The organism is Nocardia sp. NPDC060259, from assembly GCF_042728775.1.
In the GTDB taxonomy this organism is placed as follows: domain Bacteria; phylum Actinomycetota; class Actinomycetes; order Mycobacteriales; family Mycobacteriaceae; genus Nocardia.
The window spans coordinates 1-45,201 of record NZ_JBHXAY010000053.1; the positions used below are offsets into that span (position 1 = coordinate 1).

Genomic DNA, 45,201 nt, shown 5'->3' on the forward strand with positions numbered 1-45,201 from the left:
GTGGCGTGCCTGGCACGCCACCCCGCGGCTCAGGCCAGCAGTTCGATCCAGGACCCGAGGACGGGATCGCCCGCGAGCGTGGGGAAGTCGATATCCGCATGTCCCGCCGACCGCCATTTCTCCACCAGCGACATGATGCGCACCGAATCGAGCCCGGCATCGAGCAGATCGGTCTGCGCGGTCAGTTCGGCCGGGTCGACACCCAGCGCGGTCGCCACGTCACCGATCACCTGTTCGTCGGTCATCTGTCATTCCTCTCGATCGAAGTCGGCGACGCCGCGCTTCCAGTAGCCGGCGATGAGCGAATCCTTGGGGCCGATGCCCAGGTCGTTGCGGATGATCTTGCGGACCCCGCGCAGGCAGCCCGCCTCGCCCGCCACCCACGCGTAGACGCGGTGTCCGGCGGGCACTTCCACCTCGCGCACGGCCTGCTCGAGGATGTCGCTGGTGCCCGGCTCCAGCTCGCCGCGGTGCAGCCAGCGCACGGTGACGCCTGCGGGTGGGTCGAGCGGGATCTCCTCCGCGGGCCCCGCCACCTCGATGAACGCCCAGCCGGTGGTCTCGCGCGGCATGCGCTCGAGCCAGCGGGCGATGGCGGGCAGCGCGGTGATGTCACCGGCGAGCAGATAGTCGTCGTAGGTCTCCGGGATGACGACGCCGCCGGGCGGACCGGCGATGTGCACCTTGGTGCCCGGGGTGACCGAAGCGGCCCAATCGGAGGCGAGGCCACCGGGATGGATGACGAAATCGATGTCGAGTTCGCCGTCTTCGACGCTGTGGCGGCGCACGGTGTACTCACGCGAGACCGGTCGCGGGGTACCCCACTCGAGCATCGTGCCCTCGAGCTTGGGCAGCCGCAGCACGCCGTCCTCGCCAGGGAAGATCAGGCGCACATGCTCATCCGGCACATAGCTGTGGAACTCGGCGATGTCCGGGCCGCCGAAGGTGATCCGCCGCAGCGCCGCGCCGACGGGGACGACCCGCAACACCTCCACTTCCTGCAGGCCGATCGGGTACGGAACCTTGGCGTAGTGCTCGCCGGCGAGCACCTCGGCGATGTTGTCGGCGTAGGCACTGCGATCCTTCACACCTGTTCCTTCCTGTGCAGCGGCCCGGCGACGAGCGCCATCAGGCCGGTGAGTACCAGAACCGCGACGCCGTAGAGCACGAGCGCGCGTCCGGGAGCGAACATCTGGCCGACGACACCGGCCACCATCGAACCGACCGCGGTACCCGCGACCGACTGCACCATCAGCAGACCCGACATGCGCCCACGCATGTGGTCGGGCGCTGCCTGCTGCAACATGGCGTAGCGCAGCACCATGTTCACCGCCCTGGCCAGGCCGAACCCGGCCAGTCCGAGGAACACCAGCGCCGCGTGCGACCACAGCCCGGCCGCGATGACGCCGATCGGCATCAGCGCCAGCGAGACCAGCAGTGCCAGACCGGTATTGACGCGGCTCATCCAGCCGCTGGTCAGCGTGCCGAGCACCGCACCGGCACCGGGCGCGGCGTAGAGCAGGCCGAGGGTGCCCGGCCCCGCGTCGAGTTCGACATCGGCGAAGGCGGGGAGCAGCACCAGCGGTCCGCTGACTAGCATCCCGATCAGGCCGGTCAGCAGGATGAGCCGGATGGATTCGTGGCGCACCGCGAAGGTGATGCCCGCCGCCAGCTCGCGCACCGGATTCTGCAGGTCGCGCTGCGGTGGCGGCGACGGTCCGATCGCGGTGATCAGCCCGACGGTCGCCGTGGTCGCGAGAGCGCAGAGGAAATAGGCCGTGGCCACACCGGTTTTCGCGACGAGCAGACCGGCGACCGCCGGGGTGAGCATCGTGCCGAGATCGGTGGTCAGCGAGACCAGCGCGCCCGCGGCCGCCACCTTCTCGCGGCCGACCAGCACCGGAACCATGGCCATCAGCGCCGAACCGCTCACCCCGCCCGCGAGGCCGTCGATGACGGCGGCGAGATAGATGGCGGACAGGAACGGATCCGGCAGTACGGCGTTCACCCCGAGCAGCAGGAATCCGATACCCGCTGCGCTGCGCGACCATTGGATCACCGTGCGGCGGTCGTACCGGTCGGCGACCACACCGCCGGCGAGACTGCCGACGAACAGGGCCGCCGCGGTCGTGGTGGCGACCCCGGCGACCTGCACACTCGAGCCGGTCAGCTGATAGACCTGCAGCGGCAGAGCCACCATGAGCAGCCCGATGCCGAGCACCGACACCAGCCGCGCCGCGAACGCGCACCGGAACGGGCGCGAGGCCCGCAGCGGGCTGAGGTCGATGAGCAGTCCGCCGGGGGCGCTCACTGGAAGCGTTCCACGAGCAGATCGAGGGTGGTCATGACGGTGCGGTAGTCGGGCCGCGAGCTGGTGGCGGGCAGTTCGAAGACCTTGTTCCCCACGAACGCAGGCAGCGTCGCGTACATCGGGTCGGCGCGCAGTTCCTCGAGCGAACGACCGCCGCTGAGCGGAATGGTGAACAGCACGGGCGCATCGATCACGGTGTTCAGCAGTTCGGGGCTGAAGCTGATGAAGTCGGCGCTCTGCTCCTTGGCAGGGTTGCCCGCCTTGGCCTCCACCGTGGTGTCCAGGGTGAAACCGACCTCGGCGAGCAGGGTGGGCAGCGCGGCGCTCGGCACGAAGAGGGTCGGCTTCTGGCTCTTGATCGACTGCATGACCGCGGTCGCGCCGGCGGGCGCCTTGATCTTGCTCTTGGCCTCGGCCAGCTTGGCCTGGTAGTTCGCGATCAGGGTGTCGACCTTGGCCGGCTTGTCGACCGTGGTGGCGATGAACCGCAGCTGGTCCTGCCAGTAGGTGGTCTCGGTCGGCAACAGCACCGTCGGGGCGATCGCGCTGAGCTGGTCGTAGGCGTTGACCGACTGCTGGCCCGGGTAGCCCTGGCCGCCGCCGATGATCAGATCGGGGCGCTGCGCGGCGATGAACTCGAGGTTGATGTTCTCGCCGGACGGCACGGCCTGCGTGCCCTGCTTCTTCGCGTCCTCGGCCCAGCCGGTGGGGAACTCGCCCGGCTTGTTCGGGACACCGAGCAGGCGCGGATCCGCCGCGACGACCGTGGCCTCGAGGTCGTAGAGATAGCCGGCCAGATTGCCGTTGAGCACGACGATGCGCTGCGGGGCGGCGGGCACCTTGACGGGGCCCTTCGCCGAGGCCACCTCACGCGGGCCGGTGCCGGCGGCGTCGGAGGACGAGTTGCCGCACGCGGTGAGCACCGCGACCAGCGCGAGAACCAGCAGGGCGAGGGCGGCGCGGAGCCTGCCCGAAGATCGGTTGGTGAACATGGACGGGGAATTCCTCATTTCTTGCGACGGTGGCGCCGGGCCACCTCAGTGCACCTGTGCGGCGTTCTCCGCCAGCGGAATCACCAGTGGCGTACCGGTTTCCGGGTCGTCGACGATGCGGCACCGCAGCGAAAACACCTCGTTGACCAGTTCCGCGGTGACGATCTCGGCGGGTTCCCCGCAGGCGACGACCCGCCCGTCGCGCATGGCGATCAGGTGGTCGGCGTAGCGGAAGGCATGGTTGAGGTCGTGCAGGACCGCGACGACCGTTCGCCCCGAATCGCGATGGAGCGAGCGGCACAGATCCAGCAGCTGGATCTGGTAGGCGATATCGAGATAGGTGGTCGGCTCGTCGAGCAGGATGATGGGCGTCTGCTGGGCGAGCACCATCGAGATCCACACCCGCTGCCGCTGACCACCCGACAGTTCCTCGACCGGACGCGCCGACAACTCGGCGACGCCGGTGGCTTCCATCGCCGCCGCGACCGCCTCCTCATCGGTGCGCGACCACTGTCGCAGCAGCGTCTGATGCGGATAGCGGCCGCGTGCGACGAGATCCGCGACGCGGATGCCGTCGGGCGCGGTCGAAGTCTGCGGCAGCAGGCCGATCTGGCGGGCCAACTCCTTGGCCGGATAGTCGGTCACCGGCTTGCCGTCGAGCAGCACCGTGCCGGATTCGGGGGCGAGCAGCCGGGCCAGCGCACGCAGCAGCGTCGACTTGCCGCAGGCGTTCGGGCCGATGATCACGGTGAACTTGCCGTCCGGGATGTCCACGGAGAGTTGATCACTGATCGTGCGGCCCTTGTAGCCGAGCCGGACCTGGTCGGCGCGCAACCGCGCGGCGTGAGAGTCGTTCATATCGCTTCCCTATTTCCGTCGCGCTTCGGCGACGAGCAGATACGCCAGGTACAGGCCGCCGATCGAGCCGGTGACGATGCCGACCGGGATGGTGGTCGGCGCGAAGGCGTGCTGGGCGATCCAGTCGCAGGTGATCAGCAAGGTCGCGCCCATCGCCGCGGCGGGGACCAGCGCGATCGACGGGGTGCGGGTGAGCTTGCGCGCCAGGTGCGGCGCGGCCAGCGCGACGAAGGCGATCGGCCCGGCGACAGCCGTTGCCAGCGAGGTGAATCCGACGCTGAGCGCGATCAGCCAGCCGGTCGCCTTGCTCGCGTCGAGCCCGAGGGCGCGCGCGGTGTCGTCACCGAGTTCGAGGATCTGCAGGCGGGGCGCGGCCGGGATCAGCGCCAGCGCCAGCACGGCCAGGATGATCATCGTCGGTGCGACCTGTGGCCATGACAGCCCGTTGAGCGAGCCCGCACCCCAGGCCGCCGCCGACATCGCCGCGTCCAGGTCGGCCCGCATGATGAGCCAGGTGTTGACCGAGGCGAGCATCGCGCTCACGCCGATGCCGACGATGATCAGCCGGAAGCCGGTCACGTTGTGCCGGAAGGCCAGCAGATGGATCACCAGTGCGGCGCCGAGGCCACCGATCATCGCGCCCGCCGCGGTCTGGAAGCTGCCGCCGCCGAGGATCAGGATGACCAGCAGCGCACCGGTGTAGGCGCCGGTGCTGAACCCGATGATGTCGGGGCTGCCCAGCGGATTCCGGGTGACCGACTGGAGGATCGCGCCGCTGACGCCGAGCGCCGCACCGAGCGCCAGCGCCATCAGGATGCGTGGCAGCCGCCAGTCCCACACCACCAGCCGGTCGAACCGCTCGTCGCCGACGAACAACGCCCGAAGCACGCGCGGCGCCGGAATCGGGAAATCGCCGCTGCCCAGGGCGAATACGGCGGTGGCGAGGGCGATCGCCAGCAGGATCGCGCACACCACCACGGTGCGCACGCCGATCCTGGTGGTCAGACCGAGACGCCGCCGGCGCACAACGAGCATGCTGCGCCCGAAATCAATTCTGGTACTCATGCCGCCGCCCCCACTCGTGAACGGCGCGCCAGCCAGATCAGCATCGGCGCGCCGAGGAACGCCGTGACCAGGCCCGCGGGCACCTCGTCGGGACGAATGACGATGCGGCCAAGCACATCCGCGGTGAGGACCAGCAGCGGCGCGAGCACCAGCGAGTAGGCGAAGATCCAGCGCTGATCGGGGCCGACCAGCCAGCGGGCGATATGCGGCACCGCGAGACCGACGAAGGCGATCGGGCCGACGGCCGCGGTCGCGGTGCCGCACAGCAACACCAGCGCCAGCGCGGTGAGCAGCCGCGTTCGGGTGACGTGCACGCCCAGCGAACGGGCCAGATCGTCGCCGAGGGCAACGGCATTGAGCGACCGCGCGCAGACCGCGGCGATCAGCAGCCCGGCCACGATGAACGGCGCGGCGCCCGCGATGATGTCGAACCCGCGGCCGGTGAGCGAACCGGCGTCCCAGCGCCGCATCTCGTCGAAAGCCTTGGGGTCGAGCAGGATCAGGCCCCTGGTGAGTCCGCCGAGCACCGCGGTGGCGGCGACCCCGGCCAGGGTCAGGCGGATCGGATCGGTGCCGGTGTGGCCCGCGGTGCCGAGCCGGTACACGATCACCGAGACCAGCGCGGCGCCGGCGAAGCCGAACCAGACGTAGGACGTGATCTCACTCACGCCGAGCACCCCGACCGCGACCGTGATCGCGAAGGCGGCGCCCGCGTTGACACCCAGTAATCCGGGGTCGGCGAGGGGGTTTCGGGTCAGGCCCTGCATCAGGCAGCCCGCGACCCCGAGGGCCAGTCCGGCGAGCAGTCCCAGCACCGTTCTCGGCAGCCGGTATTCGGTGACGGTGACGTGGTCGGGCGTGGTCGCCGGCTCGGTCAGTGCCAGCCAAACCTCGCCGACGGGAATCGATTTCGTGCCGACCAGCAGGCTCAGCAAACAGGCCGCGATCAGCAACGCGACTGTCAGCAACCAGCCGCACCAGCGCGGACTTCTCATCAGGGAAATCTCTCTCGAGTCGAACTACATCGCTTGGGAGGTTAGCCTAAGAAACGGTTAGATAGGTGAGCCTTGCCTGACTTGCAAAGAGTTTAGCTAGGGCAAGGTCTTGATAGGTGAGGCTTACCTAGCTATGGTTCCGCTTCGTTCGGTCCGCAGCTTCTGCGCCGCGCAGTTCACCACGAGGAACACGAAAGGTTCACCCCCGTGAAAATCACCAAGTTCGCCCTGCTGGCCTCGACCGTCAGCGTTGCCCTCGGCATCGCGGCCGGTACCAGCCACGCAGCGCCCGCCGCGGACCCGAACGCGCCGATCAACTACACCGCGAGCACCACCGAGGATGCCACGATCATCGGCACCGACGCGGGCTCGATGGTTGTCGAGGACGGTGTGTTCAAGATCAAGGCGGCCGACGGCACCACCGTCGCCGGCACCGAACTGTCTTTCCGCGTGGACGAATTCGTCTTCCCGATCGCCGCCGAGATCTCCGGCCGCACCGCCACCCTGACCCCGAAGTTCGACCTCGCGCACGCCACCTACAAGCCGGTCGCGCTGCCCTTCGAGAGCCAGGCGCCCTGGAAGAGCGAGTACGACCGTGAGGTCGCGGCATGGGGCCGGATGACCGGCACCATCTCGCTGGGCGCCAGCATCGCCACCCTCGTCGGCGGTCTCGGCGGCGCGGCCGTCGGTTGCGTCCTCGGCGGCATCCTGTCGGCCACCGTCATCATGGCGACGATCGTCGGCCTGTTCGGTCCGTTCCTGCCCGCCGCCGCGGTCGGCTGCATCGCGGGTGCGCTCGTCGCGGGCCCGGTCGGCACCCTCGCCGGCCAGATCTTCATCACCGCGCCGATCGCGATCATGGCCGCCGCCCAGTACTTCACCACCATCAACTCCCCGATGCCGAACACCCCCGCGCCCGCCAAGTAGGCCGCACACCAAGAACTCTCGTGGAGGGGACAACTCGACGAGATGACGAATCCCGCCCGATCCGCATCGGGCGGGATTTCGCCGTATCTTTGCCCACTCGTTGATAACTCGACAGACTTCGCGGGTTCTATCGTCTCGGCGCAGACACGCCTTGGGGGTATTCAATGGATCCGCAGCAACAGCCCTACTCGCAGCAGTCGAGTTTCCCGCAGCAGCAGGGCGTTCCCGGGCAGCAACCGGTGGTCGAGACGATCGACGTCTCGTATGTGTGTGACGAGCACACCGCCCGCCGTCTGAGTCGTGTCAGGGCGCTCGTGATCTGGCGCAGGCCGAGCGATTGGGCATCGATGGCGTTCGGTGTCTGGGGTCTGGCGATTTGCACGGCGGAGCTCCTGTCCGTCGTGGGTGGAGTCGAGGGCGGCGCGTTCCTTATCGGGCTGGCTATCGCTCTACCCGTGTTCGGACTGTTCTTCTACGCCATGCCGGCCCGGGTGAATCGGGGTCTCCGGGTGGTCGCTGGGCCCGGTTGCCGGATGGTGGCCCACTACACCGCCGACACGGTGAAACTCGAGCAGACCAGTGGCCGGTTCTTCCTCCGCTATAGCGGTATCAAGAAGGTCATCGTCCGCGGCGATGTGGTCTTCCTGCAGCCCACAGGTTTCCACTTCGAGTCCATATACGACTACGGCATCTTCCTGCCCCGCGAAATCGTCCCCGACGAGGCCGTCGCCCGCATCCGCGCCGCGCGCGGCTGAGCATGCCACCGGTGACGAATCCCGCCCGATGCGTATCGAGCGGGATGCCGACGTGTCCTGACAGCCGTCAGCTCGGGTCGGTGTCCGCGGCGTTGGGCGTTTCGTTCGGGGCGGGGATGTGGCGCAGGAGGACCATCACCAGGGCGGCTGCGACGGCGGTGAGGCCGATGGCGACGAAGGAATTCACCTGGAGCGCATGGGTGTAGGACTGGCGGGCGAGTGTGCTGAGTTCGGCACCCAGCGCTTCGGGCAGTGCGGCGGCGATGTGTAGCGCGCCGGCCAGGGTGTCTTCGGCGGCGTGGGTGACTTCCGGGGGGAGGCCGTCGGGCAGGGCTTCGGCCATGCGGTCGCGGTAGACGGCGGTGCCGATGCTGCCGATGACTGCAACACCAAGGGCGGCCGAGAGTTCCTGGCCGGTTTCGGAGATCGCCGAGGCCGCACCGGCTCTGGCCGGGTCGACCGCGCCGACGATCAGGTCGAGGCCGAGGACGAACATCGGGCTGAGGCCGAGGGAGAAGACCACCATGCCGGTGACGATCAGGGCGAGGTCGTCGGCGCCGGAGAGCTGGGTGAAGATCGCGTAGCCCGCCATGGCGATCACCAGGCCGACAGCCATCAGATACGCGGGGCGTACCCGGGGCGCGAGGGCGCTCACCACGCCGGCGGCCACGACCATCGCCGCGGCCTGCGGCACGGTCCACAGTCCGGCTTCGAACGCCGACAGGCCGAGCACCAGCTGCAGATACTGGGCCAGCAGCAGGAACAGCCCGCCCATCGCCAGCATGGCGACCATCAGCGCGACCAGCGATCCGCTGAATCGCACATTGCCGAACAGCCGCAGGTCGATCAACGGATCGGTGAGCCGTTGCTGGCGCAGCACGAACACCGTGCCGAGCACGAAACCGGCGACCAGCACGGCGACGGCATCGATCGCCCAGCCGTCCTTGGCGAGCTCCTTGATGCCGTAGATGACGGCCATCACCGACAGCAGCGACAGCAGCGCGCTGAGAATATCGAGCTTGCCCGGGTTCGGGTCCTTGTATTCGGGCAGCAGGATCGGACCGCTCGCCAGCAGCAGCACCATGGCGGGCACCGCGACCAGGAACACCGAACCCCACCAGAAGTTCTCCAGCATCGCGCCGCCGACCAGCGGCCCGATCACCATGCCGATCATGAAGCTGGTCATCCACACGCTGATCGCGGTGGTGCGCTGGCGATCGTCGTGGAACATGTTGCGGATGAGCGCCAGCGTGGACGGCATCAGCGTCGCGCCCGCGATGCCGAGCAGTGCGCGCGTGCCGATCAGCATGCTCGCGCTGGTGGAGTACGCGGCGACGATCGAGGCGAGACCGAAGGCGAGCGCGCCGATCATCAGCAGCTTGCGCCTGCCGATCCGGTCACCGAGGGTGCCCATGGTGATGAGGAATCCGGCGACCAGGAAGCCGTAGATGTCCAGAATCCACAGCAGCTGTGAGCTGCTCGGCTGCAGTGCCTCGCTGATGTGCGGGATCGCCAGGTAGAGGACGCTGAGGTCCATCGAGATCAGCAGGGTCGGCAGCGCGAGCACCGCCAGCCCGATCCACTCCTTGAGCCCGGCCGTCGCGGTAGGTTCGCCGGTGGCCTGTTCGCTCTGTGTGGACGTCACCGTGCCGACGTTACCGACGGATCGGTGGCACGTGCCAGGCATTTTTCGGCGTCGCGCCCGGTGCGCGGACACAGAAGTCATTGGACATTACCGGGCAGGTCCCACGAGGATGGGCGCGGTGTCCACACGTAATGAACAGCTCAGGCTCGTCGATCCGCCGCGTCAGCCGGAGGATCCGGGTGAGCGTTTTCCGTGGTCGGCGGCCATCGACTCCACCTATTCGACCCGCGACGCCATCGACGCGCTGGCGCTCGCGCCGTTCCTGCGCGGCGACCAGTCCTTCGCCCGCCAGGCCCACCTGGACCGGGTCCGACCCGACGCGCCGCTGCGGCCCGCCGACTCGCGGATCGTGCGCTCGGTGGCCGACGACGACAGCAGCGCGCTGCTCGCCGAAGGCGAGGGCTGGTCGCTGCGGGCGGTGCGCTGGGCGGGCGGTTCGGCCACCGTCGAGGTGACCGCCGTCAGCGACGAACTCGCCGTCGACGTGCTGGCCATGGCCACGGCCGAAGCCGTGCAGCCGCCGGGCGCCGGCTCCACCGTGGAAATGGGGTTCTGGCACATGGATGTCCGGCGGCCGCTGCGCAGGCGCCGCCAGATCAGCGCGCCCGCCTGGTCGGAGATCCGCGGCAACTACGCCGCGGCGGTGTCGGCGAGCATGGACCGGCTGATGGCGCTCGAGGTCGCCGAGATCAGGGGCAGGCTGGTGCTGCTGCACGGCGAGCCCGGCACCGGCAAGACCACCGCGCTGCGTGCGCTGGCGCGGGCGTGGTCTTCGTGGTGTCAGGTCGACTGCGTCGTCGATCCGGAGGAACTGTTCAGCAATCCCGGCTATCTCATGGAGGTGGCCGCCGGCGCCGACGGCGACGACGGCAGCCGCTGGCGCCTGCTGGTGCTGGAGGACTGCGACGAACTCATCCGCGGTGAGGCGAAAGAGGCTGCGGGCCAGAAACTCTCGCGACTGCTCAACCTCACCGACGGCATGCTCGGCCAGGGCCGCAATGTGCTGATCGCGGTCACCACCAACGAGGATCTGTCCCGGCTGCACCCCGCCGTGGTGCGGCCCGGCCGCTGCCTGGCCCAGATCGAGGTCGGCCGGTTGTCGCCGCCCGAGGCGCGGGGTTGGCTGGCCGCGCAGGACTGCCCACCGGGCGAGTCGATCGGCAGGGAGGGCGCGACGCTGGCCGAACTGGTCGCCCGCCGCGACGGCGAGATCCAGATCCAATCGGTGACCCAGGACGCGACCGAGGTCGGCATGTACCTGTGATCACGCCGGGATATGCGCCTTGACCAGCTCGGTGAGGTGACGGCCGACGCGGTCCAGCGGCTCGGTGCTGTGCTTGGCGAGCGACATCACCACCGCGCCCTCGATCGTGGCGATGACCGTCGTCGCCAGGGAACGGGCGGTGTCGGGCGCGATGTTCTCCGCGCACAGCCGCGCCTCGAGCGCCTGCTCCCAGTTGCCGAACGCCTCGCCGGCGGCGTCGGCGGCCGCGGGTGACTCCGAGCGCCCGAGCGCGGCGGCCACGACCGGGCAGCCGTCGAGGAAATCGCTGGACTCGACGACCTGTTTCCACGCCTCGGCGAAGGCGGCGATGGTCTCCTCCGGCTTGGCGCTCTGGCTGAAGGTCTCGATCAGCGTCGTCATCGCCCGCCCCGCGACCCGGGTGGCCTCGGTGATCAGCTCGGATTTGCCGCCGGGGAAGTTCAGGTAGATCGTCCGGCGGGAGAGCCCGCTGTGGTCGAGCAGCTGCGCGACACCGGTCCCGGTCACGCCGTTGCGGCGCACCAGGTCGATCGCGCTCTGCACGAGTCCGTCGCGTGCTGCCATCGGCGTCCTTTCGGTCGGTCCCATTGAAGTATACCGATCGGTGTACTACCGTCGGGTAAGTACACCGATCGGTGTACTCGACGCGATCCGCGGAGGAGCCGACCGATGACAGCCCTGAGCGATCAGCTCGCCCTGCCCTGTGGCCAAGTGCTGCCCAACCGGCTGATGAAGGCCGCGCTGAGCGAGGGTCTCGGCACCGCGGCCGGCGCGCCGGACGAACGCCTGGAGCGGCTCTACAGCCGGTGGGGCACCGGCGGTTTCGGCCTGGTGGTCACCGGCAATGTGATGGTCGATCACGATCATCTCGGCGAGCCGGGCAATGTCGTCATCGCCGACGAACGCCACCTCGACGACCTGTCCCGCTGGGCACTGACCGCCAAGTCCGGCGGCGCCCGGCTCTGGATGCAGATCAATCACCCTGGCCGACAGGCGAATCCGCTCGCGACCCGGTCCCAGCCGGTGGCGCCGTCGGCGATCGGTCTCGGCCTGCCCGGCATCCCGGCGCCGCGCGCGCTCACCGACGCCGAGATCGTCGACATCGTGGAACGCTTCGCCACCACCGCGCGGATCGCGGAGCGTGCGGGCTTCGACGGCGTGCAGATCCACGGCGCGCACGGCTATCTCGTTTCCCAGTTCCTCTCGCCGCTGGCCAACCAGCGTGACGACCGCTGGGGCGGAGATCCGGACCGGCGGGCCCGTTTCGTGCTCGAGGTGGTCCGCGCGATCAGGGCCGAGGTGTCGGCGTCGTTCGCCGTCGCGATCAAGCTCAACTCCGCGGACTTCCAGCGTGGCGGCTTCACCGAGGACGAGTCGCGTGCGGTGGTGCGGCGGCTCGCCGCCGAGCGGCTCGATCTGATCGAGATCAGCGGTGGCAGTTACGAATCGCCCGCGATGATGGGCAGGCCGGTCGCCCGTTCGGCGAGCACCGTCGCGCGGGAGGCGTATTTCCTCGAGTACGCCCAGTCGGTGCGGGCGGCCGCCGGGTCGGTGCCGCTGGCGGTCACGGGCGGGTTCCGGTCTCGCGTGGCCATGGTCGACGCGGTCGAGTCGGGGGAGTGCGATGTGGTCGGCCTCGGCCGTCCCAGTGCCGTCGCCCCCGGCGCGGCCGGTGACATCCTGCACCGCCGAACCGAGCGGCTGCATTCACCGAGCATCTCGCTCGGCCTGCCCGCGCGGGTGTCGACGCTGCCCAATGTCAAGAGCCTCGAGGGCGCGCTCGACCTGCAATGGCACACCGACCAGCTGCACCGCATCGGTGCGGGCGCCGACCCCGATCCCGCGCGCACGCCGTGGCTCACGGCGGCGGCCATGCTGAAGCACCACGGTGTCGACGCGTTCCGGAGCAGAAGGAGTTCCACCGTGAAGGATCCAACGCTGCGCAAGTTCGAGGTCGAACGTGCGGTCGGGCGCTATCTCGCCAATCCGGCGGTGCGCGCGCTGAGCCGGCTCGGCATCCGCACCTCGTTCGCGACCGAGCTGGAGACGACCGGCCGCAAATCCGGGCTGGCCAGGACGGTCCCGGTGTCGGTGGCCTTCGACGACACCGGCGCGTGGGTGATCAGCCAGCACGGGACCAGGTCGGGCTGGGCGGCCAATATCGGCGCCGAGCCGAAAGTCCGGGTGCGCCAAGGCAATCGGTGGCGGGCCGGAATCGCGGAGCTGCGCCCGGCCGACGATGTCGTCGCGCGGGCTCGCAGCTTCGCGCCCAATCCGGTGCTCGCCGGGCTGACGGCGGCGACCTTCCGCGCGTTGCAGAGCACCCCGGTCTCGGTCCGGATCACCTTCACCGACTGACGACCTTCGCCGCGGCCGCGCAGGCCAGGGTGAGCACCAGCGGAACGGCCAGCGCCGCGGTGAGCGGGATGACGGCGGTCAGCCACCCGATCGCCGCGGGGCCGGCCAGTAGTCCCAGATAGCCGATGGTGAACACCCGGGACATGTCGGTTGCCGCGGTCGTGCCGCCTAGATTGCCTGCGGCGGTGAAGATCTGGGGTACACCACCGGCGAGACCGAGGCCGCACATCGCCCAGCCTGCGAGGGTGAGCGGCAGCCACGGTGACGCGATGACAACGCCGAGCCCGGCGGCGGCGAGCAGACTGCCGAACCGCAAGATGGCGACCGGCCCGATCGCCCCGCTGACCCGGTCGGCGAGGAACCGGCCGAGCGTCATGGTGGCGGAGAAGGCGCCGAACGCGAGCGCGGCGTCGGATTCGGACGCGCCGAGATGCTCCCGGACCTGCAGGGCACTCCAGTCGGCTGCCACACCCTCGGCGAGCAGCAGGACGAAGGCGATCAAGCCGAGCGAGAGGACTTTGCGGGTGCGCTCGTGGTCGCCGCGCTGCGTCTTCGACAGTTCCTCGGTCACCAGTGGGGACGGCTCGGCGGCGTTGTCGCGGGAGGCTCGCGGACCCGTCAGTGGATCCTGGCCGGTCGTCGGTACGGAGTCGGCGTCGGTCGTGGGACGGCCCTGAGGCGCGCCTTCCGTCTCGAGCTCTGTCAGGCCCGCGTCGTAATGCTCGGGCCGCGAACCTGTTTCGGGGTGGTGGCGCCGGATCAGGTGGGGGACGAGCACGGCGGTGACGACGAGTCCGGCGATGCCGGCGCAGGTCAGGGTCAGCTGTGGCGACCAGCCCGCGCGCTGGGTAGCGGCGCCGACCAGTGCGCCGACGAAGCCGCCGCAGGAGAACATCGCGTGGAAGGCCGACATGATCGGGCGGTGGTAGGCGCGTTCGACGTGCACCGCCTGGGTGTTCATCGAGACGTCGAGCGCGCCGTTGCCGAGACCGAAACAGGCCAGTGCGATCGCCAGGGTGACCGGATTCGTCGCCAGTGCGGGGCCGACCACCGTCACCGAGATCGTGGTGGCGGCCAGGGCGACGAGCGTCCGGCTGCCGAACCGGTCGGCAGCCGGACCCGCGAGCCGCATTCCGATGAGCGCGGCCCCGGCCAGCAGCAGCACGAACATCCCGAGCAGCGAGGACGACACCCCGGCCCGATCGGTGATCGCCGGAATGTGCACCACCCACATGGCCAGCAGGAACCCGTTGAGCGTGAACGCGGCGAAGACCGCGGCCCTGGCCAATCGAAGTTCGCGGTCGATCGTCGCTGGGGTCACCAATTCGACGGTACCGGCACCGACCCCACTGCACGACGAACCGGGATCACCGCGCTCCGGTGACGGTCGGCTCGCGCGCGATGCCGCCATCGGAGCGTGGTGATCCGATCACGCCTGGGGTGTCCACACGCCGGTCGCCGCGACCTCCTTCACGTACTCGCTGAAGTCCCGCGGTGCGCGGCCGAGCGCGCGCTGCACACCATCGGCGGTCGCGACGTTGCGGCCGTCGAGGATGGTGCCGAACAGGTAGTCGAGCAGGCTGATCACATCGCCGGGCAGCTGGTATTCGGTCAGTGCCGCAACGAATTCCGGGCGCGAGACCGGGATGAAGGCGATCTCGCGGCCGGTGGCCGTTGCGATCTCGCCCACCGCCTCGGCGAAGGTCAGCGCCCGCGCACCGGTGATCTCGTAGATCTCGCCCGCGTGGCGCGGATCGGTGAGCGCGGCCGCGGCCACCTCGGCGATGTCGTCGGCGTGCGCGAACGGTTCGGGCACATCACCGTTGGGCAGGGCGACGGCGCCGGCCAGCACGTCGCCGAGGAAGGCGCCCTCGCTGAAGTTCTGGGCGAAGAAGCTGCACCGCACGACGGTCCAAGCCAGACCCGAATCCTCCACGATCAGTTCGCATTCGCGCGCCTCGGGCTCGCCGCGACCCGACACCAGTACCACCGATCGCACGCCGGCCGCCCGTGCGGCCGCGGTGAACGCGCGGATGACGTCCGGTGCGCCGGGGACGGCGAGATCGGGCTGGTAGGAGAGGTAGATCGAGTCGACGCCTGCCAGCGCGGGGCCCCAGGTCTCCCGATCGGTCCAGTCGAACGGGATGGGGGCGGTGCGCGAGCCGAGCCGGACCGGGTGGCCCGCCGCCTCGAGGAGGGCCGCGACGCGGCTGCCGGTCTTGCCGGTGCCGCCGGTGACGAGGAAAAGCTGCTGGTGAGAAGCGGTGTTTGTCATGAGATAAGTACATCGGTTCGCGGCCTCGCGCGACATCGTCGTGCCGCTCGCGAACATGCGCGGTCGTCTACGGTGGATGTGTGGATGCGTTAGCCGGATTGCTCGAAGGTCCGCGTGCCCGTGGTGCGTTCCTGATGTGCTCGCTGCTGAACCCGCCGTGGTCGCTGCGGATCCAGGACGAGGCGCCGCTGACGGTGCTCGCGATGATCCGTGGAAAGGCCTGGGTCAGTACCGATTCCGCGCCGCCGCGGCAGCTCGGTGCGGGCGATGTCGCGGTATTCCGTGGCCCGCAGCCGTATACGGTGGCCGACGATCCGGCGACCGAACCGCAGATCGTCATCCATCCCGGTGAGGTGACCACCACGCCCGACGGCGAGATCCTGTGCGAGACACTGAGTCTCGGCGTCCGGCAGTGGGGGACCGATCCCGACGGCGAGACACTGATGGTCACCGGCACCTACGAATCGGCGGGGGCGGTGAGCCGGCGGCTGTTGCGTGCGTTGCCGCAGGTCGCGGTCCTGCCGCGCGGTGACCTCGACACCCGTCTGCTCGACCTGCTCGTCGACGAGGTGACCAAGGACCTGCCCGCGCAGACCGTGGTGCTCGACCGCCTGCTCGACCTGCTGCTCATCGCCGCCCTGCGCGCCTGGTTCGCCCGCGACGACGCCCCCGCCTGGTACCACGCCTACAGCGATCCGCTGGTCGGTAAGGCCCTGCGCCTGCTCCAGCACAATCCGGCCCATCCCTGGACGGTGGTCGCGCTGGCCGAGGCGGTCGGCATGTCCAGGGCCGCGCTGGCCCGCCGGTTCACCGAGCTGGTCGGCGAACCCCCGATGACGTTCCTGACCGAATGGCGGCTGTCCATGGCCGCCGACCTGCTCGCCGAATCCGATGCCACGGTCGAGGCCATCGCCCGCCAGGTCGGTTACGGCAGCGCCTTCGCCCTCAGCACCGCGTTCAAACGGCACTTCGGGGTGAGTCCACGCGACCACCGGCAGGGGAGTGTCGCTGCGCTATCGTCAGCCGGGTGAGCTATCCCGTCATGTGGCCGATGCCGACCCGGTGGGCCGACAACGACCAGTACGGCCACGTGAACAACGTGACCTACTACTCCTACTTCGACACCGCGGTGAACGCCTGGCTGATGCGGGCCACCGGCATGGACATCACCGCGCTGCCCGCGCTCGGCGTCGTCGCCCAGACCTCGTGCCGCTTCCAGGGTTCGGTCAGCTTCCCCGACCAGCTCCAGGTCGGGCTGCGCATCGCCCGCCTCGGGAACTCGAGCATCACCTACGACCTGGCGATCTTCAAGGAGACCGAGGCGGGTCTCGAACTCGCCGCGACCGGCGATTTCGTGCACGTCTACGTCGATGCCGAGACCCGCAAGCCGGTGGCGATCCCCGAGGTGGTCCGGACGGCCGCCGCCGAACTCGTCAGCGGCTAGCGGTCTGCAGCATCGCCTGGAACCGGCGCATCCCCGACAGCCAGCGGTCGTAGTCGGCGCCCTTGTTCCGGTACATCTGCAGCACCTCCGGGTGCGGCAGGATCAGGAAATGCCCGGCGGCAACGGCCTCGACAACGGTCTCGGCGACCTCCTCCGGTGACAGCACGGCGCCCGCCGTCTTCACCGCCTTGATCGCCAGCGCCGCCGCCTCCGGGTTCTCCGGGATCAGGTCGCCGCTGAGCAGCCGGGTATCGACGCCCATCGGGCACAGGCAGCTCACCCCGACACCCTGGTCGCCGTAGGTGACCGAGAGCCATTCGGCGAACCCGACGGCGGCGTGTTTGGTCACCGAATAGGGTGCCGAACCGATCTGGGTCAGCAGACCGGCCGCCGACGCGGTGGACACGAAATAACCGCTGCCGCGCTCGACCCACCCGGGGACGAGCAGTCGCGCGGCGCGCACGTGCGCCATCACGTTCACATCGATGGCGGCCGCCCACTGCTCCTCGGTGCTGTCCAGACCGGGACCACCACCGATGCCCGCGTTCGCGAAATACAGATCGACCGGCCCGAACGCGCGCTCGGCGGCCTCGATCAGCGCGGCGACGACCTGCTCGTCGGCCACGTCACCGCCGACCGCGACCGCGTTCTCGCCCAGCTCACCGGCCACTTTCGCCGCGGAGTCCGCGTCGAGATCGGCGACCACGACCCGCGCGCCACCTGCCACGAGCCGATGGGCGAGCGCGGCGCCGATCCCTGCGCCCGCGCCGGTGACGATCGCGACTTTGCCTGCTATCTCCATGCCCGCACCCTAGCGGCGGGTTTCGCTGTCCGGCACCGGAAGACCGCGATGTCCGCACGGGGTTCCCGCGGACAGAATCGCTCAGACGCGGCTGAGCAGCGTCAACGGATCCTCCAGGAAGCCCGCGGTGGTCGCGAGGAAGCGCGCGCCGAGCTCGCCGTCGATCATCCGGTGATCGAAGCTGAGCCCGAGCGTGGTCACCCAGCGCACGGCCAGCTCGTCGCGAAACACCCACGGCCGCTTGCGGATCGAGCCGAGGCACAGGATCGCGGCCTCGCCGGGGTTCACCAGCGGCACCCCGGTGTCGACGCCGAACACCCCGACATTGGTGATGGTGAACGTGCCGCCGCGCAGATCGGCGGTGGTGGCATTGCCCGAGCGGGCCAACTCGGCCGCATAGGCGATTTCCCGGCACAGCTCGCGCAGGTTCAGCGACTGCGCGTCCTTGAGGTTGGGGACAAGCAGCCCGCGATCCGAGGCGACCGCGATCCCCAGGTTCACGTAGTGCCTGGTGACGATCTCCTGGTTCTGTTCGTCCCAGGCGGTATTGATCCCCGGATACTCCGCGAGCGCCGCCAGCGCGGCCTTGGCGACCAGGGCCAGCGGGGTGAGGGGGAGTCCCTCGAAGGATTTCGTCGTGCGCAGGTGGTCGAGCAGTTCCATCGAGGCCGTGCAGTCGACCGTGACGAACGTGCTGGCCTGCGGGATCGTGCGGGCGCTGGCCAGCATCGCGGCGGCGGTGCGCTTGCGGATTCCGGTGATCGGAGTGCGCTCCTCGCGGGCCGTCGGCTCGATCAGGCCGCCGTCGGCATCGCCGGAATGCCCGTTCGCCCGTGCGGGCGCCACGTCACCGAGCCGGGCCGGTGTGCGCGGCGCCGTCACCGGGACGGCAGAGCGCACGTCCTCGACGGTGACCGCGCCCTCGGGGCCCGAGCCCGCGACGAACCACAGATCGATGCCGAGTTCCTTGGCCAGCTTGCGCGCCGCAGGCGTCGCCGCCGCCCGGTGGGTACTCGGCGTGTTCGCCGCCATCGCCGCCGACGGGACGGATGTGCGCCTGCGCGAAGTGGATTCGGCTTCCGGGCCGTAACCGACCAGCACGTCGTTGCGGCCGGCGGACTCCGCGGTCGGCGGCGCGGTGACCTCGAGATCGTTGCGCACCCGGATCAGCGGCGCGCCGACCGGCACGGTGTCGCCCGGCTGGGCCAGCAATTCCACGACCACACCGGAGAACGGCGACGGCAGCGCGACGACCGCCTTCGCGGTCTCCACCTCCGCGATGGTCTGGTTCAGTTCCACCGTGTCGCCGACCGCGACGGCCCACGACACCAGGTCGCCGTCGGCGAGGCCCTCGCCCAGGTCGGGGAGGCGGAATTCGAGAACATGACCGTCGTCGTCGGCGGCTTGTTCCGGCACGGTGGCACCTTTCGTCACGCGGCTAGACAGCGGTCGACCGCCGCCAGAATGCGGTCGGGGTCGGGAATGTGGTGCTTTTCGAGCTTAGCCGGGGGGTAGGGGATGTCGTAGCCACCGACGCGCAGCACCGGCGCCTCGAGGTGATAGAAGCAGCGTTCGGTGACGCGGGCCGCGATCTCGGCGCCGAGCCCGGCGAAGACCGGCGCCTCGTGCACGATGATCAGCCTGCCGGTCTTGTCGACCGATTCCGCGATCGTGTCGACATCGATCGGCGAGAGACTGCGCAGATCGATCACCTCCAGCGAATGCCCTTCCTCGGCCGCGATCTTCGCCGCCGTCAGCGCGGTGGCGACGGTACCGCCGTAGGCGACCACGGTGGCGTCGGCGCCGCGGGTGCACACCCTGGCGTGGTGCAGCGGCAGATCCGGTTCGCCTTCGAAATCTACGTCGGCTTTGTCCCAATAGCGACGTTTCGGTTCGAAGAAGACCACCGGATCGTCGAGGGAGATCGCCTGGCGGATCATCGAATACGCGTCGGCCGGGGTGCTCGGGGAGACGACACGCAGTCCGGCGGTGTGCGCGAAATACACCTCGGGCGATTCCGAATGGTGCTCGACCGCGCCGATGCCGCCGCCGAACGGGATGCGAATCGTCAACGGCGCCTTCACCTTGCCACCGGACCGGTAGTGGATCTTGGCGACCTGGGAGACGATCTGATCGAAGGCGGGATAGACGAAGCCGTCGAACTGGATCTCCACCACCGGCCGGTAGCCGCGCAAGGCCATGCCGAAAGCCGTTCCGACGATGCCGGATTCGGCGAGCGGGGTGTCGATGACGCGGTTGTCGCCGAAGTCCTTCTGCAGCGTGTCGGTCACCCGGAACACGCCGCCGAGCCTGCCGATGTCCTCACCGAGCAGCACGACTTTGGCGTCGTCTTCCATCGCCCTGCGCAGGCCGGTGTTGAGGGCGGCGGCGAAGGTGGTGATCATGACTGCGCTCCTTCGGCGAGGTAGGCCGAGAACTGGTGCGCCTCTTCGGTGATCAGTGGGTGCTCGGTCGCGTAGACGTTGTCGAACATGCGCACCGGGTCGGGGTCGGGCATCTCCATCGTCGCGGTGCGCACGCGGCGGGCGATGTCGTCGGCGGTGTCGGCGACGTGGCGGGCGAACTCGGGGTCGAGGTGGCCTTCGTGGTCGAGCAGCAGGCGGATGCGCTCGATCGGGTCGCGGTGTTCCCAGTACTCGGTGTCGGCGGCGGTGCGGTACCTGCTTGGGTCGTCGGCGGTGGTGTGCGGGCCCATCCGGTAGGTCATCGCCTCGATGAACGTCGGGCCGCCGCCGGTGCGTGCCCGTTCCACCGCCTGGCGGGTGACGGCCAGGACGGCGAGTACATCGTTGCCGTCGACCTGCACGCCCGGGATGCCGTAGCCGTCGGCCCTGCGCACCAGTGGCACATGACTCTGCACCGTGACCGGTTCGCTGATCGCCCACTGGTTGTTCTGGCAGAAGAACACCACCGGCGCGCTCCACGCGGCCGCGAAACCGAGCGCCTCGGCGATGTCGCCCTCGCTGGTCGCGCCGTCGCCGAAGTAGGTGATGGTGGCGATATCGGCGCCGTCGAGGTGAGCGGCGTAGGCGTAGCCGGTGGCGTGCAAGCCCTGGGAGCCGACCACGATGTTGGCGTTGGTCATGTTCACCGCCGCCGGGTCCCAGCAGTGGTGGGCGACGCCGCGCCACAGGGTGGTCAGCTGCTCGGGCGGTACGCCGCGGCAGTAGGCCACCGCGGTCTCGCGGTAGGAGCAGAAGACGTAGTCGTCGGGGTGCAGGGCATGCGCCGAGCCGACCTGGGCGGCTTCCTGGCCGAGCAGCGGCGGCCACAAGCCGAGCTGGCCCTGGCGTTGCAGCGCGGTCGCCTCGACATCGATCCTGCGGGTCACGACCAGGTCCTGATAGAGCTGCCGCAACCGTTCGGCATCGATGTCGGCCACCAGCGCCGCGTGCTCGCGATCGAACACGCGCTTGCCGTCCGGCTGGACCAACTGGACCGGATAGGTCTGTTTCTCCGACATCGAGATCGCCTCCTCACCACCGCGCCTTGTGGGCCCGATGCAGGTACGACAATCGCTGAGTGCGATGTGTATCACTCAGCATCCACGATAACGCCGACTGCGCAAGCGATCGACATGGGAATGAGCAGAGTGCATGGTCTGGACCGCTCGAACACTGTCATACTGCGTTGTATGACAAGTCGCGAACCCGACGCCGTGACTCTGGACGCCACCGATGCGCGGCTCCTGCGCGAGTTGATCGCCAACCCGCGGGCCACCGGCGTTGAACTGGCCGCCCGGCTCGGCTTGTCACGCAATACCGTGCAGGCGCGGCTGGCCCGCTGGGACAGCGGTGGAGTGCTCGGCAGCTTCGAGCGCAGGGTGGAACCGCGCGCACTCGGCTATCCGCTGGCAGCCTTCGTCGCGGTGGTCGTGGATCAGCATCAACTCGATGCCGTCGTCGACGAGTTGGCAGGCGTCCCCGAGGTCACCGAGGTTTGCGGCATGACCGGCTCCACCGACCTGACGGTCCGCATCGTCGCCCGCGACGCCGACGACCTCTACCGCATCGCGGGCCAGATCCTCAAGATCCCCGGCGTCGAACGCACCAACATGGCCCTGGTCATGCGCGAGCTCGTCGGCCCGCGCACCGGCCCGCTGCTGGACCGGCTCGCGGGCCCGAGCTGAGTCGCGACAGGGGTGTCGACCATCGAGCGGTCGTCGGCAGACCGGTTGGCGTTCTTGTCGGGGGACCGCGATACTGTTGTCCGAGAGTCGGTTCGGTAGGTCCGGGCCTGAAGACGGGGTGGGAATTTATGTCGAAGCGCAGTGTTTTCGTCGTGTCCGTGGCCGCGCTGGCGGTGACGGTTGCCGGTTGCGCGAGTTCGGATCTGTCGAGCGGTTCGGCGGGCACGTCGAAGAGTTCGGCCTTGGCCGCGCCGGTGGTGCCGTCGATGCCTGCTCTGCCGCTGCTGGATCGGCGTGCGGACAACGGTGAGATCGTCCAGCAGGCCGGCTTGAACGGCGCCGGGACCTTGCAAATCGACAACGGCAACAGCGACGACGTCGCCGTGGTGGTGGCGAACGGCAATCCCGCATCGCCACAGGCGACCATCTACGTGCGGGGTAACTCGAAGGCCACCCTCAGCGGCATCGCCGGAACCTATTACGTCTATTTGAAGACCGGTGCCGACTGGGACCAGGCCACGCTCAGCTTCACCCGCGACCGCCAGTTCCAGAAGTTCGACGACTCCTTCGACGCAGGCTCCGACTGGGAGATCACCCTGCAGCCCTCGATCGGCGGAAACGCCAGCACGAGCGACGTTCCCGCGTTCTGAGCCAGGCCACCTGACGGTTCGGGCACTCAGGCGCCGTTGGGCAGGAAGCGGCGGATGATCAGGCCTGCGATCAGGGCCCAGAAGGCGCCGCCGATGCCGAACAGGGTGGTGCCGGAGGCGGCGACGAGGAAGGTGACCAGGCCTGCCATGCGGTGGTCGGGGTCGCTGAGGGCGCCGGTGAGGGCTGCGGCGAGGGTGGCCAGGAGGGCCAGGCCCGCGACGGTTTCGAGGGTGCCGGCGGGGGCCGCCGCGATGAGGGTGACCAGGGCGGCCGAGGCGAGGCCGAGGATCAGATAGGCGGCGCCCGCGGTGGCGGCGGCGATCCAGCGGCGTTTGGGGTCGGGGCTCGCGCTGGGGGCGGCGGAGAGGGCCGCGCTGATCGCGGCGAGATTGATCGCGTGGCCGCCCGCGGTGGCGCCCGCGATGGTGCCGATTCCGGTGACGAGCATGGACGCGCGCCACGGCACCTGGAAGTCGAACGAGCGCATCACCGCGACGCCGGGGATGTTCTGTGAGGCCATGGTGACGATGTAGAGCGGCACCGCGATGCCGACGATCGCCTGCCAATGCCAGTGCGGCGCAGTCCATTCCACCGTCGGGACCATGGCGGGCAGATCCAGGTGCCGGTCGCGGACCGCGATGTCGATCCCGGTGCCGATCGCCGCCGTGGCGAAGGCGACCAGTACCGCCCACTTCGGCGCGTACCGTTGCAGCACCAGCCAGACCACGATGACCGGCACCACCACGGCGGGCGAGGTGGTCAGCGCCCGCACCGGCGCCAGGCACAGCGGGACGAGCACACCGGCCAGCATCGCCTGCGCGATCGGCACCGGGATCGCCGCGACCAGCGAGCCGAGCCGCTGCCATAGTCCCGTGATCACGATCAGCGCGCCCGTGACCGCGAATGCCGCGACCGCGCCCGGCCAGCCGCCCGCGACCAGCCCGGTGCTCGCCAGCAGCGCCGCACCCGGTGTCGACCAGGCCAGCGTGATCGGAATCCGGTACCGGAAACTGAGCAACAGGATGCCGATGCCCTGGGTGAAACACAGGATCATCAGCCCGGATGCCGCCTGGGCCGGGCTCGCACCCACCGCCCGCAAGCCGCTCAGCACCACCGCGAACGAACTGGTGAACCCGACCAGCGCCGTAATCGCGCCCGCTCCGAGCGGCTGGGCAATGCCCGCCGGCTGCTCGGCGACAACATCGGGCGGGGTGGTGGTGACCTGCGACATTGTGCCGATATTGCCCGCAGGTCGGGCCGGTGTCGCCTGCCAGTACCGCGAAAGTGGACTGATCTGCGTCCGCCGCGATCGGTCCAGTTTGCCGCGCGCGCCAACTCGGAGCAGGGCCGGTTCGGGTCAGCGCCTGTTTCGAAGCGTGGGCCGACCGAGGCGCTGGTGCGTCGCACGCCGGGGAGGCCGCGGGCTAGGTCGTCGAAGCGGTGGTGCCGAGGTAGGGGTCGCGCACGGGCCGGGTCGCTGTCGACGAACGTTCACTATCGCGCTGATCGGTCGAAATCGGGACCATCGCAGGGTGGCGTGAATGCTCAGCGTATCCCCGCAGTCCGCCGGTGTGGGCCCCTCGCGGGTGGCGAGCGAGCGCGCCGTGGTCGAGGGGTGCGTTCGGTACCGGTGGGCCGGTCCTACTGCGTAGGGTGGCGACATCGGGGGCTTCGGCAGGTGCGACGGTGGTGAGGAGCGGGCGTGAGTGCGGTATTGATCTCCCCGGAGGAACTCCGGGAAGAACTGGCGGACAAGAAGATCCATCTGCTCGATGTGCGGTGGGCGCTGGGTGATCCGGATGGCCCGCAGCACTATCTGGACGGGCACATTCCGGGCGCGGTGTTCGTCGATCTGGAGACCGAGCTGGCCGCCGCGCCCGCGCCCGCGCGGGGCAGGCATCCGCTGCCCGACCCCGGCACGTTCGAGAAGTGCGCGCGCAGCTGGGGCCTCGGCACAGGCGAGCCGGTCGTGGTCTACGACGCGACCAGCGGTATGGCCGCGGCGCGAGCCTGGTGGCTGTTGCGCTGGGCAGGCGTCGATGACGTCCGGATCCTCGACGGCGGGCTGCCCGCGTGGATCGCGGCGGGCGGCGAGCTCGCCACCGGCGCCGAAGCCGACCCGGTATCCGGCGACCTGATGATCCGCCCCGGCTCGCTGCCGGTGATCGACGCCGACGCGGCCGCCAACTGGTCGGGCGTGCTCCTCGACGCCAGAGCGGGTGAGCGGTATCGCGGTGAGGTCGAACCGGTCGATCCCCAAGCCGGCCACATCCCCGGCGCGACAAGCGCCCCGACCACCGAGAATCTGGACGCCACCGGACACTTCCGCACCCCCGAGGAACTGCGCGCGCGGTTCGCCGAATTCGGCACGGGCCCGGTGGCGGTGTATTGCGGCTCCGGCGTGACGGCCGCCCACCAGATCGCGGCCCTCGCTATCGCGGGTATCCCGGCCACGCTGTACCCGGGTTCATGGTCGCAGTGGTCGAACGATCCGAAGCGACCGGTCGCCACCGGCGCCTGACGAGGCGTCGCCTACCGGGAAATCCGGCATGCCGCGCGGTTGACGAGGCGTCGCCTGCACCGAAATCCGGCATGCCGCGCTGAACGGTGTCGCTGCGATCGGTGGCCACTGGCGGCTAGCTGGGCGTCGCCTGCCCGCAGCGGACGGGTACCGCCCGGGTTGGGTGCGCCGAGCGCTTGCCGAACTGGCGGTCGATCACGGACACCCGCGCGCGACCTGGTGGAGTGCGGCGTTGTCGGCGGCGGTGATCGGCAGGTCGTAGTCGAGGGCGGCGGTGAGGTATTTGGCCGCGTAGAAGCAGTGGTTCGGGTGGGCGGGCGGTAGCCAGTCGCCGGGGGTGTCGTCGCCTTTGGACTGGTTGGTGGACGCGCCGGTGGCGAGCAGGTTCACCGACAGGTCGTTGGCGAAGCGCAGTCTGCGGTCGGGTGGCCAGTGGGCGGCGCCCATGTCCCAGGCCGCGGCCAGCGGGTAGACGTGGTCGATCTGGATGCGGCCGCCGTCGGACTTGCGGAAGGTGAGGTCGGTGCCGGTGTACGGGTCGGTGAGCACGCCCTCGACGACCACGCACCGGCCGCGCCGCACCACCTCCCGCAGCTGGGCGGCGAGCACGTTGTTGCGGGTGTCGCAGCCGTCATGGCCGCCCGGCGCGTCGGTGTCGTCGGACCAGGCGGTGCCGAACACACACGCCTGGCCCGACTTGCAGCCACGTTCATAGCCGCCGGGGCGTGGCCGGGCGGCGATCACCCGCACCCGGTCGAGCAGCGCGCTCACCTCGGCGCGCGTCGGACTGCCGGGCGCGGGCAGCACCGGATCGTCCGGTGTGAGCACAGCGCAACCGGAGACCGCGAGCGCCGTGCCGAGCAGCCAAGCCCATTTCCGCATACCCGCAGGTTGTAGCCGGTGGTACCGACAGATATGCCGACCGGGCTACAACCAGGCGCGGGCCAGGATGTCGTCGGCGGCCACTTCACTGGCATGGGGTGGGAACCGCGTCGCCGCGATCGAGGAGATGTGCGTGCCGTCGTGGCCGACCAGCCACGAACCGCCACGGTCCTCGCACTCGGCGATCTTGGCGAAGACAGTGAGCAGGAAAGTGATCGAATCGCGCGGATCGACGGTGTGCGCCAGCCGCTGGGATTCGCCGGGTCTGGACAGGTCGAGCCACACGCCGGACTGGCCGTCCAGGCGCATGCCGACGATCTTTCCGGTATCGATGAACGTGAATTTGCGCCGTTCCCACGGGGTTGTCGGGGTATAGCTCTGCTCGAGAACCTGGAGCAGAATCGTCATCACTGCCCTCCGCACGCATACAAGGGGTTCATCGGCCGAGCCGGAGCGAGCCCGGTTCGCCTGGGTCGGTATGTAGTTGTCGCCGGTGGGTGGTCCGGCCCGTGACCAGGGGATACCCCAGTATGTTCCGGGATCGGCGAGAAATCCAGGGGAGGCGGGCCGCGCCGGGTGTCGGTGCCGCCTGCTTGGATGGTCCCCATGCTGCACGGTCTGTGGTCCCCCGGGGCCGGCCTGCTGCTGTGGCACGACGGGGAACCTGTCGCCGTCGGTTCGGTGCTCGGCGACATCCTGGAACGGGCCAGGTTCCGGCACCGCGCCCAGGTGCTCGTCGTCGATGCCGCAGGGCACGCCGACACCGCCGAGGTACGCGCGCACGCGCTCGCGCCGCCAACGGCGGCCGTTGTGCTGCGCAGCAGATTGCCCCGCGAGAACATCTCCGGTGATCTGCGCTTCCTCGGGCACGTCGCCCGCGGCGTCGAACGGTGGGTGCGGGCGGGCCGGGTGGTGCCGCAGGTCGAGCGGGCCGACGGTCAGTGGTGGGTGCGCTGGCGGCTGGTCGGCGGCCAGCGACAGCGGGCGTGGCTGGCCGAGCTGGCCGCCGCGATGCCGGCGGCGCTGCGGGTCGCCGGGTCGCCCGCCGCCGTGCTCGACGACCTGGTCACCGAACTCACCGACCCGATCGCCCGCGAATACCTCGCGCACCGCACGATGACGCACCCGATCCTGCAGGCCCTCGTCGGTGACACTGCGCTCGACGCAGGCTCCTACCGGCTGGCCGAGACCCTGGATCAGTGGCGGGCAGGCTACGCCGCCGACGAACCCGAACTCGTCCTGCGCCTGTGCGAACCCGACGGCGAATTCGGCACCGCCGACGACTCGGTGGCGCTGTGGCGGTTGCAGGTCTGCCTGCGCCCCGTCGATGACGCGCCGAAACCCGTTGCGCTCGACGATGATCCGGTCCTTGTTCGCACCGCCGCCGAAAAGCTCGGCCATGCGCGCAAGGCCTACCCGCGCCTGCGTGATCTGCCCACCGACCCGCGCGGTCTCGACCTGCTGCTGCCCACCGAGGTCGTCGCCGACCTGGTCGCCCACGGTGCGCACGCGCTGCGGGAGGCGGGAATCCGGCTGCTGCTGCCGCGCGCCTGGAATATCGCCGAACCGAGCATGCGGCTGCGGGTGAGCAGCCCGGCCGCCGCCGAATCCACCGTCGGACTGAGTGGATTGCTGTCCTACCGCTGGGAATTGGCGCTCGGTGACCTCGTGCTCACCAAGCCCGAGATGGAACGGCTGATCCGCAGCAAGTCGGACCTGGTGCAGCTGCGCGGCGAATGGGTGCAGGCCGACCACCGGGTGCTGGCCGCGGCCGCCCGCTATGTCGCGATGCACGCCGACGACACCCCGATCACCCTGGCCGACATGATCGGTGAACTCGCCGCCGAACGCGTCGACAATGTGCCGGTCACCGAGGTCACCGCCGATGGCTGGGCGGCCGAATTGTTCGCCAGGGAGGGCGAACCCGAGCCTGTTCCGGTGCCGATCGGCCTGAAGGCCGAGCTCCGCCCCTACCAGGAGCGTGGGCTGAGCTGGCTGGCCACGATGAGCAGGCTCAACTGCGGCGCGATCCTCGCCGATGACATGGGCCTGGGCAAAACGGTGCAGGTGCTGGCGCTGCTGGCGCACGAACGTGAGTCCGCCGCCCTCGTCGACGACGGTCGATTGCTGTCGGCCGCGTCGACCCGCCGGGAAGGCCGGGCAGTGTCGGCCGGTCGGCCCGCGGGTGCCGCAGCCGACAGCGGCGGGCGGACGCTGCGGGCCGGTGAGCTCGAAGTCGCGGCTGACCAAGGTGGACAGGCCGATTCGCGGCGGGACGCGGGGGCTGCTGAGGTCGGGCCGACGCTGCTGGTGTGCCCGATGTCGGTGGTCGGCAACTGGCAGCGCGAAGCGCAACGGTTCACCCCGGATCTGCGGGTGCTGGTCCACCACGGGCCGGGACGGCTGACCGGTGCGGAATTCGCTGCGGCGGTGGCGGATTCGGATCTCGTTGTCACCACCTACTCGCTGCTGGCCCGCGACGCGACGCTGCTCAGCGAGCAGCAGTGGGAGCGGATCGTGCTGGACGAGGCCCAGCACATCAAGAACGCCGCCACCCGGCAGTCGCGGGCCGCGCGCGCACTGCACGCACGACATCGGCTGGCGCTCACCGGAACTCCGGTGGAGAACCGCCTGGAGGAACTACGGGCGCTGTTCGACTTCGCGATGCCGAAACTGCTCGGCAGCCCGCAATCCTTCCGGGCGAAGTTCGCGGTGCCGATCGAACGCGAACGTGACCAGCAGGCCGTCGACCGGCTGCGGCTGATCACCGATCCGTTCGTGCTGCGCAGGCTCAAGACCGATCCGGCGGTCATCAGCGACCTGCCGGAGAAGCTGGAGATGACGGTGCGGGCCAACCTCACCGTCGAACAGGCCGCCCTCTATCAAGCCGTGGTCGACGACATGCTCGCGAAACTGAAGGACGCGAAAGGCATGGCGCGCAAGGGCGCCGTGCTCGGCGCGCTGACCCGGCTCAAGCAGGTCTGCAACCATCCCGCGCACTTCCTCGGCGACGGCTCGCCGATCCTGCGGCGCGGCAGTCACCGCTCCGGCAAGCTGGCCCTGGTCGAGGATGTGCTCGACGCGGTGATCGCCGACGGCGAGAAAGCCCTGCTGTTCACCCAGTTCCGCGAATTCGGCGACCTGGTGCTGCCGTACCTCACCGAGCGCTTCGGCACCCCGATCCCGTTCCTGCACGGCGGCGTCACCAAGCAGCGCCGCGACGACATGGTGACCGGATTCCAAAGCGAGAACGGCCCGCCGCTGATGCTGCTCTCGCTCAAGGCGGGCGGCACCGGCCTCAACCTGACCGCCGCCAATCACGTGATCCACCTGGACCGCTGGTGGAATCCGGCGGTGGAGAACCAGGCCACCGACCGCGCGTTCCGGATCGGCCAGCAGCGCGCGGTGCAGGTTCGCAAGCTGGTCTGCGTCGACACCATCGAGGAGCGGATCGACGAGATGATCAGCGGCAAGAAGCAATTGGCCGAGCTGGCGGTCGGCGCGGGGGAGAACTGGATCACCGAACTGAGCACCGACGAGCTGCGCGAACTGTTCACCCTCGGCGCCGAGGCGGTGGGTGACTAGTGGCCGATTTCAGTCAGTTCGGTCCGCGCAGGCCGGTCACCGGCGGTGCCAAGGCCCGCGGCGGCTTCGGCCGGACCTGGTGGGGCAGGTCGCTGCTGGAGGCGGTGGAGAAGGTCGCCGACGCGGGCAGGCTCTCGCGCGGGCGCACCTACGCCAGGGTCGGCCAGGTGGTGAACTACCGGATCGAACGCGGCGCCGTCACCGCGGAGGTGCAGGGCAGCCAGCCCAGCCCGTTCACCTCGGTGCTGGCGATGCGTCCACTGCGTGACGAAGAGGTCGAGCTGCTGCTCGCCGAGATCAGGGAGGCTCCGGGCATGCTCGCCGAGATCGCCTCCGGCGCATTGCCACCCGCCCTCGGCCCGCACCTGCTGCCGACCACCGCCGCCGAACTCGACTTCTCGTGCAGCTGCCCGGACATGGGCTGGCCGTGCAAGCACGTCGCCGCGGTCTGCTACCTGCTCGCCGAACGACTCGACGAGCAACCGAGCGAGATCCTCACCCTGCGCGGCCTCGACCTCGACACCCTCATCGGCGGCGTCGAGAAGTCCACCCGCACCACCGAAGCCGGCGACCCCTACGGCGACGAGCTCACGCTCCCGGAACTACCCCGCGTCGAATTCCACGCCGTCATCGAGGATCTCGACCCGGTCCCGCTGCGCCGCGCCCTGCGCATGTCGGCCGAGGACGAGCAGACAGCGGCCATCGGCCTGCGCGAATTACGTTCGCTCTACCCCGAATTCGACAGCTGAGGTCAGGGGAGTTCGTACTCGAACCAGATGTGGTGGCCGCCGGTGGCATCGACGTAGAGCGCGCCGGTGCCGGTGATGCCGGTGAGCTCGCCGGTGCCGCTGGCGGGCGCGATGTGGAAGAACTCGTCGGTGCGATCGGTGCCGCCGGTGGTGGCCGAGTGGACGAAGTTGAAGGCTCCGGCCCTCCCGTGCAGCGCGCCCTCGAACGACTCCATCGCGATGTAGGTGCCCGCGCCGGTGGACATGTCGAACGCCGCGGTGAACAGCGTCGCCGAGGTACCCGTGATCTCCCCGGCGTAGACCTTCGTCATGCGGGTCACGCCGACCGGCAGCCCGGTGCTGATGGGTGGCTGCGGCTGCAGGTCGGTGGGGTCGAACGCGGTGACTTCGAACGTGCCGGTTGCCTTCATGGGGCGATGCTAAACCGGGCCACCGACACACATCGGGACGCTCGACCGCGGCGATTCACGACGCGGTATCCACCCGGTACACACGGGTGGCATTGCCGCCGAACACCTTCCGCAGCGTGTCCTGGTCGGCGCCCGCCTCGGTGAGCGCGGTTGCCACGGTCTCGACCGCGCCGGTGATGCTGGTGATCGGCTTGTCGACCGGGAAGTTCGAACCCCAGATCAACCGGTCGGGACCGAACACGGCCAGCGCGTGGGCGAGCAACGGCCGCACCCGCTCGACCAGCTCGGGCACCGGCGTCGGGGCGCCGCGCGGTGGCACCGGATGACCGAGCACCGGCATCATCAGCCCGCTCACCTTGGCCACCACGGCGGGCTGCGCGGCCAGATCGGTCAGGTCGTCGCGCCAGCGCTCGAACAGCGCCTGCCGCTGGGCGGGGGTGTGCCCGGTGTGCTTGCCGACCGGCCCGAAGATGCCCGCGGGTGTCCCCAGATGGTCGAGCACGATCGGCACCTCGGGGAAGCGCTCGGCCAGCGCCGTCACATCGGGGAGCTGCACCGAGTACACCCAGGCGTCGAAGGACAGGCCGCGCTGGGCGAGCTCGGGGAATCCGTTCAGGAAGGCGGGGGTGGTGAGTGCGCTGTCGTTGGGCGCGAACGATTTCACGGCCGGATCGGGATGGTGGGCGACCATGGTCCTGATCCCGCGCAGCAGCGGCGAGGCCGACTGATGCGCGTCGAGGACGGCGCCGAAGTCGGCGGCGGCGGGATCGGCCGACGCGATGATCGCGGCGAGGGCAGGGGTGTCGACGCCGAACGGCAGGCTGGCCACCCAGCGGGTTTCGTCGGGCTTCCAGCCGGTCCATTCCACTTCGATGTGCGCGATCGCGTCCACCCGGGTTCTCCCGAGGTCGGCGCGGTAATCGGCGGGCAGATAGGGACCGAGGTAGGCGGACGGGTCGCCGACGAATTCACGGTCGCCCCGCGGAGCCAGTTTCGCCGCGATATCGACCGGTAGCGGGAGATACCGCAGCAGGGCGGCGAGTTTGCTGAATTGGCGAGGTGTCGTGCGCGGATCCCACTGGTGGATGTGCGCATCGATGATGTCGAGGTCGGTCAGGTCCATGCTGTGCGTCCCATCGCCGCCGCTGCCTTGTGCTGGCGGCAATTGTCACACGCGGGCGCGGGGTGTGCCTGGATTCGCGCTCGCGGCGATCGCTTCAGACGGTCCGTCGATACTGTCCACCGACAGCGAAGAATGTGTCGGTGACCTGCTGTAAGCTGCATACCCGCGCCGCGTCCATCAGCACGTCGAAAATATTGCCGTCGGTATGGGCGACCTTGGCCAGCCGGGCCAGCGCGCGATGGGATTCCTCGGCGTTCTCGTCCTGGAATGCGCGCAACCGCTCCAGTTGGGAACGGCGTTCCGCTTCGGTGCCTCGGGCCAGTTCGAGCGGGCCGTGCGCGGCGCCGTCGTCGCGGCCGCGGAAGGTGTTCACACCGACGATTGGCAGCGATCCGTCGTGTTTGCGCTGCTCATAGCGCAGGGACTCGTCCTGGATGCGGCCGCGCTGATAGCCGGTCTCCATCGCGCCGAGCACGCCGCCGCGTTCGCTGATCCGCTCGAATTCGAGCAGTACCGCCTCTTCGACCAGGTCGGTGAGTTCGTCGATGATGAAACTGCCCTGCAGCGGATTCTCGTTCATCGCCAGGCCCCATTCCTTGGCGATGATGAGCTGGATCGCCAGCGCGCGCCGCACCGAATCCTCGGTCGGGGTGGTCACCGCCTCGTCGAAGGCATTGGTGTGCAGGCTGTTGCAATTGTCGTAGACGGCGATCAGCGCCTGCAATGTGGTGCGGATGTCGTTGAACTGCATTTCCTGGGCGTGCAGCGAACGACCCGAGGTTTGCACGTGATACTTGAGCTTCTGCGCGCGTTCGCCGCCGCCATAGCAGTCGCGCATCGCGACCGCCCAGATGCGGCGGGCGACGCGGCCGATCACCGTGTATTCGGGGTCCATGCCGTTGGAGAAGAAGAACGACAGATTCGGCGCGAAGTCGTCGATCGCCAGGCCACGGGCCAGATAGGTTTCCACATAGGTGAATCCGTTGGCCAGGGTGAAGGCCAGTTGGCTGATCGGGTTCGCGCCCGCCTCGGCGATGTGATAGCCGGAGATCGAGACCGAATAGAAATTGCGCACGTCGTTGCGCACGAACCATTCCTGGATGTCGGCCATCATCCGCAGGCTGAATTCGGTGGAGAACAGGCAGGTGTTCTGGCCCTGGTCCTCCTTGAGGATGTCGGCCTGCACGGTGCCGCGCACGGTGGACAGGGTGCTTGCCCGCACCTCGGCCGCCTCCGCGGGACTCGGCTCGCGGCCCGCCGACTCGGTGAAGCGTCGCAGCGCTTGATCTATCGCGGCATTGAGGAAGAACGCGAGGATGGTTGGCGCGGGGCCGTTGATCGTCATCGACACCGACGTGGTCGGCGCGCACAGGTCGAAACCGTCGAACAGGGTGCGCATGTCGTCGATGGTGGCCACCGAGACACCCGAGGTGCCGACCTTGCCGTAGATGTCGGGACGTTCGGCCGGGTCGTGGCCGTAGAGGGTGACCGAGTCGAACGCGGTGGACAGGCGGGTCGCCTCGGCGTGCGCGCTGAGGACCTTGAACCGGCGATTGGTGCGCGCCGGATCGCCCTCGCCCGCGAACATCCTGGCCGGGTCCTCGTTGTCCCGCTTGAACGGGAAAACACCCGCGGTGAACGGGAATCGGCCCGGCAGGTTCTCGGCGCGCAGGAAGCGCAGCAGCTCGCCGTCGTCGGTGTAGCGGGGCAGGGCGACGCGCGCGATGCTGGAACCGGACAGCGATTCGCGCCGCAGCGGGGTGCGGATTTCGCGGTCGCGCACCCGGACCACCTGCTCGTCACCACGATAGCTCTCGGCGACGGCGGGCCACTCGGCCAGCAGCGCGGACGACTCGGGGGAGAGCGCGGTGCGGGCGGTGGCCAGCAGTTCGGCGACCGCCGCGTCGTCGGGCAGTTCGTCGCTGACCAGGCTGAGTCGTCGAATGCGTTGTGCCGCCGCGCATTCCCGCGCGGTGTCGGCGTGGTAGGCGCGGACCGCCTCGGCGATCTCGGCCAGGTAGCGCACGCGCGCGGGCGGCACCAGCTGGGCGAACCGGGTGGAGACCTTGGTGTCGACGTGCGGCAAGGCGCCCGGCTCGACGGTGAGTCCGTGCTCGGTGAGCAGGCCGATGAGATGGTGGTAGAGGGCGGTGACGCCGTCGTCGTCGAAGGTGGCGGCGCTGGTGCCGAAGACCGGCATGTCCGCCGGTGCCGCGCCGAATTCGGCACGGTTGCGGATCAATTGGCGGGCGACGTCGCGGATCGCGTCCGCCGCGCCACGGCGCTCGTACTTGTTGACCGCGACCACGTCGGCGTAGTCGAGCATGTCGATCTTCTCGAGCTGGGAGGCGGCGCCGAACTCCGGCGTCATCACATACAGCGCCACGTCGACGTGATCGACGATGCCCGCGTCGCCCTGCCCGATGCCGGGCGTCTCCAGGATCACCAGGTCGTGGCCCGCGGCCCGGCAGGCGGCGATCATGGTGTCGATGTCGTCGGGCAGTTCGTGATTGCCGCGGGTGGCCAGCGAACGGAAGTACACGTGCTCGCCGTCGAGCGCGTTCATCCGGATGCGGTCACCGAGCAGCGCGCCGCCCGCCCGGCGCCGGGTCGGGTCGATCGCGAGGACCGCGACGCGCAGCTTGTCCTGCTGGTCGGTGCGCAGCCTGCGCACCAATTCGTCGGTGAGCGAGGATTTTCCGGACCCGCCGGTGCCGGTGATGCCGAGGACCGGCACCCGGCGCTTGTCCGCCGCCGCCAGGATCGCGGCCCGGTCGGCTTCGGGCAGTGCGCCCTGCTGCAAACAGGTGATGGTGCGCGCCAGGGCATTTCGATCGCCGGTGTAGAGCGCGTCGAGGTCGGGCAGTGTCTCGGCGGGGTCGACATCGCAGACCCGGATCAGTTCGTTGATCATGCCGGGCAGGCCGAGCCGCTGACCGTCCTCGGGGGAGAAGATCCGCACGCCGCCGCGCGCGAGCCGCTCGATCTCCTCGGCGACGATCACGCCGCCGCCACCGCCGAAGATCCGCACGTCACCCGCGCCGGCCTCGCGCAACGCCTGGGCGAGGTACTCGAAGAACTCGATGTGCCCGCCCTGATACGAGCTGACCGCGACGCCCTGTACATCCTCCTCGACGACCGCGTCGACGATCTCGCGGACCGACCGGTTGTGGCCGAGATGGATCACCTCGGCCCCCTGGGCCTGCAGGATCCGCCGCATGATGTTGATCGCCGCGTCGTGCCCGTCGAACAACGCCGCCGAGGTCACGAACCGCACGGGATGGACCGGTGCGTGCAGTGCGCTGGACTCGCTCATGACCGCCTCCGCAAGTGATGGGCGCCCGATACTAGGACGTCCAACTAATTCTAGTATGAACTGGGTCACCCTGGCGCGAAACGCGGTATGCGTGATTCGGTCGAAACATCACCGCAGGTCGACATACTCGACGGATGGTTCGCGAACATCGGGTGGGTGTGGCGCTGGAGCGGCTGGTGGCGGCGGGGGTGATCAGCGGGGAGCAGCGCGGGGCGGTGTTGCGGGCCGTTGATGCCGAGGAACACGCGCAGCGGGCGAGTGCGGGCCGGGTGATCGCGGAGATCGTCGCCTACCTCGGTGCGGGTCTGGTGGCCGCCGGGGTGGTGCTGTTCCTCGGGCGGGCGTGGACCGAGGTGGCGCAGACCGGGCGGGTGGTGCTGCTGCTGGTCGTCGCCGGATGCGCGGCCGGGGGCGCGGTGGTGCTGGCAGGCGGCTGCGACGGGGTGTTCCGGCGGGTGCCGATCGCCTCGGCGGGGCGAAGCAGGCTCGCGGCGGTGCTGCTCGTGCTGGCCGCCTGCGCGGTGTGCGGTGCGGTGGCCACGGCCTTCGGCGACGGCGGTGGGAACGCCGCGGAGATCGCGGCATCGATCGCGGGGCTGCTGGTGGCGGTGCTCGGTTATCTGCTGGTGCCGAGCGTCCTCGGGATGGTCGCGATGGGCGGGTTCGGTCTCGCGAGTGTCCTGAACGTGACGTCGGAGCTGTTCGACTACCGGTCCGTCTGGCCCGGGGTGCTGTTGCTGCTGTTCGGTGGGCTGTGGTTCGTGCTCGCCTGGGCGCGGCTGTTCGTCGCGGAGTGGGCCGGGTACCTGATCGGCGGGTTGATCGCGGTGGGTGGCGCGCAATCGGTGACGATCGGCGAATCGCCGTGGCGGCCGGTGCTGACCGCGCTGGTCGGGGTGCTGTGTCTGATGCTGTACACGATCCGCCGGGAACCGATCCTCGTGCTCGGTGGCGCCGCGGCGGTGGCGGGCGCGGTCGCCCAGGCGGTCGCCGACTACACCGACGGCGGGCCCGCCGCCGCGAGCATGGTGCTGGCGATCGGCGCGGTCGTGCTCACCGTCGGCCTGGTCGTGCTGCTCGTCGGGCCGAAACAGCTGGACTGAGTCAGCGGATCAGGGTGGTCTCCTGCGCGCGGATCGTGCGGAAGAACCGCGGGCCCACATCGGCGCCGTCGTGGTTGTAGCTGTCGATGATCTCGGCCAGCTCGTCGGCCAGTCTGCGCAGGTCCGCGGTCGCCGTGGTGCGGTCGAACTCGTCGGACTCCCAGCCCCACGCGGGCGGGATGCCGTCGATGGTGACGACGATCTGATCGGCGAACGGTGTGGTGACCGCCACCGTGAGTTCGGCGGGCGCGGCCGCGAGCGGGCTGTGCACCGTCAGCTCGCTCGGTCCGCCGACGACGGCGAAATCGCGGGCGAAGGCGATGTCGTCGCGGACCGACTCGACGATCGACGCGGTGCTCGCGTGCCTGCCGGGGCGATCATGCCGCGCGCCGTACACGCGGTCCGATGACGCGGAAGAAGCGTTGTGGTCGTGGGACTTCCGCAGAATCCGATCGAGCATGCGCTGCGCGGTGGCTCGCTCGCCCGCGCCGGTGTTCTCGTGCTCGATCAGTGCGCGCAGGCGGGTGATCCGCACGAAATGGTCGGTGCCCATGTCCCGATTGTGCCCCAGCGGGCCGGGGTGGAATGCGTCACATCGCGTACGCCGGAGTTTCGGATGCGCGGAGGGCCAACTTTATCGTGACCAGCATGAGTGAAGCGGAAGTGCTGTTCGAGGTACGCGACGGGCTCGGTCTGATCACCCTGAACCGCCCGCGCGCGATCAACGCGCTCAACCACTCGATGAGCCTCGCGATCACCGCGGCGCTGCGTACCTGGGCCGCCGATCCGGTGATCCGGACCGTGGCGATCGTCGGGGCGGGCGAGCGTGGCCTGTGCGCGGGCGGCGACATCGTCGCCATCCACCGCGACGCCAAGGCGATCAACGACGGCGGTCCCGCGGCACCGGTGCCCCTGCAGACCGCGACCGCGGCGTTCTGGCGCGACGAATACCTGCTCAACGACCTGATCGGCAGCTACCCCAAGCCGTATGTGGCGATCATGGACGGCATCGTGATGGGTGGCGGTGTCGGCGTGTCCGCGCACGGCAGCCATCGCATCGTCACCGAGCGCTCCCAGATCGGCATGCCGGAGGTGGGCATCGGTTTCGTCCCCGACGTCGGCGGCACCTACCTGCTCTCGCACACGCCCGGTGAGCTGGGCACCCACGTCGCGCTCACCACCGCCCGGATGGGCGCGGGCGACGCCATCGCGGCTGGCTTCGCCGACACCTTCGTGCCCTCGGCGGACCTGCCCGCCCTGCTCGACACGCTGCGCACCACCCCTGCCGACGAGGCCATCGCCCGATTCGCCACGCCCGCACCGGAATCCGAGCTGGCGGCGCAGCGCGACTGGATCGACGCCTGCTACGCCGCAGGCACCGTCGAGGAGATCGTCGAGGCATTGCGCACCGCCGACTCGCCCGAGGCGACCAAGGCCGCCGAGGATCTTCTGGCCAAGTCGCCGGTAGCGGTCAAGGCCACCCTGCGCGCGCTGCGCACTGCCCGCACGCTGCCGTCGCTCGCCGCCGCGCTGAATGTCGAATTCCGGATCACCGTGGCCGCGTTGAGCACTCACGATCTGGCCGAGGGCATCCGCGCCCAGGTGATCGACAAGGACCGCGCGCCGCGCTGGTCGCCCGCCACGCTCGCCGAGGTCACCGCGGACCAGGTCGACGCCTACTTCGCCCCGCTCGGCGCGGGCGAACTGGGATTGCCCGCGTAGCCGGTGGGTGATCGGGCTCGGTATCGTCTGCACCATCCGTGACCGCTGATGAACAAGAGGGTGCCTGGTGACCGATTTCGAGACGATTCTGCTGGAGCGCAAGGGCGGCAGCGAGGGTAAGGGCGGGGTCGGCTGGATCACGCTGAACCGGCCCAAGGCGCTCAACGCACTCAACGCGCAGGTCCTCGACGACGTCATCGCCGCGCTCGACGAGCTCGAGGCCGACGACTCCATCGGCGCCGTGGTCATCACCGGCTCGGAGAAGGCCTTCGCGGCAGGCGCCGACATCAAGGAGATGGCGCCCAAGTCGTACATGGACATGTACATGTCCGATTTCTTCGCCCGCTGGGACCGGCTGGCCAACTTCCGCAAGCCGACCATCGCCGCGGTGGCGGGCTACGCCCTCGGCGGCGGCTGTGAGCTGGCGATGCTGTGCGACATCCTGATCGCCGCCGACACCGCCAAGTTCGGCCAGCCCGAGATCAAGCTCGGCGTGATCCCCGGCATCGGCGGCTCGCAGCGGCTGACCCGCGCGATCGGCAAGCCCAAGGCGATGGATCTCATCCTGACCGGCCGCAACATGGGTGTGGAGGAAGCCGAGCGCGCCGGTCTGGTGTCGCGGATCGTGCCCGCCGACCAGCTGCTCGACACCGCGCTCGAGACCGCCCAGACCATCGCCTCGATGTCGCTGCCGGTCGCGATGATCGCCAAGGAAGCGGTCAACCGCGCCTTCGAGACCACGCTCGCCGAGGGCCTGCTGTTCGAGCGCCGGGTGTTCCATTCGCTGTTCGCGACCGACGATCAGAAGGAAGGCATGGCCGCCTTCGTCGAGAAGCGGCCGCCGAACTTCACCAACAGCTAGTTCTGTTTCAGCCGCAGCGAACCGTCGGTGAGCTGGGCAGGAGCCGGCGCGGTGCCCTGCTCGGGTACCCGCGCCGACGAATTCTCGGTGCCGAGCAACCCGGCGATCGTGCCGCCCAAGGTTGCCGTCACCGCCACCGCGGCGAGGAGTTTCCTGCGGCCGGGTCGCTGCGTTCCGTCGCGCGTCGACAGCGCCGCCCCCGCCCGCAGGCGCGGCATGCGCAGGCGGGACGGGCGCTGGGCGGCCAGCAGGACCGCGCCGCGCGCCGACACGTAGTCGGGCTCGGGGTCGTAGACGATCGGCAGCCCGATGCGCTGGGCCAGATCGGCGCGCAGGGTCGGGTTGCGGGTGCAGCCGCCGAGCAGGACCAGCGCACCCGGCTGCACGCCGGTCTCCTCGATCAGCTGACGCACGAACGAGGCCGAATGGTGCAGCCCGGCCTCGCACAGTTCGGCCAGATCGCTGCGGGTCACCACCGCGCGGCCGCCGGTGTCGGCGTCGGCCGCGGTCACCACGCGTGCCCGGCTCAGCGACTCGCGGTGCGCGCGGCTGGTGCGCGCGTCGGCCAGTACCCCGCCGCGGGCCAGTTGCCAGCGCAGCAGGGCGTCGTAGCCGTCGCCGCTGAGCACGGTGCTGCGCTTGCTCGCCAGAATCGTGTCGGTGCGGCAATCGGCATGGGTGACAGTCAAACCCGAGCAGCCGAGGTCGTAGAGGATCACCGAGGCGGTGGTGGGCAGCATGCCGGTGAAACGCAGATAGCGCAATTGCGCCAGCGGTTCGTCGACGATGCCGACGCCGGCGCCGACCACCGCTCGGATCGCCTCGGCATGCAGCTCGTTACGGCAGGTGACCGCGGCGGCCGTGACGCACTCGTCGCGCGCGAGCGCGGCGACGCGCATCCGGCGGATCGCCGACAACACCGCTTCCTCGACCGAGCCGCCCGCCCTGCGCGGTAGCCGGACGTGGTCCACCGGCGGCAGGTGCGGCTGATCGGAGTGGGTCAGCACGGCGCGAGCACCACCCGCACCCGCCGATACCCCCAGGACCAGCACCATGGGCTACATGGTGGACCAATTCCCGCTAGCTGCCAAGCGAGTCGGCCGGTGATTCGCCTGTCGGTTGCTATGTCGCGTGGAATGCGAGGTTTTGCTCGCCGGAATCCTCGTAGTCGCCCGCCTCGTGGCGGAACTCGGCGAGCAACGTCAGCAGTTCGCGGATCCGGTCCGGTGGCAGGCCCGGCTCGGCGAACACCCGCGCGTTCAGGGATGCGGTGGCCTCGGCGACCAATTCCCTTCCCGCGTCGGTGATTTCGATGAGCGTGGCGCGCCGGTCGGTCGGATGTGGGACCCGGACGACCAGTCCGGCCTTCTCGAGCCGGTCGACGGTGTTGGTCACGCTTGTCGGATGCACCTGCAATCGCGCACTGGCCTTGGCCATCGGCAGGGCGCCGGTCTTGCTGAAACTGAGCAGTTGCAGCAGTTCGTAGCGGGAGAAGGTCAGGCCCGTCGGTTTGAGCGCCTCGTCCACCCTGGCCATCACGATCTGCTGTGCCCGCACCAGCGAGGTCACCGCGGCCATCCCGTCGGCCACCGCACCCCAGCCGTGCCCGGTCCACTGCCGATGAGCTTCGGCGATCGGGTCATGCGGAAGCGGGCGTGGCCGAGACATGGCATTGATCATCGCATAGTGCCAGGTCGCCACCGCTCAGATGCGTCGCGCGGACCGGGCCGCGTGCGTCGCCCGAATTACGCTCACGCTGAGCGCAACCATGGTCAGCCGGGCCAGGCCACGGCAATCTCTAGGGCGAGGCGGGCGAGGCGGGCGTGGCTGAGTGGTTGAGGCAACGGTCTGCAAAGCCGTTTACGCGGGTTCAATTCCCGCCGCTCGCTCGATGGACCGGCTGAACACGGTGTTCAGCCGGTCCGCGGCTTCACGACTTGGGGTAGGCCATCGCGGTGCCCTGGATTGTCAGGCGAACGTTGTCGCCTCGGGCGGGGGCTTGCGTGCCTGTCCGCCGGACCTTGACCGTGCCTGCGCCTTCGGCGAGGTCGATCGTGAGAATGACGTCGGGGCCGCGGAAATCCACCTCCGTCACGGTGCCGCTGTGCGGATGGTCGGTGGTGACGACCTGCGCGGTCAGCTGTTCGGGGCGCAGCATCAGCGTGGTCTGGCCGGTGGGGGCGTGCCGCTGCACCGGGACCGGACCGAGCGCGGACTTGGCGATGTCGGCCTCGCAGAGGGCGTCGAGCAGGACGCAGTCGCCCAGGAAGCGGGCCGTGAACAGGTCGGCGGGGTGGTGGTAGACGTGCTGCGGCGGGCCGACCTGGGTGAACCGTCCGTCGCGCATGACGGCGACCTGTCCGGCGAAGCTCAGCGCTTCTTCCTGGTCGTGGGTGACGAGGATGCTGGTCATCCCCGCGGCGCGCAGGGTCTCGGCGACGGCCTGCCTGGTGGTGGCGCGCAAGCCGGTGTCGAGGGCGCTGAAGGGCTCGTCGAGCAGCATCAGGGCGGGTTTGCGGGCCAGCGCGCGTGCCAGTGCCACGCGCTGTTGCTGGCCGCCGGAGAGCTCGTGGGGCAGGCGGTCGGCGAAGCCGGGGTCGAGCGACACCATCGCCAGCAGTTCGGTGACGCGGTCGCGGTCGTGGTGCCTGCGCAGCCTGGCGGCAGCTCCCCGCAGGCCGGTGTGTAGACCGTAGGCGATGTTGTCGGCGACGCTCAGGTGCGGGAACAGCGCGCCGTCCTGGGCGACGTAGCCGATCCGCCTGCGCTGTGGCGGCAGGCAGAGGTTCTGCCGGACAACGGTTTCCGTGCCCAGCTGGACCGACCCGGCATCGGGTGCCTCGAAGCCGGCGATGACACGCAGCAGTGTCGTCTTGCCGCAGCCCGACGCGCCGACGACGGCGGCCGCGGTGCCGTCGGGGACATCGAGATCGATGTGGTCCAGCACTCGGGTGGCGCCGAAGCTCTTCGACACTCCGCTGACGACAAGCCGGCTCATACCCCCGCCGCCTTTCTGGACTGGGTGAACAGCACATACGTCACCGGCACCGCGGCGACGATCATGATCAGCGCGTACGGCGCGGCGGCGGCGTAGTCGAGTTCGCCCGACAGGCCCCAGAACTGCATGGCCAGGGTGCGAGTTCCGTTGGGCGCCAACAGCAGTGTCGCGGTGAGCTCCGTGGATACCGCGACGAAGACGAGCGCGGCGGCCGACGCGGCGGCGGGGGCGGTCATCCGCAGCGTCACCCGGAAGAAGGTGGCCGGGGCCGACTCGCCCAGCGACCGTGACATCTCCTCCAGTCCGACCGGCACTTGCGCCAGCCCGGCCCGCACGCTCACCAGCGCGCGGGGCAGGAACATCAGGACGTAGGCGAGCACGGCCAGCGTCACGGTCTGATAGAGCGGCGGTGCCCACCGGATGGTGACCGTCACCAGGGCCAGGGCGATCACGATGCCGGGCAGCGAACTGGTGATATAGTTCGCGCCCTCGACAACCCGGGCGAACCTGCCTGCCGAACGCACCGCGATCCAGGCGACGGGGAACGCGCACAGCGTGGTGACCAGTGCGGCGGCCGCGGCCAAGCCGATCGTCTGGCCCAGTGCCGTGCCGATCGTGGTCATGTCCCACACGGCCGAGCCGCCGAGCCACAGCCAGCGCCCGATCGTCCACAGCGGCACGCCGAGCGCCGCGACGATCACCGCGACCAGCACGCCGAACAGCGGAATCCGCCACCAGCCGAGGGCAATCGGCGCGACCGCGCGTGGCGCGCCACTGCCGAGCCTGGCGTAGCGGGCGTTCCCGCGCAGCAGCGCCTCGCCGCCGAGCAGCGCCAGACAGCACAGGACCAGGACACCGGCGAGCATGCTCCCGGCCGGACCGGCGAAACTGCTCTGATACTGCTCGAAGATGGCGGTGGTGAACGTGTCATAGCGCAGCATCACGAACGCGCCGTACTCGGCGAGCAGATGCAGGCCGATCAACAGCCCGCCGCCGAGGATCGCCAACCGCAACTGCGGCACCACGACGCGCCAGAACACTTCCACCGGGCCGGAGCCGAGCGCGCGCGCCGACTCCTCGATCGCCGGATCGAGCCTGCGCAGTGTCGCGGCGACCGGCAGATACACCAGCGGGAAATACGACAGTGTGCAGACGAGGACCGCGGCGGACAGCCCGTGCATCGAGGGGAACACGCTCACCCAGCCGTAGCTGTTGACGAACGCGGGCACCGCCAGCGGTGCGACGAGCACCGGACCCCACCACGACCGGCCCGGCACCTCGGTGCGCTCGACCAGCCAGGCCAGCCCGATCCCGAGCAGCACGCACACCGGCACCGTGTACACCACCAGGGCGGCGGTATTGCCGAGCAGCTCACCGACTCTCGGGCGGAACACCAGATCGGCGGCCTCGCCGAGCCCGGTGTCGAACAGGACCGAGACGATGTAGCCCAGTGGGATGAACGTCGCCGCGGTCAGTGTCAGCGCCGCGAGCGTGACGAACACCCCGGGCCTGCCGACCCGCGATGTCGTCGCCGACGGGGTCGGCCCGGCGAGCTCAACCACCTACAGCAGTCCCGCCTCGGTCATCAGCTGGGTGACCTTCTTCGAGTCGAGCTTGCTCGGGTCGATCGCGGGTGCCTGCAGATCGGCCAGCGGCGGCAGTGCCGGGTTCGCGGCGATGTCACTGGCGACCGGGTACTCCATCGAGGTGCCGTCGCGGAGGATCTCCTGGCCCTTCTTGCCGGTGATGTAGGCCAGGAACTTCTGCGCGGACTCCTGCTTCTTGCTCGACTTCAGCACGCCGCCGCCGGACACGCTGACGAAGGCGCCGGGATCCTGGTTCTTGAAGTAGTGCAGCGCGGTATTTGCGCTGCCCTCCTTGGTCTTGGCCTGATCGCGGTACCAGTAGTAGTGGTAGATCACGCCGCCCTCGGGATTGCCCGCGTCGACCGCCTTCATGGTCGCCACATTGTTCTGCAGCGAGGTCGCGTTGGCCTTCATGCCCTGCAGCCAGGACCGGGTGACATCCTCGCCCTTCAGCGCGAGCAGGCCCGCCACGATCGCCTGGAAATCGGCGCCGGACGTGCCGGCGCCCCAGCGGCCTTTCCACTGCGGTTGGGCGAGATCGAGCAGCGAGGCGGGCAGGCCCGCGGTCGGCAGCCTGTCCTTGTTGTAGACGAAAACCGTTGCGCGGGCGGCGACTCCGGTCCACTTGCCGGTCGATGGCCGGTACTGGGCGGGGACCTGGTCGAGCGTCGCCTTGTCGACGTCGGCGAACAGGCCCGCGTTCTCCACCAGTGCCATGGCGGGGGAGTTCTCGGTGAGGAAGGCGTCGGCGGGGGAGTTCGCGCCCTCGGCGACCAGCTGATTGCCCAGTGCGGTGTCGCCGCCCTGACGCAGGATGACCTTGATGCCGGTCTCCTTGGTGAACGCCTCGGCCCACTCCTTGGTGAGCGACTCGTGCTGCGCGTTGTAGACGGTGATCTCGTCGGCATCGCCCGGGGAGGACGAACAGGCGCTGACACCCAGCGCGGCCACCGCGATCACCATCAGCCCGGCCAGCGGTTTCCAACTGCGCGACATCATCGGCGTCCTTCCAGCAAAGGATCCCCATCCGATGATGAGGCTTACCTAAGCAAGATACCCCGCGTGACGTGCGTGGATGTGCGATCAGCCGGTTCGCCTGTGCGGTGTTCGGTCAGTGTCTGGTGGCTGGCACCGAGCAGATCTTCCAGGTGCCGTTTTCCTTCTTGAGGTGCTCTTCGGTGCTGTCCTCGGTGTTGGGCTCCTCGCCCGCCACGGACAGGGTCAGCTTGCCGACGACCGTCGCCTTGGCGATGTCGCCGGTGATGACGATGTCCTCGACCTTGTCGATGGTCACCGAGACGGTCGCGGCGTCGAACTGCTGGCGCTGCTCCGGGGTGAGATTGTCGATCTCGGTGCGGTCGGCCTCGCACGCCAGCTGCGCGGCCGCGACGAACCCGTCGGCGCCGAGCGTGTCGTAGAAGTCGCGAATCGCGACCTCGATCTGCTTCTCGTCCGAGGCCAGCGGAGTCCGCCCCTGCACGGTGAGCACGATGCCGGTGATCAGCGCGCCGAGCACCACCAGCGCGACGACGCCCAGCGCGATGAACAGCCCGGTCCGGTTCTTCTTCGGCGGCTGCTGCGGCGGGAAGACATCGGGGTTGCCTGGCGGGGGAGTCTGGCCGGGTCCGAATCCCGCGTGCGGGTATCCGGGCGGCCCGGACGGCATTCCGGGCGGCTGCTGACCGAAGGGTGGCTGCTGGCCTTCGGGGGGATTCGTCATGCCTCGCTCCTGATGTCATCGGGGCGAGGCCCCGAAACCAGTGGAACCGTGCGTGAACAACCTGAATCAAACAAACGAGGCCCCGACCGAACGGACGGGGCCTCGAAATGTGCCCTCGGCAGGATTCGAACC

The 45,201-nt window shown here is 69.6% G+C and carries 42 protein-coding genes and 1 tRNA gene; 15 read left to right on the plus strand and 28 right to left on the minus strand.

The genetic code is table 11. From position 1 onward, the window contains the following. Nucleotides 1-29 precede the first annotated feature (29 nt). Genes ACFWF2_RS19755 through ACFWF2_RS19785 form a run of 7 tightly spaced genes read right to left on the minus strand, consistent with a single transcriptional unit; the run spans nt 30 to nt 6,221 of the window. On the minus strand, nt 30-245 hold the full coding sequence (locus tag ACFWF2_RS19755; protein WP_379308885.1) for a phosphopantetheine-binding protein: 216 nt from the start codon (nt 243-245) through the stop codon (nt 30-32). Between the two features lie 3 nt (nt 246-248). Next, entirely contained in the window at nt 249-1,088 is an 840-nt protein-coding gene (locus ACFWF2_RS19760) for a siderophore-interacting protein (RefSeq protein ID WP_379308886.1), read from the minus strand. Continuing rightward, nucleotides 1,085-2,311: an enterobactin transporter EntS gene (gene entS, locus ACFWF2_RS19765; protein WP_379308887.1), complete on the minus strand. Its 1,227-nt coding sequence runs from the start codon at nt 2,309-2,311 to the stop codon at nt 1,085-1,087. The genes ACFWF2_RS19760 and entS overlap by 4 nt, the downstream gene beginning before the upstream one ends. Then, a complete protein-coding gene (locus ACFWF2_RS19770) occupies nt 2,308-3,303 on the minus strand; it encodes an ABC transporter substrate-binding protein (RefSeq protein ID WP_379308888.1) in 996 nt (331 codons plus the stop codon). The genes entS and ACFWF2_RS19770 overlap by 4 nt, the downstream gene beginning before the upstream one ends. Before the next feature lie 45 nt (nt 3,304-3,348). Continuing rightward, entirely contained in the window at nt 3,349-4,161 is an 813-nt protein-coding gene (locus ACFWF2_RS19775) for an ABC transporter ATP-binding protein (protein WP_379308889.1), read from the minus strand. A 9-nt stretch (nt 4,162-4,170) separates the two neighbouring features. Next, entirely contained in the window at nt 4,171-5,226 is a 1,056-nt protein-coding gene (locus ACFWF2_RS19780) for a FecCD family ABC transporter permease (RefSeq protein WP_379308890.1), read from the minus strand. Then, nucleotides 5,223-6,221, minus strand: coding sequence for an iron chelate uptake ABC transporter family permease subunit (locus tag ACFWF2_RS19785; RefSeq protein WP_379308891.1), 999 nt, complete (start codon nt 6,219-6,221; stop codon nt 5,223-5,225). Before ACFWF2_RS19785 ends, ACFWF2_RS19780 begins: the two co-directional genes overlap by 4 nt. A 207-nt stretch (nt 6,222-6,428) precedes the next feature. Here ACFWF2_RS19785 and ACFWF2_RS19790 point away from each other — a divergent pair, with 207 nt between their 5' ends. Both ACFWF2_RS19790 and ACFWF2_RS19795 read left to right on the plus strand, forming a co-directional pair. After that, on the plus strand, nt 6,429-7,148 hold the full coding sequence (locus ACFWF2_RS19790; protein ID WP_379308892.1) for a hypothetical protein: 720 nt from the start codon (nt 6,429-6,431) through the stop codon (nt 7,146-7,148). A gap of 164 nt (nt 7,149-7,312) precedes the next feature. Beyond that, nucleotides 7,313-7,903, plus strand: a complete 591-nt coding sequence (locus ACFWF2_RS19795; protein WP_379308893.1) for a hypothetical protein — start codon at nt 7,313-7,315, stop codon at nt 7,901-7,903. A 67-nt stretch (nt 7,904-7,970) separates the two neighbouring features. On the opposite strand, the gene ACFWF2_RS19800 is transcribed toward ACFWF2_RS19795, so the two are convergent. Then, nucleotides 7,971-9,548, minus strand: coding sequence for an MFS transporter (locus ACFWF2_RS19800; protein ID WP_379308894.1), 1,578 nt, complete (start codon nt 9,546-9,548; stop codon nt 7,971-7,973). 109 nt (nt 9,549-9,657) lie between these two features. Between ACFWF2_RS19800 and ACFWF2_RS19805 the strand changes: the two genes are divergently transcribed. Further along, nucleotides 9,658-10,812: a DUF5925 domain-containing protein gene (locus tag ACFWF2_RS19805; RefSeq protein WP_379308895.1), complete on the plus strand. Its 1,155-nt coding sequence runs from the start codon at nt 9,658-9,660 to the stop codon at nt 10,810-10,812. Here the strand turns inward: ACFWF2_RS19805 and ACFWF2_RS19810 are convergent, their stop codons facing one another. Continuing rightward, nucleotides 10,813-11,376, minus strand: coding sequence for a TetR/AcrR family transcriptional regulator (locus ACFWF2_RS19810; RefSeq protein WP_379308896.1), 564 nt, complete (start codon nt 11,374-11,376; stop codon nt 10,813-10,815). 105 nt (nt 11,377-11,481) lie between these two features. Between ACFWF2_RS19810 and ACFWF2_RS19815 the strand changes: the two genes are divergently transcribed. Beyond that, a complete protein-coding gene (locus ACFWF2_RS19815) occupies nt 11,482-13,170 on the plus strand; it encodes a nitroreductase family deazaflavin-dependent oxidoreductase (protein WP_379308897.1) in 1,689 nt (562 codons plus the stop codon). On the opposite strand, the gene ACFWF2_RS19820 is transcribed toward ACFWF2_RS19815, so the two are convergent. Continuing rightward, entirely contained in the window at nt 13,160-14,491 is a 1,332-nt protein-coding gene (locus ACFWF2_RS19820) for an MFS transporter (protein WP_379308898.1), read from the minus strand. The two genes, ACFWF2_RS19815 and ACFWF2_RS19820, sit on opposite strands and share 11 nt — an antisense overlap. Before the next feature lie 108 nt (nt 14,492-14,599). Continuing rightward, a complete protein-coding gene (locus ACFWF2_RS19825; RefSeq protein ID WP_379308899.1) occupies nt 14,600-15,445 on the minus strand; it encodes an NAD(P)H-binding protein in 846 nt (281 codons plus the stop codon). A gap of 80 nt (nt 15,446-15,525) precedes the next feature. Here ACFWF2_RS19825 and ACFWF2_RS19830 point away from each other — a divergent pair, with 80 nt between their 5' ends. Further along, a complete protein-coding gene (locus tag ACFWF2_RS19830) occupies nt 15,526-16,476 on the plus strand; it encodes an AraC family transcriptional regulator (RefSeq protein WP_379308900.1) in 951 nt (316 codons plus the stop codon). Between the two features lie 11 nt (nt 16,477-16,487). After that, nucleotides 16,488-16,889 (plus strand): acyl-CoA thioesterase, encoded by a 402-nt coding sequence (locus ACFWF2_RS19835; RefSeq protein WP_379308924.1) that lies wholly within the window; start codon nt 16,488-16,490, stop codon nt 16,887-16,889. On the opposite strand, the gene ACFWF2_RS19840 is transcribed toward ACFWF2_RS19835, so the two are convergent. The 4 genes from ACFWF2_RS19840 to pdhA form a co-directional block, all read right to left on the minus strand. Further along, the gene (locus ACFWF2_RS19840; protein ID WP_379308901.1) at nt 16,879-17,691 is read right to left on the minus strand and encodes an SDR family oxidoreductase; all 813 of its coding nucleotides are present in this window, start codon (nt 17,689-17,691) and stop codon (nt 16,879-16,881) included. The genes ACFWF2_RS19835 and ACFWF2_RS19840 overlap by 11 nt on opposite strands. 81 nt (nt 17,692-17,772) lie before the next feature. Then, nucleotides 17,773-19,107 carry a dihydrolipoamide acetyltransferase family protein gene (locus tag ACFWF2_RS19845; RefSeq protein WP_379308902.1) on the minus strand — a complete coding sequence of 445 codons (1,335 nt, stop codon included), beginning with the start codon at nt 19,105-19,107 and terminating at the stop codon, nt 17,773-17,775. A gap of 14 nt (nt 19,108-19,121) precedes the next feature. Then, nucleotides 19,122-20,096: an alpha-ketoacid dehydrogenase subunit beta gene (locus ACFWF2_RS19850; protein WP_379308903.1), complete on the minus strand. Its 975-nt coding sequence runs from the start codon at nt 20,094-20,096 to the stop codon at nt 19,122-19,124. Continuing rightward, nucleotides 20,093-21,175 carry a pyruvate dehydrogenase (acetyl-transferring) E1 component subunit alpha gene (pdhA, locus tag ACFWF2_RS19855; RefSeq protein ID WP_379308904.1) on the minus strand — a complete coding sequence of 361 codons (1,083 nt, stop codon included), beginning with the start codon at nt 21,173-21,175 and terminating at the stop codon, nt 20,093-20,095. The genes ACFWF2_RS19850 and pdhA overlap by 4 nt, the downstream gene beginning before the upstream one ends. A gap of 171 nt (nt 21,176-21,346) precedes the next feature. Between pdhA and ACFWF2_RS19860 the strand changes: the two genes are divergently transcribed. Both ACFWF2_RS19860 and ACFWF2_RS19865 read left to right on the plus strand, forming a co-directional pair. Beyond that, entirely contained in the window at nt 21,347-21,841 is a 495-nt protein-coding gene (locus tag ACFWF2_RS19860; protein ID WP_379308905.1) for an Lrp/AsnC family transcriptional regulator, read from the plus strand. Nucleotides 21,842-21,999: 158 nt separating this feature from the next. Then, entirely contained in the window at nt 22,000-22,491 is a 492-nt protein-coding gene (locus ACFWF2_RS19865; protein ID WP_379308906.1) for a hypothetical protein, read from the plus strand. 26 nt (nt 22,492-22,517) lie between these two features. Here the strand turns inward: ACFWF2_RS19865 and ACFWF2_RS19870 are convergent, their stop codons facing one another. Beyond that, a complete protein-coding gene (locus tag ACFWF2_RS19870) occupies nt 22,518-23,723 on the minus strand; it encodes a benzoate/H(+) symporter BenE family transporter (RefSeq protein ID WP_379308907.1) in 1,206 nt (401 codons plus the stop codon). A gap of 471 nt (nt 23,724-24,194) precedes the next feature. On the opposite strand from ACFWF2_RS19870, the gene ACFWF2_RS19875 reads away from it, so the two are divergent. After that, on the plus strand, nt 24,195-25,013 hold the full coding sequence (locus tag ACFWF2_RS19875; protein ID WP_379308908.1) for a sulfurtransferase: 819 nt from the start codon (nt 24,195-24,197) through the stop codon (nt 25,011-25,013). A gap of 195 nt (nt 25,014-25,208) precedes the next feature. Here the strand turns inward: ACFWF2_RS19875 and ACFWF2_RS19880 are convergent, their stop codons facing one another. Further along, complete coding sequence (locus tag ACFWF2_RS19880) at nt 25,209-25,895, minus strand: HNH endonuclease family protein (protein ID WP_379308909.1); 687 nt, start codon at nt 25,893-25,895, stop codon at nt 25,209-25,211. A 45-nt stretch (nt 25,896-25,940) separates the two neighbouring features. Beyond that, nucleotides 25,941-26,303, minus strand: a complete 363-nt coding sequence (locus ACFWF2_RS19885) for a hypothetical protein (protein ID WP_189031061.1) — start codon at nt 26,301-26,303, stop codon at nt 25,941-25,943. Nucleotides 26,304-26,492: 189 nt separating this feature from the next. Between ACFWF2_RS19885 and ACFWF2_RS19890 the strand changes: the two genes are divergently transcribed. Beyond that, nucleotides 26,493-29,480, plus strand: coding sequence for a DEAD/DEAH box helicase (locus tag ACFWF2_RS19890; RefSeq protein ID WP_379308910.1), 2,988 nt, complete (start codon nt 26,493-26,495; stop codon nt 29,478-29,480). Next, nucleotides 29,480-30,229, plus strand: a complete 750-nt coding sequence (locus ACFWF2_RS19895; RefSeq protein ID WP_379308911.1) for an SWIM zinc finger family protein — start codon at nt 29,480-29,482, stop codon at nt 30,227-30,229. The genes ACFWF2_RS19890 and ACFWF2_RS19895 overlap by 1 nt, the downstream gene beginning before the upstream one ends. A 2-nt stretch (nt 30,230-30,231) precedes the next feature. Here the strand turns inward: ACFWF2_RS19895 and ACFWF2_RS19900 are convergent, their stop codons facing one another. The 3 genes from ACFWF2_RS19900 to icmF form a co-directional block, all read right to left on the minus strand. Beyond that, nucleotides 30,232-30,639 (minus strand): DUF3224 domain-containing protein, encoded by a 408-nt coding sequence (locus ACFWF2_RS19900; protein ID WP_379308912.1) that lies wholly within the window; start codon nt 30,637-30,639, stop codon nt 30,232-30,234. A 55-nt stretch (nt 30,640-30,694) separates the two neighbouring features. Beyond that, complete coding sequence (locus ACFWF2_RS19905) at nt 30,695-31,762, minus strand: amidohydrolase family protein (RefSeq protein ID WP_379308913.1); 1,068 nt, start codon at nt 31,760-31,762, stop codon at nt 30,695-30,697. 94 nt (nt 31,763-31,856) lie between these two features. Then, nucleotides 31,857-35,078 carry a fused isobutyryl-CoA mutase/GTPase IcmF gene (gene icmF, locus ACFWF2_RS19910; protein WP_379308914.1) on the minus strand — a complete coding sequence of 1,074 codons (3,222 nt, stop codon included), beginning with the start codon at nt 35,076-35,078 and terminating at the stop codon, nt 31,857-31,859. 134 nt (nt 35,079-35,212) lie between these two features. Between icmF and ACFWF2_RS19915 the strand changes: the two genes are divergently transcribed. Beyond that, on the plus strand, nt 35,213-36,181 hold the full coding sequence (locus ACFWF2_RS19915; RefSeq protein ID WP_379308915.1) for a DUF2157 domain-containing protein: 969 nt from the start codon (nt 35,213-35,215) through the stop codon (nt 36,179-36,181). Between the two features lies 1 nt (nt 36,182). Here ACFWF2_RS19915 and ACFWF2_RS19920 read toward each other — a convergent pair whose 3' ends face one another. After that, on the minus strand, nt 36,183-36,734 hold the full coding sequence (locus ACFWF2_RS19920; RefSeq protein WP_379308916.1) for a hypothetical protein: 552 nt from the start codon (nt 36,732-36,734) through the stop codon (nt 36,183-36,185). 95 nt (nt 36,735-36,829) lie between these two features. Here ACFWF2_RS19920 and ACFWF2_RS19925 point away from each other — a divergent pair, with 95 nt between their 5' ends. Beyond that, nucleotides 36,830-37,903 carry an enoyl-CoA hydratase/isomerase family protein gene (locus tag ACFWF2_RS19925; protein ID WP_379308917.1) on the plus strand — a complete coding sequence of 358 codons (1,074 nt, stop codon included), beginning with the start codon at nt 36,830-36,832 and terminating at the stop codon, nt 37,901-37,903. 67 nt (nt 37,904-37,970) lie between these two features. Then, nucleotides 37,971-38,765, plus strand: coding sequence for an enoyl-CoA hydratase (locus tag ACFWF2_RS19930; protein ID WP_379308918.1), 795 nt, complete (start codon nt 37,971-37,973; stop codon nt 38,763-38,765). Here the strand turns inward: ACFWF2_RS19930 and ACFWF2_RS19935 are convergent. After that, the gene (locus tag ACFWF2_RS19935; RefSeq protein ID WP_379308919.1) at nt 38,762-39,820 is read right to left on the minus strand and encodes an Hsp70 family protein; all 1,059 of its coding nucleotides are present in this window, start codon (nt 39,818-39,820) and stop codon (nt 38,762-38,764) included. The genes ACFWF2_RS19930 and ACFWF2_RS19935 overlap by 4 nt on opposite strands. Nucleotides 39,821-39,887: 67 nt before the next feature. Beyond that, on the minus strand, nt 39,888-40,433 hold the full coding sequence (locus ACFWF2_RS19940) for a MarR family winged helix-turn-helix transcriptional regulator (protein WP_379308920.1): 546 nt from the start codon (nt 40,431-40,433) through the stop codon (nt 39,888-39,890). Nucleotides 40,434-40,582: 149 nt separating this feature from the next. Between ACFWF2_RS19940 and ACFWF2_RS19945 the strand changes: the two genes are divergently transcribed. Further along, a tRNA-Cys gene (locus tag ACFWF2_RS19945) sits at nt 40,583-40,654 on the plus strand. A gap of 41 nt (nt 40,655-40,695) precedes the next feature. Here ACFWF2_RS19945 and ACFWF2_RS19950 read toward each other — a convergent pair. From ACFWF2_RS19950 to ACFWF2_RS19965, 4 genes are all read right to left on the minus strand, one after another. Further along, nucleotides 40,696-41,763 (minus strand): ABC transporter ATP-binding protein, encoded by a 1,068-nt coding sequence (locus tag ACFWF2_RS19950; protein ID WP_379308921.1) that lies wholly within the window; start codon nt 41,761-41,763, stop codon nt 40,696-40,698. Then, nucleotides 41,760-43,325 (minus strand): ABC transporter permease, encoded by a 1,566-nt coding sequence (locus tag ACFWF2_RS19955; RefSeq protein WP_379308922.1) that lies wholly within the window; start codon nt 43,323-43,325, stop codon nt 41,760-41,762. Before ACFWF2_RS19955 ends, ACFWF2_RS19950 begins: the two co-directional genes overlap by 4 nt. Next, nucleotides 43,326-44,345, minus strand: a complete 1,020-nt coding sequence (locus ACFWF2_RS19960) for an iron ABC transporter substrate-binding protein (protein WP_379308925.1) — start codon at nt 44,343-44,345, stop codon at nt 43,326-43,328. Nucleotides 44,346-44,460: 115 nt separating this feature from the next. After that, nucleotides 44,461-45,069, minus strand: a complete 609-nt coding sequence (locus ACFWF2_RS19965) for a hypothetical protein (protein WP_379308923.1) — start codon at nt 45,067-45,069, stop codon at nt 44,461-44,463. Between the last annotated feature and the right edge of the window lie 132 nt (nt 45,070-45,201).

Coding starts and splice junctions, on each gene's coding strand:
- ACFWF2_RS19755 (WP_379308885.1), bottom strand. CDS start 245: ATGACCGACGAACAGGTGATCGGTGACGTGGCGACCGCGCTGGGTGTC.
- ACFWF2_RS19770 (WP_379308888.1), bottom strand. CDS start 3,303: ATGTTCACCAACCGATCTTCGGGCAGGCTCCGCGCCGCCCTCGCCCTG.
- ACFWF2_RS19775 (WP_379308889.1), bottom strand. CDS start 4,161: ATGAACGACTCTCACGCCGCGCGGTTGCGCGCCGACCAGGTCCGGCTC.
- ACFWF2_RS19780 (WP_379308890.1), bottom strand. CDS start 5,226: ATGAGTACCAGAATTGATTTCGGGCGCAGCATGCTCGTTGTGCGCCGG.
- ACFWF2_RS19785 (WP_379308891.1), bottom strand. CDS start 6,221: ATGAGAAGTCCGCGCTGGTGCGGCTGGTTGCTGACAGTCGCGTTGCTG.
- ACFWF2_RS19795 (WP_379308893.1), top strand. CDS start 7,313: ATGGATCCGCAGCAACAGCCCTACTCGCAGCAGTCGAGTTTCCCGCAG.
- ACFWF2_RS19805 (WP_379308895.1), top strand. CDS start 9,658: ATGGGCGCGGTGTCCACACGTAATGAACAGCTCAGGCTCGTCGATCCG.
- ACFWF2_RS19810 (WP_379308896.1), bottom strand. CDS start 11,376: ATGGCAGCACGCGACGGACTCGTGCAGAGCGCGATCGACCTGGTGCGC.
- ACFWF2_RS19815 (WP_379308897.1), top strand. CDS start 11,482: ATGACAGCCCTGAGCGATCAGCTCGCCCTGCCCTGTGGCCAAGTGCTG.
- ACFWF2_RS19825 (WP_379308899.1), bottom strand. CDS start 15,445: ATGACAAACACCGCTTCTCACCAGCAGCTTTTCCTCGTCACCGGCGGC.
- ACFWF2_RS19835 (WP_379308924.1), top strand. CDS start 16,488: ATGTGGCCGATGCCGACCCGGTGGGCCGACAACGACCAGTACGGCCAC.
- ACFWF2_RS19840 (WP_379308901.1), bottom strand. CDS start 17,691: ATGGAGATAGCAGGCAAAGTCGCGATCGTCACCGGCGCGGGCGCAGGG.
- ACFWF2_RS19850 (WP_379308903.1), bottom strand. CDS start 20,096: ATGATCACCACCTTCGCCGCCGCCCTCAACACCGGCCTGCGCAGGGCG.
- pdhA (WP_379308904.1), bottom strand. CDS start 21,175: ATGTCGGAGAAACAGACCTATCCGGTCCAGTTGGTCCAGCCGGACGGC.
- ACFWF2_RS19860 (WP_379308905.1), top strand. CDS start 21,347: ATGACAAGTCGCGAACCCGACGCCGTGACTCTGGACGCCACCGATGCG.
- ACFWF2_RS19870 (WP_379308907.1), bottom strand. CDS start 23,723: ATGTCGCAGGTCACCACCACCCCGCCCGATGTTGTCGCCGAGCAGCCG.
- ACFWF2_RS19880 (WP_379308909.1), bottom strand. CDS start 25,895: ATGCGGAAATGGGCTTGGCTGCTCGGCACGGCGCTCGCGGTCTCCGGT.
- ACFWF2_RS19885 (WP_189031061.1), bottom strand. CDS start 26,303: ATGACGATTCTGCTCCAGGTTCTCGAGCAGAGCTATACCCCGACAACC.
- ACFWF2_RS19890 (WP_379308910.1), top strand. CDS start 26,493: ATGGTCCCCATGCTGCACGGTCTGTGGTCCCCCGGGGCCGGCCTGCTG.
- ACFWF2_RS19900 (WP_379308912.1), bottom strand. CDS start 30,639: ATGAAGGCAACCGGCACGTTCGAAGTCACCGCGTTCGACCCCACCGAC.
- ACFWF2_RS19905 (WP_379308913.1), bottom strand. CDS start 31,762: ATGGACCTGACCGACCTCGACATCATCGATGCGCACATCCACCAGTGG.
- icmF (WP_379308914.1), bottom strand. CDS start 35,078: ATGAGCGAGTCCAGCGCACTGCACGCACCGGTCCATCCCGTGCGGTTC.
- ACFWF2_RS19915 (WP_379308915.1), top strand. CDS start 35,213: ATGGTTCGCGAACATCGGGTGGGTGTGGCGCTGGAGCGGCTGGTGGCG.
- ACFWF2_RS19920 (WP_379308916.1), bottom strand. CDS start 36,734: ATGGGCACCGACCATTTCGTGCGGATCACCCGCCTGCGCGCACTGATC.
- ACFWF2_RS19925 (WP_379308917.1), top strand. CDS start 36,830: ATGAGTGAAGCGGAAGTGCTGTTCGAGGTACGCGACGGGCTCGGTCTG.
- ACFWF2_RS19935 (WP_379308919.1), bottom strand. CDS start 39,820: ATGGTGCTGGTCCTGGGGGTATCGGCGGGTGCGGGTGGTGCTCGCGCC.
- ACFWF2_RS19940 (WP_379308920.1), bottom strand. CDS start 40,433: ATGTCTCGGCCACGCCCGCTTCCGCATGACCCGATCGCCGAAGCTCAT.
- ACFWF2_RS19950 (WP_379308921.1), bottom strand. CDS start 41,763: ATGAGCCGGCTTGTCGTCAGCGGAGTGTCGAAGAGCTTCGGCGCCACC.
- ACFWF2_RS19960 (WP_379308925.1), bottom strand. CDS start 44,345: ATGTCGCGCAGTTGGAAACCGCTGGCCGGGCTGATGGTGATCGCGGTG.
- ACFWF2_RS19965 (WP_379308923.1), bottom strand. CDS start 45,069: ATGACGAATCCCCCCGAAGGCCAGCAGCCACCCTTCGGTCAGCAGCCG.